The organism is Vibrio sp. McD22-P3, assembly GCF_021568915.1.
GTDB lineage: Bacteria > Pseudomonadota > Gammaproteobacteria > Enterobacterales > Vibrionaceae > Vibrio > Vibrio mediterranei.
Genome location: NZ_JAKGTN010000008.1, coordinates 115,343 through 173,013, shown reverse-complemented (window position 1 = coordinate 173,013; position 57,671 = coordinate 115,343). Strand labels below are relative to the sequence as shown.

Genomic DNA, 57,671 nt, shown 5'->3' with positions numbered 1-57,671 from the left:
AGCCACCAAAAACCTGCATTGACATGTCGATTTCACCTAGTGAAACCTGTTCTAACATTTCATGTACGCTGCCCAATTGACCGCCTTCATACAGTCTCATGGTTAATTCTCCATTAGAGAGCTTCTTCAGTTCTTCAGAGGCGGTAACCATACCGTGGTAAATGGGACTGTTATACGCTTCATTGAAACCCACTTTGAGTTCCGTTTTCGCGTAAGCATTCGCTGCGAGTAAAGCACTAGCTATAACACTAATTTTGAGGGTAGTTTTCATCGTCATGTTCTAAATATCCTTGTTAGAATTGGATCATATTGTTAAGTGGTTGGTCATTTAACAACCGATGTATTTGACTTATATAGATGTCAATTTTCTTATAGTTTTCATCTATCGACCCACCACCTGTATGTTGGGTCAAATAGATGTTAGGGAGTTTCCAAAGTAAAGAATTGTCGGGTATTGGCTCTTGTACCGTCACGTCTAAACACGCACTAAACGTTTTGTCATTTTTTGCTTTTTGGCACAGTGCAACTTCATCAACCACTTGCCCTCTGCCAACATTCAAAAACGTCGCTCCAGAGCGCATAGCTGCGAACATTTTCTCATCGAAAATATCAAGAGTTTCTGTGGTTGCGGGAATCGTAGAAATAATTACATCATTAAGAGAAACTGCTGAAGTTAATGCCGCTATACCACCGACTTCCATATCTTGATTATCAAAAGTCTGAACTTCACAACCAAATGGTGCTAATAACGATGCGATTCTGCGCCCAATATTACCGAAACCAATAATAAGGACTGAAGCATCACTAAGAAGTCTTTTCTTAAAACGGATAGTATCTTTGGCCCAGCAGTTATTTTGTTGAGCGCCGTATAACTCAGAATGCAATCGATAGACAGACAACAAGCTTGCCAACACTTCTTCCGCGACTGGTATGGTAAAAAAGTCCGCTAAGTTACAAACCATAACCGTGTTACCTTTAGACCATTGGTAACCATTGAAATTGTCCGTGCCAACTGAATCTAGAAGAATAGCCTTTAGATTAGTCATCTCCTCAATCCAAGACGTATTGAAATTCCCTATAGCAATGTCCGCATCCCGACAGTGCTTTAACGTACACGTGCCATCATTGAAGGTGAACGCTAGTTCAGTGGCAGAATGGGTAATGAAATACTCTCTTTCTCGCTCGTTAAGTAAGGGATGTACGTATACTTTCATATCTACCCCTCAGACCAATTTGAATGACTGCGATTCAGATCTTGAATACCCGACTCCAATGGTGAGCAATGGTATAGCGCAGATTTTTCGTAAGCGTATGCATGCTCCACATCTGGAGTTAACTCAATACCCAGTCCTGGTGCATCTGGTAAAGAAAACTTTCCTCCATCAATGTACTCATCAAAGTCAAACAATGCTGGGCGCAGAGAAAAATAAGGCATAGGATACTCAATGAGTGAACCTCCAGAAGCAAAAGCAGCGATGTAATTCGCCATCATTGACACGGCTCCTCCCCAAGAATGCACTACCGCTTGACAATTCGAACGCTGTGCATAATTGCAAACCTCGATTGTGTCTTGAATTCCTCCGATGACTGATGCATCAGGCTGAACAATGTTGTAATAAGCCTGATCAATACGTTCAAACAATTCTTGTTTTGTAGTGACTATTTCTCCACCTGCGACACATATCTCAGAGAGTTTTGCTAGGGAGGGAAGTTGCGAGAGCTTGTCGAGCCCTAAGCACTCTTCAACAAAAACCAACTGCTCTCCTGTTCTGTTAAAGACCGTTTGACAAAAGTCAGTAACTTGCTTCGCAGTCTGTCCGTTGATAGCTAGATTTTGGGTCATATCAACGGCAACACGAATACCTAAACGCTTTCCAGCTTCCACAGTCCAAACCGTTTTATCAATTTGATTGTGTCTAGCTCGAATCTTAATAATGTCGATTCCACGTGAATGAAGCTGTTCCAACTCACTTCGCATATAGACGGGATGTAAAGAATCTCCTCCCGACCCATACATAGCAATCGATTTGGATTTTGCTCCGCCGAAAAGCTCGACCGCAGGAATATCTTTACATCTGGCATAAGCATCAACTAACGCAATTTCTAATGCTGAAATTACGTGTTGAGCTGCACCTTGCAACGACCAGTAAGCTGTTGTGTTTTTTGCTTTCGTTAATGGCGCTTGATAGCCATCAGTAACATCACAACCAAGTATCGAAGGTGCAATTAGGTTGACTATCGAGCAAAACACATCTGGTGCAAATACACCGAGGTAACCCTCACCAATGCCTTTAACACCATTACTCAATGTAATTTCCAACATCGAGCAACACCTAAGTCCCTCAGGTAAGTGAAGAGCATTCTCTGCGCAACCTTCAAATCCGTATTCGCCGGTTAGTATAATTGGACGAATGTGCTTAATAGTTACCATCAAATTAGCCCCTTCATTTGAGGAAGTATTGCCGCCCCCAAAACACCACTTGAATCGCCATGAAGTGCCTTTACAACAGGCGTAGACACTTTTTTGTTGAACGTATATCGACTTAGTTTGTCTTGTACCATTGGATAGATATTCGACTGATTCGAAACACCACCACCTAAGACAATGATTTCTGGGTCAATGATATTAACAACGGAGCCTAATACTCTTGCCAGCCGGTCTGTATATTCATCGATATGTCTAATTGCGTCTTGATCTCCTGTCTTATATAAGTCAAAGATCTTCTCTGCTGATATCTTTGAATGAGACAATTCCCAGAGTCGTTCTAACCCAGTTCCCGAGAGAAAAGATTCGACGCAGTTTTGTGACTCACAGTAGCAATCTACTGTAGGGCCATCGACACTAGCGTCGTATCCGGGTAATGGATTGTGGCCAATTTCTCCCCCCAGGCCATGAAGTCCATCAACGATATCGCCGTTAATAACTACACCACCGCCACATCCTGTCCCTAAAATCACTGCAAGACATGAGTTTGCTGCCTCTTTGGCTGCTCCATTCTTAAACTCGGAGATGGCCAAACAGTTTGCATCATTGGTCAAGGCAATTGGTAACGAATAAACGCTCTTCAGATCTGCTAAAAAGTCTTGGCCATTTAGATACAGAATGTTTGCACCTTGCATGGTACCGGTGGTTCTATTAATCGATCCGCAACAACCTACGCCAATAGATTCAATACTGGACTGAGCCATCAAGTCATCAATCAACGACTTTACAGACGCCAAAAACTCTCTGTAATTCGTTCTCGGCGTAGTAACACGCTTTCGTTGTTTTATCGCCATCGTTCTCGAACAAACCAAAACACCTTCAATTTTTGTGCCACCGATATCCAAACCAATTAGCATAACCCTGCCTCTACGAGTTGAGCTAATTTAGCTTTGTGCTCTTGAGAAACACTATTAAGTGGACGGCGACAATACTCCGAACTCAATATGCCTTTCAGCTTAAGTACATATTTCAAACCTGGAATAACACCGGCAGCAACAAGTGTATCAATGACTTTATTTGCCTCTCTTTGAAGATGTGTAGCCTTGATTACGTCTCCCGACTCTAAAGCGGTATTAATATCTAAAATACGTTGAGCTTGGACATTATAAGTAGAACCAATTCCACCTTTTGCTCCCGCAACCAAGCCAGATGCAAGTATTTCGTCGAAACCATTAAAAATAGTTTTGTCGGCAAAACCTCTAGAAAGCTGTTCCATTTGATATAGATCAGCAGAAGTCTGCTTGAGTGCAACAACACCTTCCAGATTAAGGAGTTCACCAATTTGGTCTCTACTTAGACTCATCCCTGAGAATGCAGGGAAGTTGTATACAACCATTGGTTTCCCAGCAGCTTGAATAATACTGGAGTAGTGCTGTTTTAATTGCTCGAACCCTACTGGATAATAGAAAGGCGTCACGGCGGATACCGCATGATAAGGAAGATTCGCAGCAGCCCTTGCTATTGTCTCACTCTTCTTAGTAGAGATATCACCCACGTGAGCAATCAACGTAGCATTCGTTGAAGAAACAACTTCCGCAGTTGCTTTTAAGAGTTCAATTCGTTCGTCAGTAGTGCATAGAAATGCTTCTGCAGTTGAACCGCCGACATAAAGTCCTTTCAATCCAGATTGAGTATTGAATTCAAGTAATCTCTGTAGATCTTGAAAATTAATACTCTCATCTTTGTTAAAAGGAGTGAGCGTAGCTGCATAAAAACCTGATAAATCCATCAATGCGTCCTATTTATTACCTTAACTATAATCACTATACCTGTTATACCAGTATAGTGCGTGATAGCGGTCACGCTTATTGAGCAAAAATTCAACAACAAAGAAATATGTGATCTAGTTATTAGTTTCTACAATCACGTGTTTCTAGCGTTTACGAATAGGAGAAGCGACAGCTTTGAATAGCTTCAGAATGATTAAGTTAGCTAAAATTCAATTAGTTATATTGAGGATCATTGGAAATCGAGATAGTGGATGTTCTGATTCTTTAAATTCAATCGCTCGTTAAAATACGAGGTTAAGTAACATTAAGCAGATTAAGGTGCGAGTAATAGTGCGAACTCAGGGGGTTGAAAAATTCATGAGCAAACACTCGAACTTTAGCCAAGTAATAGATGACAACTTGTGTGATAAATACAAACTAGTCCAACCACATTTTCGCCAGAGTCGGTACCCCCATTCCATTGATCTCGACCCCTGATAAGTTATGTGACGTCTTGAATATCATGTCATCTCGCCATAATGGGCAATAGTAGAACTGTTGGATAAGCCAGTTTTCAGCTTTGTGCATCTTTAATAGGAAGTCGTCACTAGTTTCACTCTCTTCTAGCCATTCATCTAGAAAGCGGGTCATATTTTTCTGGTTCTCCACAGAGAGACACCTTCGGAAAACATCAGAAGTTAAGAGCCACTCGTAGTACTGAAATGCTTGGTCCTCACTAAACACATAGCAGTCAAAAGAGATGTCAACGCTGTAATTATGTGCTTCGTCTTTATCTACCACGACCCAAGATTCAGACGCGGCATCGATTTGCTCTAGCACTTTCAAAAGCAGGCTGCGATGTACGTGCCTGACTTCAATAACCACAGGTCTTCGAGGTAATGCAGATGTTGTCGTAAAGAAGTACAGTCCTTCCTTTTGATGACATCGCATTATGCTGTTTGCCTGACACATATTCACTTCAACCGCTCTGAATTGATTCACGATCCAATGTCGTTCTTCAGACGATAACATGTTGCTATGATGAATAAACTGAAGTACTAAACCACCATCTTGCTCAGCTACTTGGCTATCTTCATCATTGCTATGTGATAACTCTCTTAGTTCCTGAAAGTGGGCAGTTGTGGGAGAAGAATCCGCTTCCCAAAATTCGACTTGATCTATCAAGCCACCGAGTGCGAAATATCTGTGGTTTTTAGTAAAGCTCCAGTGAAAAGTCTTAAACGTACCAACAGAGTAAGGTCCCGTTCCGTTAGGAAAGGTAGGTTGTTCGGTATCAAAGATACCCGAATGGACGTCCGCTAAAAGATGAACAAATACAGGATCATGTTGACGTAGTTTTATGTGAACCCATTGTCCCTCAATAGTGATGCTCTCTAAATGCCTGAATAGTATTTTGTAGCTATGCTCACTAGTATGCCTGATTAACAGATTGTCCTTCACTCTATCTGCCGTTAGTCTTTGATTATCATGAAAAAAGACGTCATTTCTTAATCGGAAGCTCAGTTGATTATCTTGATAGCTGAAATGGTGGGCAAGGTGCGGTATGACACGCTGAGTGACAGTATCAAATCTTAACAATGTATCAAATACGCCCTCAAGTAGCATGATAGAGCGAGACGAACGAGCATGCATCGGTCGCCATTCAGGAACTGGGAATGGAGTCGCATAGATCAACGTATTTTGCTTTCTTAGCTCACTTTCCGCATCTTGTAACCAATTAGAAAGGTTGGCTTTAAAGTCAATCTGGTAATCAAAGTGTTCCGCTAATTCAAACGCTGTTTGGACTTGTCCTGCACCAACTAAAGCTCTCAGCTGATTTAGGATAACTGCCTTAAAGTCAACAAGTAATGTAACTTTAGACAAGTTACCTCGCCCTCTACCTGCTTTCCAATCTAGCCACCCACGCTCCATCAAAGTGCCCATCAGCTTGCTGACATTACGTTCGGAACACGACAGATTTTCCGCTAGTTCTCCTATCGTAACAGGATGAATGGTTCCGACTGAATATAGCTGATTGAGCTGTTGGAGCCTTCTAAGTTGCGTTATCGAGTAAAAAGGTGAACTTCCCATAATCATCTCTTCATTCTTTGTTCGCCAATTAGTTTACATAATAACCACACACTCAACCCGGAGGTCAATATGTATCCTGTATATTATCCAACACACACTGTAAGGGCCGAACGCCAAGATTACCGCTATGCCGCCAAAGCGACCGAACCTAAGCTGCTGAGCATTTTATTTGTATTTCTTCAACTCATTCTTGTTCTGTAAGCGATTGGGGGAAAACCGATACCATGAGAGCAAACTCACATTTTGCAGATAGAAAAAAGCCTCGATACTGTTGCCAGCATCGAGGCTTCTAGAAAATACCTACTTACCACATCAAGTCATCAGGCACCACATACTGCGCATATGGATCATCCTCTTCAAGGACTTCCTCTTTCGATTCATTCTCGATGATAGTTTCTGAATCACGTTCCATGATCTTCTTGGCAACGATACTTGGAATAACCGTATAACTGTCTTCTTGTCGTGCTATAGAAAGTATTCCTTTGCTAAGCTGATCTCGGACTTCCTGAGTCACATATATAGACTTCACAAGCGTGCCGTCAGTGAAATTGTATTTAATGTCACCGTCGCGCTGTTCAATAACATTTAATGTGATTAATTGTTTAACTTGAGCCTTAATCTCTTTGCTCAACTTTTCTTCGTCACGTTGTTTGTTTAACGCTTGATCTCGTTCTTTTTGAGCCGCTTTGTTCTCTTCAACAGCCGCTTTTGCTTCACGAGCTTGAACACGAGATTTTTTAGAGCCTTTTTTGGCTTTCTTCAGTTTTTTTTCGTTTACAAGGCCAGCTTTCAACATCTGTTCTTGTAGGCTTAGTTTCGACATGGGACGTAGACCTGAATCAATTTACCTATTGCCTTAATGTTCCCAAGAAATTCGCGCGAGAGCAAGTGCTACGCTGCTATCTCAAAATAAAAATCCGCCACATCAAATCAGAGATCACGTTGGTATTTAAACACTTTGAGACTTACGTAGGATTGCTATATGTTATTGCTTAGAAAATAACAAAAAATTAACGATTTTATGCTGCTCGACATCACTCAATTAGCCACCTTATTTGTTGCCGGTATTCTCGGCGGTATTCTCAACTCCATTGCTGGAGGGGGAAGTTTTATTACTTTCCCTGCCCTACTTCTAGCTGGTGTCCCTCCAATCACTGCCAATGCCACCAACACATTCGCCGCATGTGCTGGCTATATAAGTGGCACCTACGCGTTCAGACGAGAAATTGTCAGAGACAGAGCAAACCTTGCCAAGATCATTGTACTAAGCCTTTTTGGTGGTATTACCGGTAGTTTCCTTTTGATCCAAGTCTCTGAGCAACAGTTTGTTACTGCGGTACCTTGGCTTCTTTTAGTCGCTACCTTGTTGTTCTTATTTGGCGACGTCATCAATAACCACCTCAAAAAGGTCAGCAGCCACGCTAAGCTTGGCTTGTTAATATCGCTGATGCTTTCATTGTTCCTAATAGGGGTAGGTGTATTTGGCGGATTCTTCAATGCGGGTTTAGGGGTTATCGGGCTGAGTTATTTAGCGGTAGCAGGCTATCGTGACATCAACCTAATGAACGGACTCAAACTGCTGATTTCAACCTGTGTGTCAGCTATTGCCATCGTACTTTTTATCTTCAATGGATTGATTGATTGGCAATCAGGTATTGCTGTCATGCTGGGCACGTTAACGGGCGGTTACTTTGCTGCTGATTTATCACGAAAAGTACCCCAATCTTACGTTCGTGGCTTTGTGGCGCTGAGCTCTATTGCCATCACCTGCTATTTTTTCTACGACACATACCTATAACCAGTAGAAATAATCAATATAGCTTATATAACCCTCTGACCTATCAATGACAAAGTGATGACCGGACGGTAATCAACCAGGTGTGTGGATATGTTACTGATACTTCCTACCCTTATTAGTAAATGTATCCAAAAACACCGAGGCCTTCATGTCAGTACGCTACGCGGTTCTATTATCGCTTGTTTCATCGGCGGCTTTTGCACAGCCAAACCCTTTCCCGACCATTCCCAATGATACTGGGAAAGAGTTTATGGTCAGTGCTACCAACCCTTACGTCACAAGCACTGGCTACACCGTTCTCAAGCAAGGTGGAAATGCTATTGATGCTATGGTGGCCATGCAAATGGTTATGTCGGTTGTTGAGCCGGACATGACTGGTATTGGCGGTGGTACCTTCGCCTTATATTACGACAATGAAACCAAAAACTTTACCGCCTACGATGGACGAGATGCCGCTCCAGCGAGTGCAACGCCCGACATGTTTCTCGATGACAACGGCAAGGCAATAAGCCGAAACGACATATTGGGACCTCGCTCCGTCGCAATACCAGGGACCCTTAAGCTCCTCTACGAAACACATCAAAAACATGGCAAGTTAGAGTGGGCACAGTTGGTCCAGCCAGCTATAGATTATGCTGAAAACGGCTACGCCATGAACAGCTATACCTATGACATTGTCGTGCGTGAAAGTGAACGTTTAATCAATGACCCTGAGATAAAAGCGCTGTACTGGAAAGGAGAGACGATTCGGCCAACTGGTACCAAAATGACCAACCCTAAAATGGCGAAAACACTCAAAATGATCGCCCAACAAGGGGATAGCTATCTCTATCAGGGTCCATTGGCAGAGCGTATTGTTGAGACGGTCAACGGACAGCTAAAAGACGGACAAGCCAAACTCACTCTAAAGGATTTTACCGATTATCGAATGAAGCAACGCGATATCGTCCGCTCAAATTACCGAGGCAATCAAATCGTCTCATTTGGTTACCCTGCTTCCGGCGGTGTCCTTGTTTCCCAGTCACTTGATATGCTCGAGAAGTATGATATCTCCAACATGACGTACACCAGTGCCGAACCTTGGCGACTAATGGTAGAAGCGATGAGACTCGCTAAGGAAGATCGTATAGCGTACGCAGGCGATCCTAGCTACGTTGATACGCCCGTCAAAGAACTGCTTGCGGAAGACTATATCGATGATCGTTATGAGCTCATTCCTGAACAAGGGGCAGGTAATAAGAAATCGATAAAACCAGGATTGCCTCCGGCTAAGACGCCAGCCAATCACGAGGGTTTTGAGAGTCAAGACACTGGACATATTTCTATCGTCGATGCACAGGGTAACGTGGTAGCCATGACGAGTACCGTCGGAACGGGAATGGGCTCCGGCGTTATGGTCGATGGCGTTTTACTTAATGCTCAGATGGCAAACTTCTCTTCAATTCCGAGTATCAAGGGTAAACCAGTTCAAAACTCTATCGAACCAGGTAAGCGACCACGTTCTGCCATCACGCCACTAATGATGATGGATGACAAAGGCCAGTTGCGTTTGGTGGTTGGCAGTCCGGGTAGTTCTCAGATTCCGGGGTATGTGCTAAAAACCATCGTTGGTATTGTTGATTGGAATCTTCCAGCTCAAGATGCTATCGACCTGCCCAACATTCAGTACGGGACAAAAATCGACCGTACCAAGCCATATAACCCCACAGGTCTATTGGTCGAAAAGCGCACCTTTGCAGAGTCTATGGTGCCGGAATTTGCCGAAATGGGCTACAAAGTTCACGTCATCCCTGTGGTAAGCGGGCTCAACGCAATTGAAATTAAGGATGGCGAGTTACATGGCGCCACTGATCGTCGCCGAGCCTCGACTTCGTTAGGTGATTAAACTTCTCTTTGACATAGTTTCACTCACTTAAAAGACAGAGCCTCATGACTATACTGAGGCTCCTGTTTTATAACTTAGTTAAACCTTCATACACAATAAATGAACTAAGTTGATAGAAACTATAAGAACTGCCTCAGGATTCAAAAAAGAAGGTTAACTCGAATCTTTACTTCCAACGATACTGAATAAGAAATATCCATCAGCGGTACTTTTTACAGTCCCACTACCTCTAGGTCCTCAGTGCTGTTTCTCCCTCTTCTCAAATTAAGTAGTGTAACTTCAGAGTAAGCTTTATTGACACTGAGTGACATGATGCTGTTTTAACCACTGGTTAATCTAAGCCTTAGTTAAATGAATCAAGACTTTACCTTTAACAGAGGCCAGACATGAAATATCAAGATCGTTTAGAAGAAACCGTGAACCATCTCGGCATGGTATTAGCAGAGCAAAAGCAGTTACTTGAAGAACACAAAGCAACCATGAACTACGCCGAGCGTCTTGAGAATATTCTCACTCCAACAGACACACTCACAACCAAGGGCGATGATCTGTTAATTGGAGGCTGCAAAGCAAACGATCTTATTGAACAGTATGGCAGCCCGCTATTTGTGCTGAGTGAAGATACACTGCGTGGTAACCTGCGTCGTGTTAAAGCAGCGTTTGGGAATTACTGGCCGAAACCTGTCAACGTTATGTTCGCAATCAAGTCGAATACTAACTTCGCGGTACGTGCTATTTGTAATGAAGAAGGTGTTGGCGGTGATTGCTTTGGTCCGGGTGAAGTAGAAGCGACTCATATTGCTGGAGCAGATCCGAAAACGATCGCTCTCAACGGCACCGTAAAGCCTGAGCTAGCAATTCGCAAAGCGATTGAGTACGGCTATGCCATTCACCTAGACTCTTATGAAGAAATCGAAATAGTTGAACGTATCGCCCGTGAAGTAAAACCTGAGGACAAAGTAAGAATTGCTGTTCGTCTCAAGGTTCTACCAGACGACTTCTTCGACAACTTCTCACCAGATGCCTACCCATTCCCTGACTTCAAAGGTGCAATGAAGTGGATCAAGTTTGGTTTGTTGCGTGAAGAAGCGAAGAAAATCGTTAACCGCGTAAAAGAGATCGATATATTTGAATTCTACGGCTTCCACACTCACCTAGGTCGTTTCTCTAAAGATCCAGCAGGCTGGGATGCGTTGTATCGCCAATATGCTAAAGATGTGATTGAAATTTCTCGTGCTTGTGATGTTCAACCATTCCAAGTCGACCTTGGCGGCGGTTGGCCACGTGAACGTGAGCCTGAATGTCGTAGCAAAGAGCACATGATGAACGCCAATACCATTGAAGACTACGCAAAAGTGGTTTGCGCGGGCATGTTGGACGAATTCAACCGTGCTGGTTTTGACATCCCTCAGTTGTGGTTAGAACCGGGCCGTTATATTGCAGGTAACATAGGTACGCTTCTCACGTCAGTTTATGTCGTTAAAGACGATCAAGAAATGGACTACACCTACACTATGGTGGATGCGTCTACTTACCTAGCGACCTTGGTGGAATCTCAGGAGTCTAAAAACCCTGTCCTTCCAGCAAATAAAATGACACAACCAGTGGTAGCAAAAACCACTGAGATTGCAGGGCCAATCTGCATCCCTTCAATCTGGGAAAGTGGAGCCACCATGCCTGAACTGCAACCAAAAGATGTACTGGCGATTATGGATGTAGGCCACTACGCTGAGTCTCAGGCCAGCCAATTTAACTCGTTACCGCGCCCGGCTACAGTACTGGTTAAGGATGGTCAATCTGAACTAATCAAGCGCGCAGAAACCGTAGAAGATGTGTTTGCAACTCAGATACTTCCAGAACGTTTTATCAAAGCAAAAGCGGAACTCGAAAAATCCAGAACACCAGTGAAAAAGCCAGCACGTAAAGCTGCGACGAAGAAGCCAGCAGCCAAAACAGCTGCTAAAAAGCCCGCTGCCAAAAAGCCTGCGGCTCGCAGAGTGTCTCGTCGAAGCGCCGACAAAATATAGAGTAACGTAGAACGAAAAAGCTCCTCGCCACTGCTAGGAGCTTTTTTGCCTTAAGCTTATTTGGAGTAGATATGCCTAAACGTGAGATTAATCCTCGGTTCAACATGGCGGGCTGTTTTCGGTACCGTATGTAACCAATGGTGCTGTGTATCACCAGCCATCACTAATAGACTTCCACTGGGTAAATCTAGCGTTATCTTTTGCTTGGTTTCTCGATGTTTAAGCGCAAATCGGCGGGTGCCACCAAAGCTCAACGATGCGATCACTGGAGAGTTGCCAAGTTCTGGTTCGTTATCGCTATGCCAACCATTCGAGTCTTGTCCTGTTCGATACAGATTAGCTAAAACCGAATTAAACGGTGCTTCAGAAGCCAACTCACATCGCCGTCTTAAGTCTTCGAGATGCGGTGTCCAAGGTAGCGGATCCAACGTTAAATTGGAGTATTGATAACTCGCATCACCATACCATGCTTGCAACCTTGGTATCGTCACCCATTTACCAAACATCATGATCTTATCTTCACGCCATTGCAGCTCGCTGTTTAACAGACGAAACCACTCTAATGATTCGAACACGTCAATAAAATCAGGAATCCACAGTAGTTTGCCGCCCAGTACTTCAGTCCAACGTCCTTGTGTTAATTCCATAGTTAAAACTCAATAACTTCTCCGTCTTCGGGAATGAACACTTTATCTGATAGACCATGTTTTTCCAGTGATCGACGCAGCGTTTCTCGGTCAACTGGGCAGTGGTTTAGTGCTTCCATATGATTTGCGATAACTTTACCCGGAGACAATCGGATAAACTCCATTACCTCATTGGTAGGCATCAATAACGGTTGCCCCACATCCATTTGCGCTTGACCTGCTGCCACAACAGTAATGTCTGGCTTAAGCTCGTTAAGCGCTCTTTTTACATCCTCTGTCAACACAGTATCACCACTGATATAAATATTTGGTTCATTTGGAAGTCGTAAAAAGAACCCAAATCCATTTGCCATCACTTTATGGATCCAACCATGACCGTGCTGAGCAGGTACACCAACGATTTCTCCTCCTAGAAATGGTATTGGTTTCCATGCTTCGAGACCATTCGCTACCGTTATCCCATATTTTTCGAGATACGCTTTATCTTTGAGAGGAGTCGTAACAGGTACTTGATGATCAATTAAGAATTTTTCACCCGCGGGGTCTAAATGATCCCCATGCTGGAGAGGCTTAAAACCAAATGTCTGGCTGTGAGTAACAAGGGCTTGATTTACCTTATAAAGTATCGAATCCGCATTGGTTGGAAGATCAACGGTAGGGTTCTTTTCTGCTTTAAATCGAAACACAGAAAAAGGAGGCATTGACCCTTTTTCTCCAAGCATTGGGTCAATCAAAATGAAATTTTCGCCAGATTCAATAACAAACGTGGCGCTTCTTAAGTGATGAATTTTCATAGTTACCTCCTATCTGAATATAGGATAATTATGCAAAAGCCAAAGCGTGTGCAATACTGTCCCAAGGGACATCTATCGCTCATATCGGGTCACAACAAATAAAATGAGTCAATACACAGTCGCCTTAGTGGCACTTAACAATATTAGTGCATTTCATCTGTCGGTACCTTGCTTGGTATTTCAAGATGTCTTTGTAGAACAGCAACCGCTTTTTGAGTTGATGATCTGCAGTGAAAGTAGTAACCACATTTCACTCAGTACTGGATTTCAAGCTTCTGTCAGTCACGACTTGTCCGCGCTCGATAAAGCGGACATTATCATTGTCCCCAGCTGGCCTAATTCACTTCCCGAACCAAGTGAGACCTTACTAAAACGGTTACGAGTGAACTATCAACGAGGTGCCACCATCGTTGGTCTTTGTTTAGGCGCTTATGCCCTAGCAAAAGCTGGCTTATTAGATGGTAAACGCGCAACGACCCATTGGGGATTCCAACAGATTTTCATCGACGCTTTTCCACGAGTCGATATAGATTGTGAGCCCCTTTTTATCGAACAGGATAGAATCATCACATCAGCTGGAACAGCAGCCTCGCTTGACTGCTGCTTGCATATTGTTCGCTCTTTGTGCGGGAGCGATATTGCATCAAACCTTGCTCGTATGATGGTGACAGCTCCGTTTCGGAGTGGTGGGCAACTACAGTACATTCCTAATCCGATCACCAAGCAACCTGACAAACCGACCAGCTTTGGCCACGTTATTGGTGAAATCGAGCAACACCTTGCCGAACATTATGATTTAGACAGTGTTGCACAGCGCTGCGCAATGAGTCGTCGCACATTTACACGACAATTTAAAGCGGCTTACGGCTGTACTTTTGGAGAATGGTTACTAAACAAAAGACTCGCTCTCAGCCAGCAACTACTAGAGTCAACCCACTATACAGTGGCGACCACTGCCGAACTTTCTGGGTTTGGCTCAGAAAGTGTGTTTCGTAAGCACTTCAAAGCAGCGTTTAACACCTCACCGAGCCAATGGCGCGCGACCTTCCAAGGTTAACGTACCTTATGTTAGCCACATGAGCTTCTGACCACCAACTTGGGCGGGAACACCACGCTTTTGTATGGCTGTTTGTCGCCCTCCATGCGAGACAGAATGATCTCTCCCGCCGCACGGCCAATTTCTCGTGCTGAGACAGAGATGGAAGTCAGCGCTGGATTGGTATCCGCGGATTCTGCTACGTCATCAAAACCTACAACCGCGATATCTTTGCCCACGGTTTTACCGAGATCTTTTATGGCTCGCATTACGCCAAAAGCAACAATGTCTTGGTAGCCAATAATAGCGGTAATTTCAGGGTGCTGATCCAGTAACTCCCTCGTTACCTTAGCACCCTCAGAACGACTTGCTGAACAGCTTCGAATGTATCGTTCATTGAACGGGATGCCATGTTCCATCAACTTCGACATATAACCCCCAAGACGATGGGAACGCGTCTTCGAGATCTCCAGTCCACCAACGAACGCAATATGCTTGTGACCTTTTTTGATAAGGTGCTCGGTTGCCAACTGCAAACCCATAAAGTTATTGGTACCAACGAAATCAAATTGATCTTCTCCAATAGGTCGAACAGCCAACACTATTGGGAAACCACGACTTTGTACTGTCTCCAAGAAGTCCAAATTAGTTTCCATCGCAGGACACATTACTACACCACCAGCGTTCTGGCTCAACAATGAATCAATGAACTTGCTTTGACGCTCAACGCTCTCTTCAGCATTAGCGAGAAACAGTAGCGAATCTTGCTCTTCAAGATAATGGCTAAGTCCTGCGATCATTTCAGAGAAAAAAGGGTTGGTAATATCAGGTGTGACGAGCCCGACTAGATTACTACGCTTATGTCGCAAGTTGGCCGCTGCTTGATTGTAAACATAACCAAGCTCCTTAACCGCCTCTAAAACCCGCTCACGAGTAGTCGCCGAGATTCGTCCTTTGTTAGTCAATACCATGGACACAGTCGCGGTGGAAACACCGCAATGCTTAGCCACGTCCGCAATGGTTGCTTTGGCCATGTTGAACTCCAGTAAATGAAATTAGCACCAGTTATAGCGACTTTCTTTTCTGATTAAAACAAGGTTAATCGATTAACCTAATCAACTGTCATTTATCGTCATGATTATGTGATTAACTACAAAATTGCCTCGCCAATTATTGGTTAACAACTGCTAAATGAGTGGTTAAACGCGTTAACCAGTTTGTTAGTTGATTAACTGAGTGATTAGACTGTAGTCAAATGATTAACTCAAGGTGATGTATGAAGTACCTATCTGGTCAATCCAATTATGACAAGTTTCCAAATGTAGAAGTGAAGGGCTTTGACCACGCTGCCGTTCGCGGTTGGGACAGTATCGTTGACACAATTGAACAACGTATTCAGGGCCAAGATAAACATATTTTGGTGATCGACACCTATCATGGTGTCAATCACAATGAACTCCTCGACCAGCTTGTTGCACCGCTCTCCCCCGCTCTTGTGGTGTCAATGGACGATGCGAAATACTCCGAAGAACACATCTTCGCCATGCTAGAACGCAACATTACCGATGATCGAGTATTTGGCGTCATTGCACCGCACAAGCTGGATGAGTTCTTTGACAGCGAAAAGCTACAAGGCTTGAAACAAACTGTTAGTAATGCTGATTCAGGTTTGATCGTTGTTATTGGTCATGGAGCTAGACTGGTCGCTGATGGTGATACCTTTGTTTACGCCGATTTAGCCCGTTGGGAAATTCAGCAACGCTTCCGCCGTGGAGAGCTTGGCAACTGGGGAGCAGAAAACTACAACGAAGACGTCCTGCGTAAATACAAGCGTTCATTCTTTATTGAATGGCGTGTCTTCGACCGATATAAAACTAAGCTGCTGTCAGATGTGGATTTTCTATTAGACACCAACACCGCTTTTGACCCTAAAATGGTCTCTGGCACAGCGTTCAACGCAGGCTTACAACAAGCAACAACTCAACCATTTAGGTTGGTACCTTTCTTTGACCCTGGAGTCTGGGGCGGTCAATGGATGAAAGAAGTCTGCGACCTAGATCAAGACAAGCCAAACTATGCATGGTGTTTTGACTGCGTTCCTGAAGAAAATAGCCTACTGCTTAAATACGGTGACGTTGTTGTCGAAATTCCATCGCAAGACTTGGTATTAACGCAACCGCGCGCTCTATTAGGCGACAGTGTCCATGCTCGCTTTGGTGCCGAGTTCCCGATTCGATTCGACTTCCTCGATACCATGCAAGGTCAGCATCTAAGTCTGCAAGTACACCCTCTGACCGAATACATTCAGAACGAGTTTGGGATGCACTATACCCAAGACGAGAGCTATTACATGTTAGACGCTGGAGAAAACGCCAGTGTGTACCTTGGCACTAAGTCTGGCATCAACCCAGATGAAATGATGGATGATTTATATGCAGCGCAGCGCGGCGAAAAGTCATTCGATGATGAGCGCTTTATCAATCAATTCCCAGCGAAAAAGCACGACCATTTCTTAATCCCCGCGGGCACTATTCACTGCTCAGGCTCCGACTCTATGGTGCTTGAAATCAGTGCAACCCCATACATCTTCACTTTCAAACTGTGGGATTGGGATCGTCTAGGGCTTGATGGCCTGCCACGACCAGTGCATTTGGATCACGGTAAAGAAGTCATTCAATGGGAACGCAACACGGAATGGTGTCAGGAGCATCTAGTTAACGCCATTACGCCAATCGCAGAAGGTGAAGGCTGGAGAGAAGAAAAAACAGGCCTGCATGAGCGTGAGTTTATAGAGACCCGACGCCACTGGTTCAGCAAACCCGTTCTTCATAAAACTGAGGGAACCGTCAATGTTCTGAACTTAGTCGAAGGTAAAGAGGCAATTATCTTGAGTCCAGACAATAAATTTGAGCCATTTGTTGTTCATTATGCCGAAACCTTCGTTATCCCAGCTCACATAGACGCTTATGTCATCCAACCATATGGCGAAAGCGAAGGACAAGAAATTGCCACTATTAAAGCGTTCGTAAGAGGTTAATCATGCTCCATTTTATCGTAGCCAGTCACGGTCCATTAGCCACTGCACTTATCAGCAGTGCCAACATGGTATTTGGCGAACTTAGTAACACGACTGCGATCTGTCTCACCGAAGAGGGAGGCATCGAGCAATTTAAACAAGATTTCCACCGTGAAATCACTGCGATAGCGCCCAATGTCGACGGCATTGTTGTGCTATGCGATTTGGAATGCGGCACGCCTTACAACGTTGCTTGCACTTACGCATTCAACCCAGATTTCAATCCAAAGGTTGAAGTCGTTACAGGGGTGAATTTCCCAACACTTTTAATGACGGCAGACTTTGTTGAAGAGAAGGACGCTTCATACGTTGCAACGACCTTGCAGCAAGAAGCGCTAAAAACGGTTGTCGTTGCCAAGCCAGTAGAGCTGGCACAAGAAGACGATTTTTAAGGAGAAACACTATGGCTATTTCATTTGTGCGTATCGACGACCGCGTTATTCATGGACAGTTAATGACTCGTTGGGCGAAAGAACTTCCTTGTGATGGCATCGTAGCCATTGACGATGCTGTTGCCGCTGACCCATTGCTATCACAAGTCATGAAAGGCGCTGTAACCGACGTTAAAGTTTGGCTATTTGACACGGCGACCGCCGTCAGCAAGCTACCGAAGGTGATCGCCAGCGACAAGAGGTATTTCGTCATCGCGAAATCTCCAGTCACGCTGCGCCGCATTCGCGAAGCGGGTATTAGCCTTGAAAATCTCAATAACAAAATCAACGTTGGCCCAATGAGCGCTAGAGAAGGCACAACGACAATTGGCGGCAACCAATGCGTCAACCAAGAAGAAATCTCTGCATTTAACTACCTCTCAGAAGACGGTCACCACATCGACTTCAGATTGGTTCCTGATGCCAGTTCCTACACCTGGCAAGATGCACTTCAAAAACTGAAATAACAACAAGACAACCTCCACTTTTGACGCGACTTTTCGCGGCAAAAGTGGAGCGACTAATACGTGAGCTAAAGGATGACATTATGTTTATAGAAGCAGTATTTATCGGGATACTCTGCTATCTCGGTGCCCTCTCCACCCCCTGGTTACTTGGATTAACAGGTGGTTGGTACACAATCACTCGACCACTGGTGTCCGGTATGTTGGTGGGTATCATCTTAGGTGATATTCAAACTGGCATCATGGTTGGTGTGGCAGTACAAGCCGTTTACATCGCAATGGTAACACCTGGCGGCTCCATGCCGGCCGACCTTAACTTCGTCGCCTACCCTGCTGTCGCGCTAGGCATCATGTCTGGACAGGGCGTGGAAGTCGCTGTTGCTATCGCCGCAACCATCGGTATCGCAGGCACCATCATCTTCAACTTTATGATGGTTATTAACTCCTACTGGAACCATAAAGCGGATTTAGCCATAGAAGCTGGTGATGAGAAAGGCGTGTACATGAACTCCGCCATTTATCCGCAGGTCACCAACTTCTTAATGCGCTTTATTCCGACCTTTATTGCGGTTTACTTCGGTAACCAATACATCGAAGGGTTTATGGCTAGCCTCCCGGATATGGTGATTAACACTATGACGGTTCTAGGTGGCATCTTACCTGCTGTTGGTATCGCAATTCTGTTAAAGCAGATTATCAAAGAGTCTACGATGCTGATTTATTTCTTAGTCGGTTTCGTTGGCATCGTATTCCTAAACCTCAACATGGTGGGTTTGGTAATGATTGGCGCACTATTCGCTCTACTTCATTACAACTACAAACCAGAACCACAAACAGCTAACGCTGCGCCAGTTCAACAGGCTGATGATGACGAGGATGAATTCTAATGACTGTACAACACAACAAAATTGGTACTGAGATCGAACCAAAGGTCGCACTCGACAAAAAAGATCTTAAGAAATGTTGGCGTGCATGGATGATGTACAACCTATCATCGATGAGTTTTGAACGCTTGGAATCGTTTGGCTTCTGTCTCGGTATGATGCCTGCTTTGAAAAAGCTCTACCCGAATCAAGAAGATCGAAAAGAAGCAATGAAACGTCATGCTTCCTTCTACAACACCGAACCGCAGTTGGGCGCTATCATCAATGGTATGGCTGTGGGTATGGAAGAGAAGAAAGCCAACGGCGAGCCTATTGACGGCGAGACCATCAATACACTCAAAGTCGGTTTGATGGGACCAGTTGCCGGTATTGGCGATTCTATGATTCCGGGTATGTTAGTACCTATCTTACTCAGTATTGGTATGGCACTAGCCGCTGGCGGTAGCATGTTAGGCCCGATCTTCTACATCGTGGCATTCAACGCCATCGCTATCATCGGTTCTTACCAGCTGTTTATGAAAGGCTACAAGATGGGCGCAGGCTCCGTTGAGATGCTTGTCAGCCACCGTTCAACCAAGATCCGTGAAGCGTTGTCACTATTAGGTGTCTTTGTCATGGGCGGTGTTGCGGCCAGTTACGTCAACCTAGGCACTGGTCTTGAGTTTGCCACCAAAGATGGCGTCGATATTAACGTACAAATGATGCTCGATGGAATCTTCCCTAAACTACTACCATTAGTTGTCGTTTTAGGTACGTGGTTTGCGATGGCGAAAAAAGGCCTTAGCCCAGTAAAAGCAATGCTTTCATTAGTGGTTATCTCTTTCATCGGTGTCGCTATCGGTCTCTTCTAATTTTTCAATACTTAGGGCACTCATTGAGTGCCCTATTCTTTGGAGCAAACCATGGACTCCCTAACCTTTCAAATTGCTCGTTGCCAACACTGGCTCACCCAGCATGCCCTACCTCGGTGGCAAAAAGCACAATCCAATCAAAACGGGATTTTTGCCGAAGGCTTACTTTCCGACGGACAAGAGTTTAGTGACAGTTTACTAAGATTTCGCGTACAACCACGCCAGGTTTACGTCTTCGCGCACGCCACTGAGCTCAATCTAATCGACGGTCGCAATCAAGTTTTAGCGGCCATTGAACGAGGATTCGCACACTTTGGCTCACCATCATCCGGTTATCATTTCGCGCTGTGTAAAAGCAATGACAGTGAGAGTGAGGCGATCAACCTATACGAACAAGCTTTCGCCCTTCTTGGGTTTGCTTGGCATTACAAACTAGCGGCGGATGAAAGTGCACTAGCCTCAATGGAAGCCATTTATCAATACATCTCAACGCACCTTTGGGATACAGAACAAGGTGGTTTCTTTCTGACTGAAGGCAACGCGGTCAACAAAGGGCAAAACCCCCACATGCATTTGTTCGAAGCGTTAATGGTCAGCTATGAGCATACCGACAACCCCATTTGGCTAGAGCGAGCAACACAAATCTATCAGTTGTTCCAAACTCATTTTATGCAAAGTGACCATTTAGCCGAGTTCTTTCAGGCCGATTTCTCACTTGACGTGGAAACAGGTACCCATATTGACCCTGGTCATCATTATGAATGGATCTGGTTACTCAGCCATTATCAGAAACTGACTGGCGTTGACGTCCAAAAAAACATCGACGTGTTGTACCACTTTGCACAGCAATATGGGCACAACGACAATGGTCTTGTTAGAGACGAGATATACGCCAACGGCAAGCCGTTGCGCTCAACATCACGCCTTTGGTGTCAAACCGAGTACTTAAAAGCCTGTATTGCACTTTGGGAAAGAGACCCTAGCGAAACTCGCAGAGCCGCAGTCAGTCAAGCAGTGGAACACATCTTCGTTCATTACTTGAATCCAGCGTTGCCAGGGTTATGGGTCGATCAAGTAGATAGCACGGGTGAGCCGTTAAATGAACACTCTCCAGCGAGCAGTTTTTATCATCTATTTCTAGCCTTTTCTGAATTACTCAGAATCGCCAATAAGGATTAACATGCATTTATCTATTCCTCCTAGCATCAATTACTTAACTGGTCATATTGATGCAGAAAACGTCATCTGCAAAGAAACTACACTTGGCTCACTTGAAGGTGTATTTGCTGACGAAAGCCAACGTGCCGCAAGTGAACAGGACCAAATTATCTACCAAGTGGAAATGCTACCTGCCCAGCATGCAGAAGGAGAACTAAACTTTGGTGTTTCGCATATTGAGCCCGGTTCTGTAGGTGATGAGTTCCACATGACGAGAGGTCACATCCACCAACGTAAAGAGCAAGCAGAGTTCTATTTCGGCTCGCAGGGTGAGGGTTTACTACTCATGCAAACAGAACACGGAGAGGTGTCGATTGAGAAAGTATTTCCAGGCAGCGTGCATCATATTCCAGGCTTTGTCGCCCACCGATTGATCAATACGGGTAACACGCGATTATCTGCGCTTGCAGTTTGGCCTGCTATCGCAGGGCATAACTACGATTTTCTAAATGAGGTGGGGTTTAAAGTACGGGTACTAAAAAGTAATGACGGATACCAAATAGTTTCTGAGGAAGAGCAGCAAACCGTTTAACGATAGTGCAAATCCCTTGCACTCATCATTGTTGGTATTACACGTTATCTTCAACCACATAACCCGCATACTCGCGCCACTCAGGAATATCACGAGGGTCACCGAACTGACGGAAGAATCGGACTGAACTTTGTGGCGCTTTACAATCAAGTTGATCTTGGCAGAAATTCGTCAGCTTATAATGGCTTTGATATCCCTCTGCCCATGCATCATACGCAAGGTGTGATTGTTTCCAGAAAACGTGGTCAACTTGACCTTTTGTCGCAAGGAATGGGTAACTTGGCTTTACCTGCTGCGTAGCGTAGACCGCGTGCCCAATAAGGTTGAGTAACTTAGAAATACAATCGGCACCAATGTCTTCGATAGTCAGCGTCTTAATTTTATCAATGTCGTCTCCAACGATAGAGGCGACACGATTAATAATGAACTCCATATCAATAAGTGGTTGAAGCTCATAAGCAAGCCAATTAAGACGTTCGCCTATTTCATCTAAATATTCCTGACGCGTAAACTGTCCTTCTCTTACTGCTTTCGCATACTGTGCAACATTAGGATTTTTACGAGCCAAATATTCCTGAAGTTCCGGATAGTCGGTCAATGAAGCATGGTTTTTTGAAAGGACTTCTAGCAGAGCTTCCTGGTTCACTAATAGCTTACCTAGCTCATTTTTGGCGTTTTCGTTCATTTTCAATCTCACTTATGATTCGTTGATTATCTTATGGCCGCAATCATACGTTTTCAATCTCTTTTCAGTCTAATTCTATAGCTTTAGTAAAGAGTAGTAATAGAAAAACAATGCCCAGCATACACTGTTGCTGGGCTTAGGTATGCGAGCATTAACTAAGTTCGATGAGTTCGTTATTAGAAGGTGAACCAGAGAAGAACGCTTGGATGTTGTTCAATGTGGTATCAGCGATATTGTCCAGCGCTTCATGGGTTAAGAAGGCTTGGTGGCCAGTAAATAGCACATTATGACAGGCTGACAGGCGTCTAAATACGTCATCAACGATGACATCATTAGACTTATCTTGGAAGAACAGATCTTTTTCGTTGTCGTAAACATCCAGACCAAGTGAACCTATCTTGCCTGACTTCAATGCTTCGATAGCCGCAGAGGAGTCCAACAATTCGCCTCGGCTGGTATTAATGATCATAACCCCATCCTTCATCAAGCTAAACGCCTGCTCATTGAGTAGGTGGTAGTTGTCTTTCGTCATAGGGCAGTGCAGAGAAATAATATCACTGGTACGGAATAACTCTTCCTTACTACAGTAGGTTGCCCCTAATTCTAATGCTTGTGGGTTTTCGTAAGGATCGAAACACACCAACTTCATACCAAATCCTTTGAGGATTTGCATGGTTGCAACACCGATTTTTCCAGTGCCGACAATTCCCGCTGTTTTACCGTGGAGATTAAAACCCACTAAGCCGTCTAATGAGAAATTGGCGTCACGTGTGCGCTGATAAGCCTTATGAAAGCGACGGTTTAGACACATCATCAAACCTACGGCGTGCTCCGCCACTGCCTCTGGTGAGTACGCTGGAACACGAACCACCTGCAAACCTAACGTTTTTGCCGCGTCTAAATCCACTTTATCGAACCCAGCACAACGCATCGCAATAAGTTTTACCCCCTCTTGTTGGAGCTTAACCAGCACTTGCTCCGATAAGTCATCATTGACAAAAGCGCACACCACATCACACCCAGCTGCCATCTTGGCCGTTTTTTCGGTCAACCTGAAATCATGAAAATGCATTTCATTGCCAAAGCGTTGGTTCACCTTTGAAAATGAATCCTGGTCGTAAGATTTAGAGCTGAAAAAAGCAATCGAAGTCATACTTACTCTCCCATCGATTATTGTATATCTGTTAGCATACGCCGACTTTTGAGCAATTACACATGACAAAAAGTATGGTTAAACTGTTGATGAATTAATAAGTTATGGCTGTAACGTCTATAAAATTCATCCATTTTCCAATACATCTATCATTAGAATCGCCAACTTAGTTTTAAAATTGACAACCAAGTCAATATTTTGACTCTTCGATAAGTTTTTTGATTGCATATCACTGCTTGAGATCCTAGTATTTCGCGAACACCATTCCAAAAAAATAACAGGTGTGAAGTAACAAATGTCAGGAATAACAGGCAGTGACGCAAACAAATAAAAGAACACTCTCCAGCACAACTCAAAGAAGCACACAAACACTAAATAGTACGGATGCTTTAGCCATGATAGAGCATGGCGGAGATGTGACGCTTACGGTGACCGCTCCCGTTGGCACCTCGTTTCGTAGTGCAACTAAATTCATTGGTGCTCACTCCGATCATCGCATTCTGTTAGAAATCCCCAATATCGATGAAAGTGACCTTAAGTACTTTTTTCAAGAAGGCTTTTGGTTAATCGTTCGTGCTATCTCTCAGCGCGGAGAAGGTGGGGTGGTTCAATTCCGTTCTCAACTGCTACATATAGTTGATGAGCCGCTATCACTGCTCATCTTGTCGATTCCCCAATCCATGCAGGTGACCAACCTCCGCAAAGAGCCGCGATATGAGGTCAATTTGGGCGCACGTCTTTATACTGGTGATACGCAAGTTCGTTGTGAACTTCGTGACATGTCAAAAAGTGGATGTCGATTTATCTTACCAGCCTTAGGGAAAAGCTTGACCGTTGGACAGGAAGTCGCCCTCAAAGTGGCCTCAGGTGGAGACAAAGACCGCTTCTTTCCTGCGCTCTCAGGATTAATTTGTAATCAGCAAAAGTCCAGCCACTACACTGGTTACGGAATAAAGTTTGATGAAGAGGGCGAGAAAAACGCAAAAGAGTTGCTCTCTCATCTAAAATTCGATGGTACTAAACTCAAACTACGCGCATAAAAAAGCCAAGTGATAACACTTGGCTTTCCCTTTAATAATGGCCTAACTACTTTCTAAGTGCATTGAGCCTTGCTTGCGCGATGCCATAAACGGTATCTATAGGATAACTGCCTTCCAATGACGGTGTACCTGCCTCTTTCCCGGTAAACAGTTCTATCGCTTCTGTTACATGATCAATCGCCCAAATGTTAAATTCACCTTTATCAACCGCTTTCACAATATCAGGTCTTAGCATTAGGTTATGAACATTTGAGCGAGGGATAATGACACCTTGTTCAGAGGTTCTACCTTTAATGGCACAAACATCGAAGAAGCCTTCTATTTTCTCATTCACACCACCAATTGGCTGAGATTCACCGAACTGGTTCATCGACCCAGTGATAGCGATGTCTTGTCGATTTGCCTGTCCTGAGAACGCCGACACTACCGCACAAAACTCAGCCATACTCGCACTATCACCATCAACACCACCATACGACTGCTCAAAGGTAATGGTCGTGGTAAGCGGGACTTTAGCAGTCTTACCAAATACCGAAGACAAGTACGCCGTTAAGATCATTACCCCTTTGGAGTGAATACTGCCACCCAAATCCACGCTGCGTTCAATGTCGATAACATCACCATCGCCGTAAGAGGTCGTCGCGGTAATACGATTAGGTGCGCCAAACATGTGGTCGCTGGTTGTCAGAACCGAAAGCGCGTTCACTTGCCCAATGGCCGAACCTTGGGTATGAATTAGCGTTGTGCCATTTACAAACCCTTCCATCACATTATCTTGTAAGCGATTGACTCTCATCTGTTGGTATTCCAACGCCTGTTCAACGTGCCCAGCTCGGATCAAATTGGATTTGGCATTACGAGCCACATAGTTTGATTCTCGCAATAGATTCGCTATGTGCGCTGAATGCAATGACAGTTTATTTTGATCACCTGATAAACGAGAGCTGTGCTCGATGATACGAGCTATCGCTTTACGGTCACAATGCAACATATTGTTGTCATGAACGATACTGGAGATAAAGCGGGCATAATGTAGCTCGGAGTCCGCGCTGCGCGGCATCTCATCTTCGAAATCAGCGGTCACTTTAAACAACTCACTAAATTCCGGATCGTAGTGTTGCAACAATTGGTAGGTACGATAATCACCAAACAAGATGATCTTAACGTCAAGAGGAATTGGCTGCGGATCAAGCGAAACCGTACCGGTCAGAGTTACTTCTTTCTCTAATGAGGTAAAACTTAATTGTCGTGAACGCAAAGCACGCTTCAAACCATCCCAGACATAAGGCTGTTCTAGTACTTTTACCGCATCCATTAACAATACGCCGCCATTCGCACGATGCAAGCTGCCAGCTCGAATCAAGGAGAAATCGGTAAATACTGTGCCTTTGTAGGTCGCCGTCTCGATATAGCCGAATAACGAGTGATAATTCGGGTTTTCTTCCACAATGATAGGAAAGTCGGAACAAGACTGCTTAACAATCAAGTTTACCTTGTAGCGACGAGGGAACTTTTTATCAAGGGAGGCAGACGCGATTTCGCCCTGCTCACTGCCCTCTTCTAAGAAAATATCAACGTTTTCACAGATGTCCTTTTGCAACTCTGTAAAGTACTTCTTGATTTCAGTGTAACCGTTATACTCTTTCTTAAGCTTTTTAATCAGATGGCTGATAACACCAAGCGTCACTTCTTCATTAAGCTTTTGAATATTGTCAGTATAGGTTTCTTCCCAGTCGGTTAGCTCACGAGCCATTCCACGTAGGCTTACTTCCAACTCATCGATCGTTAGACCAAAGCGCTCCTGCTCATCATCCGGCAATTCTGCAAAGCTCTCTTCTGTATGCAGTTCCTCTTCGTTCATTGCCACAAATTGGTAGTCACCTTGAGGCGTAATGGTCAGGCTAATACCTTTCTCTTTAGCCTCTTCACTGAGTTTTTGTAACTCTACTTGCTGTTTCTTAGCGAGATCATTTTTCAGCTTATCGGCACGACCAAAGTAAAGTTCATTGTCGAACGCCATAGGTATGGCTTTTACTAGCTTGAGGATAAGTTTTTCAACATCTTTTTTTAGCCTCTCGCCGACACCGCAAGGCAACTTCAAGACTTTAGGCGTTCGAGTATCGGCAAAGTTAGCCACATAACACCAGTCATAGAGGTCACTGCTGTCATGAGGATGGCGACTTAAATAACGTAAGATCATCGTACGTTTGCCAAGACCATTCTGGCCAATAGCGTAGATGTTGTAGCCTTTCTCTTTAATTGACATCGCAAACTCAACCGCTTTCTGAGCGCGTTCTTGTCCGACGATTTCATCAATTGGTGGAAGTTCTTTGGTGGATTTACAAGGCAGTTTTTCCAGTTCTGCTGCGTGGTATAGCTGTTTTGTTTCTAATCGTTGGATCGCCATAACCAGCTCCTTATCATTTCCTTCTTCACTTCAGTTTAGCCGAATTGGCTTTACAATTTAGTGACTTAGTAAGAAATTACGTTTAAGTGGTCAGTTTTTAGACAAAGCAGTAGCTTGTAGTAGAAGTGAAAAGTGCCAGAGTAAGGGTATACTCTGGCACGCAGACAAGATGTTTAGCCAATAAACAGTAAGTCCATGGAGTTGTGCTTTCGAAGTTCAGATTCAGCGCCGGAAATCGCAGAGAAAAAGCTGTGCTCTTTACCAAACACAACTAGGTTCGCGTTCAATTCCTCAATCAGTTTAAGTAAGTGTTTCGTCACATTCCCTTCCGACATATGGATAGCACGAATGGGATAACTCGTTCCCTTGGCAAGCGCCATAAGCTCTTCAAACTTACGAAACTGTTCGGAGTCATGAAAAGACGCTAACTCGACTTCAAGATCATTGAAGCTGTTATTGCCGATTCCTGGCTCAACATAAACAACATGTAAATCGGCGTTGTTTTGCTCTGCAATAACACCAGCTTTCACCAATAATCGGTGAGAACGCTCGTCAGCTGGGTCAAGCGCTAGAAGAATAGTTTGATAAAGCATGGTTTCGTCCCGTTAAGATACCTACCTATAATTTCGGTCTTAACACGATAAAACTCAAGATATTAGTGAATTAATTCCAGCAAGCTAAGTTTACATATTCGCTCAAGTTTCTTTGCTAGGCTGACATTCCAGACGATATAAACGATACACGGTGGTCGACAACACGATGGCATTAAATGTGTCGTTTAGCATCCCACCATAAGAACCTACTATCACCGCGTTAACCAGCCAAATGAGTGTGCAAAGCAAAAACGCCAATCGCATTTTTAAACCATGCCCAAGAAATAGTGCCCAGCAACTCAACGATGACGCCAGCCAAGGTAGAAGATCCTTCGCCTCCGAGTAAAAGGTGATGGTCATTACGGTTTGGATAGCCAAAAATAACCAAAACATAGGCGCGCCTTTAAACCTCAGAGAGACAAACGCACGCACTGAATTAATCAATAGATTAATGGCAGCAACTACTGCTCCCATAAAGAAATAATGGGTTGAAAACAACAAACAAGAACAACAAATGAGGGCTCGCATTCTATTATCGTTGACTGTACTCCCAGCTAACAGGTTGACGCCAAACGCCATAAAGCCTAATGCTTGTATTAGTTCACTGCTCACTTAGCTCTCGTTAATTATTTTCGGTAAAGCACCATTATGTCACTTGTCTTGAAACGGTATTGTGATTAACAGCTAGGCGTTATCCATTCCTTACATTTAAAACGGCCCAACTCCTTTTTGTTGCAAATAACGCAGACATCTGAAGTTACTATTGGTGTGCAGATTTGGTTCGGAAAGCGGGTTATTAAGCAGTTGAGTGCTGTGACCTCGATAGAAACTTACGTTGCCATTTTGTTCCGTTTTTTCCAAATAGATATCTCGCAAAAAACACTCAAGACTAGATGCATGAACCACCACATGAAGCTCGCAACCAATGCAAAGTTCTAGAAGAGTTTTTGTTAGACGAATACGAACATCTTCAGCCAGAGCCCCATAACTGGCAAGGGAAAATACCCCGTTTTCGATGGAGAAGATCGCATGCCCAATAATTGCGCCACCGTGCAATAGCCGCAGCACCTGAGGCCGCTGAATATTCATCTTATTCAAAACATGCTCAAGAGGTAACGAAAATATTTTTGAGTGGCCCTGAGAGATAAGTTGCTTGCTAGTGTCGTCCAACATGTCCCAATGCGTTACTACCTGTTTATCAACGGTAAAATTATAAAGGCACTGCTGGGCTAATAGATTATCTTTATTTTTAAGTGCTTTTGAAATAATCGCAGTTTCAGATTCTTCATAAACATAATCTTTAGAGAAAAAACTTGCGATACCAATTCGTCTTAATAGAGAAGGCTCAACATTACCTCTTTCCCAGTGACTAATCATACTCTGGCTAACATTCTGATATAGCTTATGAGAGGTAGACAATTGATCAGTTAACTCTGTTTGGGATAATTTACATTGCTTTCTGAAATAACGCATCGCCTCGGAAAATGTTTGGCGGCTAAACGAATTCATATAACCTCGAATCATTATTATTAGATTTATTAGTAATGGATAAAACTGACACTAAGCCGTAGTCATCAAACGAAGTTTACAGCTAGCTACTCAAGTCTTTTCTTATTCGTTTTGTTCGTCACCTTAATGCGTTGGTTAGCGAACCTTTACACCCAATAACCTTTCAACAGGAAGCAGACAAAAAAAACTTTTCTACCCTAGCATTTAACCTATCGTTTACTCCTAAAATCACATCAGTTATGTTGTTTGTTATGCAAGATTGATGTAATGGGTTTAATACATGGAAAAGTTTATGGCGGCATCTAAGTTCGCCTTTTCGATTGCTTTGATTGTGATGGCAGCGTCCATCTATAACTTTACGCAGGAAGCGAGACAACTCAGACTCGAACTTCCTACGCTATTGGCACAAGTTGACTCGACCGCTCAGAAAATCACCCCGGTCATTCAAGAAATAAAAAATATTCAAGAAATTGTGCCTCAGATTCTGGCTCAAAGTGAAGAGTACCAGAGACTTATTCCAGAAGTTCTAAAACGAATCGATGATGTCAATCAGCAGGTTCCGGTTATTGTCAATGAAGTCGCTCAAGTGCGTGAAGCCATTCCACCCATTCTCGGTGAAACGCAAAAATGGCACCAGTCTGTACCCGATATTTTGGCAGAGGTGGACAAAACCAATACAACGGTTCGTCAAACCAACCAGCAAATCGCGGCGACAAATAAACAAATTCCGCTCATTTTGTCTGAGAGTGCGGCTCTTAGAAAAGAAGTACCTGATATTCTTACGCAAGCAGAAGGCCTTGTTCAGCAAGCAGAGCAGGCAGGAAGAGAAGCGAGTAAAGGTGCAGTCTCCGGAGTCATTGGCGGTATTTTAAGCTCCCCTTTTCAATTGGTTGATAAAATAACCGAAGTGTCTGCTGATACGTTCGGGCTAAAAGAGAGCGACAGCTACACCAAGAAAGATAAAGAACTTCATAAAGAGGCAGTCGAAGCCTTAGTTAAGAATCCAAAATCAGGCAAATCGAAGACATGGAGTAACCGTTCCTCCGGTAATTCGGGCGTTGTTAGTATTCAATCAATGAAGGACTCGAGTGAATCGCGCTGTTTCACCATACTGAGTCGACTCACCATTGCCTCTGGCCCAGATAAAGGCACACACAGCGTAACAACAGATAAATGTATAAAACTCTAGGAAGTATCGTGACAGACATTAAATACATACTTGATGACAACGTAGACGACACCATCAACCAACAGTTGATCGCTTTATTAAGTCGCTGTTTTACCAAGCCCAGCGATGAGCGTTTTAAGGTGCAACGCTACTACAATGAGATGCCACAACATCGTTGGTATATTAAGTCACCATCGGAAGACGCCATTATTGCTCATCTAGCGGTACATGAAAAAACAGTTCGTATAGGCTCACATCAAGCCTTGATTGGCGGTGTTGCTGAGGTGTGCGTGCATCCGGATTATCGAGGTCATGGGTATGTGAAGTTGTTGTTGAAACAGGCTCATAACTGGATGGCGCAGCAAGGCTATGTCTATTCGGTATTATTTGGTAGAGATGAAGTGTATAGCTCTAGTGGCTATGAACGCGTCACTAACCTTTACTTAGTTGGAGAAGAAATTCCACCACGTGCAACTTCAGTCTCCGCCATGGTCACCCCACTTACAGATAAAAAGTGGCCGCACTTCAAAGTTGAACTCAAAGGTTTAGCGTTTTAGTTCTCGAAAAATCTCGGCATAGTTATGCTTAACGCTTAAACAAGATAACCTCTGTCACTAACTCGTTTTCGGTTGCTTGTTCAGGATTATTGAGGTAACGCTCGATACCTAATGGCTTACGCTTCACTTTGACTTTATGATGCCGTGAAGCGTTCATTGCCATCGACCACGCATTGCCAAGGAATTGATACTCTCCAGTGTGCTTAACGACATATGTGTCACAAGCCTTTATCTGGCCACTTACAAATGGTTCTGGGACGCTCAATTGACGTTCTATTGGGACGCAGGTGATAAATTCAAAAAACTGAGTCTCCATTTTCATACTTTGATAAAAACTAAAGGGTGCGCCGGTTGCTGGAAGCTGCTTTTCGTCGATGAGTACAGAGAGCTTTTCAATATGCTCTCGCATAATCGGACCTATTTCGTTTATCGTCCCACTCCCACGTAAGCCAATGTAATTTACGTTATCTTGTTGCCGCTCCCCAACTAGTAAAAGCTCAGAGTTGACTTGCCCGATTTCCAGTTTGGCTTTGAGCATTTTCAAGCCTCGATCATAATCCATACCTATCATGGTTTTGAAAAGACCTTTGAGAAAAAACAGATACCAGGGTACTTGACTTGACATCGTCCAGCGAACTTCGCTTCTTGCCCCCATTTGGACAGCTTGAAACGAAACGTGTGCCTCCGATTTGAACGGTTTGAAAAAGTGTAAATGCATCTCTAATTGATGTGACGTTCGCTTCATCAGAGTCATTTCGCCTGAGCCCACTAAGTCGCCATGCCAACTGTACCCGTCACCAATATTTCCCTGCTCTCCTCGATAATCTAACTTACACTCACGCTCCATAATGAGCCAAGGTGACCATTCAGGCCAATTTCTATAGTCCGCTAAAAACTCAATTACGTGATCTGCGGTGGACTCTATGTCGATTCGTTTCTCTACGGTGTAGTTCAACATGGCTAAGGAGATCCTATCTTTTTTATCAATAGTTTAGTCACGATTTATGCAATATGCGAACTCAGCAATTAAGAGGTTTAACAGAAACTTGAAACGGTTTTAGTGATCGATAGAAAACTCAACACGTAACAGAGCTCTGCCTATATGAACAAACAAGGAACGCTACTATGAAACACCTTATATCTCGTGTGATCACCTTTTTTTCTGTACTTCTGTTTTCGTTTTCGGCTAGTGCAGGACATCATGGAAAGGACATTGTCGACGTCGCCTCTGAGAACGGCTCGTTCACCACGCTCGTTGCTGCGGTTCAAGCCGCAGGATTAGTCGATACGCTCAAAGGCCCTGGTCCGTTCACAGTCTTCGCTCCAACAGACGAAGCCTTTGCTAAACTGCCGGCAGGTACTGTTGAAAGTTTGTTAAAACCAGAAAACAAAGACAAGTTAGTCGCGATACTCACTTATCATGTCGTTCCTGGTAAAGTGATGGCAGCTGACGTCATGGGGCTCGACAAGACAACTACCGTTCAAGGGCAAGACATCATGATTACTAAGAAGGATGGAAAGGTAATGGTAGATAATGCAACGGTTGTGGCGACCGACGTGATGGCGAAGAATGGTGTAATTCACGTCATAGATACGGTAATCATGCCGAAATAAACCCTGAATACCTTTGAGTAGGTGATCATCACAACGACCACCTACTTTTTATTCCTCTCGACAAGGCAACGCCCTAATTAGCTCTAGAGGGAATTAAGTTAAGCATTGAAGTAATGATTTTTTCCATTTCATGTTGCTGACTTGGTTCATCAATACGACGCTCAGTAGGTCCTTGTGCCAACACTCGCCAACGTGGGAAATCGCCAACTGGGGCAAAAGCTGCGACATAGACACTGCCTTTCTCACCTTCCTCACCAGGTTTTGCCTGCACCTTAATACCGGTAGATATTTGGGTTGATTCAAAGATCTCTTGATCATTCATACCAGACTCCGTCGCGATCCCAAAATCCATGAACATATTAGGACGTTGAGAAGAAGAAACTTGAACATAACCCTTGTTGGCAAGCTCTTTATCAATAAGATCTTTAATAACTTTGAGATACTTTTCGCCATCAACATTATCCGATACTCTCGCCACTGCAGAGTCTGGTCTCCACGCGTAAGTCGCAACACCTTGAGTTGGCAGGAAAGAGAAATCGCCCGTGGTAGCGATACCATAGGACAAATTGGGCTGCGGTGAGATCGTAGTGGTTGTGCAACCAACAAGTGCCAATCCAGCAATCAGTAATAGGGATAGTTTATTCGTCATCTCGTCACTCTTCTATTAACCTTTCCGTTACAATACTAAATGACTCTAAAAAGAATGACACCGTTTTTCACACATTAGCGAAGAGCTTTCTACTCAAATACAGCGCGATAGGAGATACCTTCCAATCGCTTTCTGAGGCTTTGTGCCTTGCCTTGGCTATCATCAAAATTGGAGAGTATGTGCTCTAAATCAAAACCCTCACCATAGTAGGCCGTGTTAAGTTGATCATTTAAGGACAGTTGAAATGTATCGATACTGCCACCGAAATAGAGCCCCTTGTTTTCGGATACCATCATGGCACTGATTCCACTCGTTCCACCGATCACTTTACCACTAACACCTTTACCAATAGTCAGATCTGCCGTTCCTCCTAGTTTGAATGGTTCTTGTTGTAGTGTGGATAACACATCATTTGAAAGTACAACACCAACGCCACTAATAGACTGGCCTCCGGCCAAAAGCCCAAACATAAAACTGTTGAAGTTGATAAAAACGGGCTGACTCCAATGGTGTGCTTGTCTAGTCATTAATATGCCCAGACCTCTTTGCATGCCTAGTAAAAACCCGCCTTGTCCACCGGAAGGGAAAATCACGATAGCTTTAGCAACACCAGTGAGATTTTTAACCGAGTCCCAATGAGATGTTGAGTCGAACTGGTCAATTTTCTCGGCAGAATCAACAATAATAGCGTGAGCTTGACGAAAAGATTGGTTATCTGATGATTCAATAGTATACGCCCTAGTCGGTAGCACCAAAGCTAACAGGGTAAAGGAAACTAACATTGATAGAGTACGATGAGTTAACGACATATAAGCAAACCCAAGTAGAAATATGGATGAGAATTGTAGCAAAAAAAAGGTGACGCCAATGGCATCACCTATTTAAAATTCAGATACGTTAAATGTAATTACTTATGAGCGACTGCCATCAGCACTTTTCGCACACCTTTGCCAGTGTCGATTTCAAATGGTGTCGTGACGTCAACTTTATCAAAACCCGCATTAAGCAATGTGTCTTTTGCTCGTTTCAGTGTCAAACCATAATCTTGGTTGTCTGTCTCTGCCACCCAATCCCAATGAACAAATAAACCGTATTCATCAAGCAACGTGTAAATGATATTAACCGTCTCTTGAAGGTTATCTAAAAAGCCGCATACCGAAGACGCGACGACAAGATCAAACTGATTACGAAATGCTGGATGCTGAGCAACCAAACCGCGAGTCAAAAGATCAACGACCGGTTCAACATTTTCCAAGCCTTTTTTGTCTAACTCTTCGATCATCGCTTCAGAGCCATCCAATGCCACAATCTCTTTCGTCTCAGGAGACATCAATTGGCTTAAAAGACCCGTTCCACAGCCAAAGTCTAATACCGATTTACGCTTAAGTGACGTGAGTTCAGTTAACTCTTTGAAGCAGGCTTGTGCAAAGGTTGCCGTCGCTTCGTTGTTTTCCCATGTCGCGGCGTACTCATCCCACTCGTTAGACATAGTTCACTCCATTATTTCTACTAGTACCACGATATCTCAGGCACCAAACTTTAATCCTTAATAACTAGGCATAGATTAAACCAGAACACCAATCAATTCCTAGTGTTATCTTCGTATTCTTTGGCACACATGCTATGATTTTTGTTCCGTTAAGTAACAGGTAGTTTCACCGCTATGTCGATAAATCTTTCTCAAATAGAGGCATTTTGTGCAGTGGCCGACACTGGTTCAGTCTCTGAGGCTGCAAGAGTCCTAGACTGCAACAGAACGAAACTTAGCATGGCAATCAAAGCACTAGAGAAAGATCTCGATACCGAACTGTTTGTGCGTACGGGCAACAACGTCTCTTTGTCTGAGACGGGTAAAGCGATCTACAAAGACTGTGAGAATTTACTGATTACTTCGGCGCGCATTCGTCAAACCTGTGCGCAAGTCTCTGGCGATTTTGCCACCGAGTTACACATTGCCCATGATGACTCACTGCCAGACACCTTGTGGCGTGATTTCTCAATCCACTTAAATCAGCAGTTTCCTGCCATCTCTTTCAATGTGGTTCTAGTTTCTTCAGGAGACCTAGCCGACATTGTTGAGAAGAAACAGGTAGATTTCGCGTTTGGTGTTGATTTCGAGCGCGTTGAAAACCCTCGTTTGGCCTATCAGCCATTGGGTAAAATCCGCATGATGTCAGTATGTCGTTCGGATAATAAGCTTTCCAAGCTGCCTCGAGTCTCCGATGAAGTTCTACGCGACTCTATGCAGGTTTCCCTCGCTTACCTCAATCATCGCGATAACCCAGAACTATTGCCTTTCTCACTAAAGTACATTGGGTTTTCTAGCTTTGAATTTATGTTGAAAACGATTCTGTCCGAGGGAGCTTGGGGTGTACTGCCAGAGCCGCTGATAAGACAGCACCTAAGAGAGCAAGAACTCTCAGTCATCAAACACACTTATGGTCTAACACAAGAAGATTATTGCATGTTCACTTCAGCAGGTATGTCCGAACACCCCGCGATGATTTGGCTTGCAGACCAAGTTAGTGAATACTTGTTTGCTTTCTAAGCCAAGCACCATCAGTGAGCGTCAATATTCCTGCCACCAGAAAGGCATTCTAATATATTGATTTTCATAAAATTAATTCACACCATTAGATTTTCAAGTCATGTTTAGCAAACTTTTGTTTGAAAGATAACCAGCCTAGCTCAACAATGGATACAGATTTTAAAGAAGGTAAATCGTATGTATCCCAATAATCCACATAATGAGTCAAAAACTCTGACAGTATCAGCCATTATTGCAACAGGCTTTGCTATCGCAGGACTTGTTGTCGGTGTGGTGATGGGCTCATTAGTTATCGCTTTTGATGGTGTGTACTCATTAGTTAGCCTACTGTTAACTTTATTGTCGCTGGTTGCTGCGACACAGTTGAAAAAGCCAAACAGCGCACTTGCCAAATACGGTCGCACGACAGTTGAAGGTACCGTGATCGCCATTAAAGCTTCTGTGATTCTACTTATTGTATTGGCGTCGTTGTATTCCGCAGTAACAGCAATGTTTGGTGGTGGTCGTCCAGTAGATACCTCTATTGCAACCATATTTGGACTGTTTAACGTTATCGGATGTGCGCTTTCATGGTGGTATATCGCTAAGAAAAACGTAGCACTTGACTCAAACCTTATTGATGCTGAAACCAAACAATGGCAAATGGACACCATGTTAAGTGTCGCTGTAATGACGGGCTTCATTGCAGCTTGGGTACTAGAGCAATCACCATTCGCTGCATACAGCGTCTATGCTGACCCAATGATGATGATTTTGATCTCAGCGTATTTTATTAAGGTGCCTGCCGTCATGTTAAAGGACGCATGTGAACAGCTTTCTAGCCCACAAAGTAAGCAAGTATCAACGTCTAACGCTTAGCTCAAATTCAATATAACTTTATTTAAGCCGGAGCATTTTCATGCTCTGGCTTTTCTTTTGTGGCCCAATAACACACAAGTGACCCTATCGTTACCAATGCCACGCCTTGCCAAAATGAAGCGCCTAAAGCAACCGATAAATAGAATGAAGAGAAGATCGTCGAAAATACTGGCGTAAAGTAAGAGAAGGTCGCAAGAAGCACCATATTTCCGCCAATGATAGCTTGATTCCACAGTGCATAACCCGCTCCCATGACCACTCCTGATATCAATAATGTTGATACAGATGAGAGCGTAAATGTCATTCCACTTTCAGAGCTGAATGCATATTGAATCCACAGGGTGATGGCTGTCGCGGCAAAAAATAATACTATGGCATTCTTCCCATTACTCATTTTCGGAGTGATATTACAGTAAAATGCCCAAATAAACGCCGCACTAAATGCCATAAAATAGGTAATCGGATTCGTCGCAATATTTGCTGCAAGTACAGACAACGCTAAACCAGAGTCCCCCGAAATACACCATGCGACGCCAACAAATGCCACCAATACACTTGGATACACCAGAGCACTGACTTTGCGTTTAGTCGATACAACGGCAAGCAATACCGTTAGGGCTGGCCACAGATAGTTGATCACCGCCATTTCCATCGCTTGATGACGGTCATTTGCCATTCCTAGCGCGAGAGCCAAGAAGATTTCGTAGCTTACAAAAAGTACCCCACCTAGTAACAGATATTTACGATTGAAGTCTGATAACTTAGGAACCCCCATCACCATAGCAAGTGAAATGGTACTCACAGTGTACAGCATTGCTGCCCCACCAATTGGCTCAAACAACTCGGCAATATTACGAGTCAATGCCATTAACGTGCTCCACAATAATATTGCAGCAACTCCAAACAGCGTGTATTTGTTTGAACCAAGTCCAGCCATAATCTCTCCTTAAATAATGGCAGTTAATTTTCTATAAACTGATATCAGCAATTGCTATGCAACTGAGCGGGTTTCTATTAACCTTAGATTAAGCAAGTGTGAAAAATATCAGTCAAAAGCCTGAGGATACAGTGCATTTGCCAATGGAAGTGGCTAAACTCGCTCTGCATTTTTAGGAAATCACAATTTAAAGTAACACTTTAACTATGCTCAATTTTTTGTCTATAAAAAACCTGTTTTCTGTTTTACTGATTATTGCCTTAAGCGGGTGTGTATCATCAAGCATTGATCCATCGAGGTACGAAAAATCCCCGTCCTACACAATCATCAACGACACACCCACGCGCTTGGACGACTATTTCTCACGAGAAGTCGCCTCACACTCCTTGACCACTGAGACCGGATTCTATCCACTAGACAAAGGTCATGATGCACTGCTTGCTCGTCTAGCGATAATTGAAACCGCGCAATCTAGCATTGATGTTCAATATTATATTTTCCGTGATGATGAAGCCGGCAACTTAATTGCTTGGCGTCTGTTCGAAGCAGCTGAACGTGGCGTTAGAGTTAGGTTGTTACTGGATGACATGCAAAAGTACGATGACAGCGACCTAGTGCGCTTCAGCAGTCATCCGAATATTGAAGTACGCATGTTTAACCCGCATCACTTGCGATCCGCTCGTGGTATCGCAATGCTTAGTGACTTTGAGCGACTCAACCACCGAATGCACAATAAGTCACTGACCGTAGATGGCGTGGTTTCCATTGTTGGTGGAAGAAACGTTGGTAACGAATACTACTCCATCGAATCAACGGTCGAGTTTGCCGATTTAGATCTACTTATGGTTGGGAAATCGGTTCGACAAGTAAATCGCCAATTTGATCTTTATTGGAATAGTGATTACAGCGTCCCTATTGAATGGATAACACCTCAGATGGAACACTACACCGACGCAGATGTAGATACTTGGGTTAAAAATCTAGGGTTAGAAGCGAAGTTCTCAGGCGGTATTTATGATTTTGCTAAGCTGCCTCTTTATACCGATCTCATCAATGGAACCATTGATTTGTATTGGGGTGAAAGTGATTTGTTATATGATCTGCCTAATAAACCGGACAGCAAACAGAGCACCCTAATCGATAGCCTAGGCGCCGTATTAGATGAAGGAGAAACCTCTTTAGTATTCATTTCACCCTACTTCGTTCCCACGGAGCGTGGTACCCAAGACTTGGTAAATGCCGTCAAGGATGGCCTAGAAGTCGTCATTATAACAAACTCACTGGCTTCCAATGATGTATTTGCCGTTCACGGGTGGTATGCCAAATACCGTAAAGACTTAGTGGAAGGCGGCGTGCAACTATGGGAAGTGAAATCTCATGCTGAAATCAAGAAGAATTGGAGCCTGACAGGGAGCAGCCGTTCAAGCCTGCACACTAAAGCCATGGTTATCGACAAAACCAAGATCTTTGTAGGCTCAATGAACTTAGACCCACGTTCCACGCACTTGAATACGGAAATGGGCGTTGTTGTTGAACAGCCTGAATACGCACAAAAGGTCTATGATGAGATTATGCGAGAAATACCCACTACTGCGTATGAGATTGCCGTCAAGGATGGTGATGTGATTTGGATAGATCATTCAACAGGTAAAACACTCACCTCTGAGCCTGATGCCAGTGTCTGGCGCAAAATGGGCGCGTGGTTCAGTGGCATACTACCCATTGAAGAGCAGCTCTAATGGATGGGATAAAAACTAAAAAAGGTAGCCTTTGCTACCTTTTTTCTCAATCTTGAAAGTGATTATGCTTTCTTAAGATCACGTGCTGGGTAAGTTAGAGACATGCCGTCTACTTTAACGTGAACGTAGTAGCCACCACTGCTCAAACCAGTAACAACCATCTGACCTAGATCGATACCTTTTGTTGCAACAACAACATCATCAATAGCAAACATTTTGAACCCTTAATTGGAAATAAGATTAACAGCAATCTTTCGGGCGCTATTGAAGCAAAGTTGATGCGTTTGAACTAATCTGATTTTTTGTCGTTTGGACAAGATTATTTTGTTGTGGCAGGCATAAAAAAACCACCGCTGCAGCGATGGTTTTTACTATTCATAATCAATATATTACAGTGACACTGAGCCGAATGCTTGATGCCAAACTGTGTGGCGATTCTCACCACCGTTTTCTTTCTTGCGCTCTTCAGCTAACCAGCATAGAAGTTCCCAACCAAAACCAGCAGCAATGATGCCATCTTTGTCAGTTGGATCTGTATCAGGCGTGTATTCTGCAATATCTGCTCCCACCAAACGTACTTTACCTGATGCCTTTACTTTACGAATGATATCGTAAACTTGCAGGTGAGTAAGGCCAAACGGATCTGGGCTTGAGTTTGAACGACAGAATGCAGTATCCAGAGCATCAAGATCAAATGTAAAGTATACCGGACCACCGTCACCACATAGCTCGATGATCTTATCCGCAACAGCGTCTACGCCTTGCTCGTAAACTTCATTGGTCGTGAAACCTGTAGTCCCAAATGCAATATGATTACCTTTTACTAATGCTGTTTGACGACCACGCATACCAATTTGTACCGTGCGCTCTGGGTCCGCTAGACCTTCAGAGTAAAGCTTTGGTAACCAGTGACCTGATGTGTACGGGTAATCAAAGTCTGCACGTGTCGACAAGTCATAGTGTGCATCGAAGTGAATCACTCGCAAAGGACCATACTTCTCACCAAGCGCACGCATCGTTGGATATGGGATTGTGTGGTCACCACCAAAAATCAGTGGAGTACAGTCTTTTTCGACCACCATGTGGTGTAGAAGCTCGGTTAACTGCTCGACTTCTGCTTTTAGTTCAAATTGACCTAAGCTGTCCCAGTTACCATAGTCAGAAACGCGGCACCATTCGAATGGAATTTCACCGTTATCACCAACCGTTCCCATCCCCATTTTACTTAGGTGACGTAGACGCTGTGGTGCGAACTTGTGAGAAGAACCAGTTGGAGAGCATTTCTCAATACCCATTCCATAGATAACAACATCAGTGTTATCCAAATCTTGCGAGAACGGCGCTTGATAGAAGCCTAGGTAATCTTTATTGATGAAACTCATCTGCTCGATACCTTTGCCACCACCTTGCTCTTTAACACGAGCTAAGTAAGCCGCTACTTCAGGATCAAGGTTATCTGCTGCCGATACGTTTTCCCAAATATGTTTATATTTAGCAACTTTCTCTGGGTCAATTGCTGGCCACTTCTTAACATTAGACATGGTATTGCCTCTCATTTCTGTTGAACATCATCACTTTAGCGACTCTGTTATGGCAAAACCAGTAGCAAGGGGTATGTTACTTAAGTAACCCTGACACGTCGTCTGGTATCAGGGTTACCAATATTAAGTCGCGCCACCATTTTAGTGATATCAGGCTAAGCGAATACTCCCTGTAGTCGCTCAATGGCTTCTACCACTCGCGCTCTCGGTGTTGCTAGATTAAATCGCAAAAACTGTTCACCGCCCGTACCGAATGACGAACCATGGTTCGCAGCAATTTTTGCCTCGCTCTGGACTTTTTCAATCACTTGATCAGGGGTTAAACCTGTACCTGAAAAGTCTACCCACGATAAATACGTCGCTTGCAAAGTCATAGATTGCAATCCATCAATAGCATTAATCGCTTCATCAAAGAGACGACGGTTTTCGTCCAAGTATTCCACCAGCGCTTCCAACCATGCTTCACCCTGTTCATAAGCGGCCGTTGCCATCAGCATACCGATACGGTTAGGACCAACACCGGCAGCATTAAGAACACTCGTATACTGCGCTCGTAATGTTTCGTTTGGAATGATGGCGGCACCGGTCAAAGCGGAAGCGATGTTAAATGTCTTAGTTGTCGCCGCAAGGATAACCATATTCTGTTCATGTTTAGGAGCTGCAAGTGTTGCCACAATGTGCTTATTAGGAGGGAAAATCAGATCATGATGAATTTCATCCACTACTAATATCAAGTCATGCTGAGCACAAAACTCGGCCACCTCACGAATTTCATCCGCACTCCAAACACGGCCGCCGGGATTATGAGGGGAACACAAGATCACCATCTTTTCTCGGCCATTAAGATTAGCCGCTAAAGCTGGTAGATCCATTTTGTAGTGACCGTCTTCCTGTACTAGCGGACTCTCTACCACAACTCGTTGATTGGCATTGATAACGCGCGAAAAAGCATGGTAGACAGGAGTAAACAAAATAACGCCATCGCCAGGCTTACTATACGCCTGAACGCAGAGTGCCGTACCTTGTACCAATCCTGCACAGGTTACTATCCACTCGGGCTGAACACTCCATTGGTGTCGTTTACTCATCCAAGTAATAACGGCATTTCTATAGCGATGGTCATCACCAAAGTAACCATTAACCCCGTTATCCGCGGCTTCCATTAAAACCTGATTGACGGCAGGCGGAGCTTTAAAATCCATATCTGCGACCCACATGGGTAACCCTTCATCAGGAGAAACACCAAAACTACTCTCCATCTCATCCCATTTGGCCGAATGGGTACCTCTACGCTCTACAATCTCATCGAAGTTAAACATTGCTTATTTCACCGTCCATTTCGTTGGAGAAACAGTTTAACTCGTTGATATTCAGGGAACCAGACAGTTAGCCCGACATTGTCAATTGAATGTGACCTGTGTGGGGGTCAAGGCTTTCATCAACAATGCTAAAACCACAACGATGATAAAAGCCTATTGCACGACAGTTGTGTTTATACACCGACAGGGATAACGCCTGGCTTTTCTCTCTGGCATCCGTTATTAAACGCATCCCAATGCCGTCGCCTTGTGCTTGTGGGTCAACAAACAAGGCCGCTAAATTAGAATTTACTAAAGAATAAAACCCCAAAACCCGTCCGGCTCGCTCATATACAAAGGTATCTGAGTTCGGAAGGTATTTGTTACGCATATCGTCTACACGTTGGTGCCAGAATAGCGGCTCAACAAAATCATGCGCTTCTACTGACGCGCTGAGCCAAATCTTTAACACACTGTCTAAATCTTCTTCGCTAAACTCTCTGATCATTGACCTATTCCATATAGTATTTGAATCCGTAGTGACTTTTCTCGAAACCAAGACGCTCATAAAACTGATGGGCACGTTCGCGAACTTGATTACTAACAAGTTGAACTATCTTGCACCCTTGATATCTAGATTGCTCAATAGCAAACTCAACCAAAGTAGCCCCTACACCTTTTCCTTGAGCATGATTTGCGACAAACACGCCTTCAATATTAGCTCGTATTTCGCCGTTATAGGTAAATTGAGGAATAAAACTCAGTTGCAACGTCCCAACGACGTTGTCATCAATAGTAGCGACATACAGGAAATGATCCTTAGATGTCGCAAAATGGTCAAATATCCGATACATATCGTCAGTAATTTGCCCATCGCAAGCTTGCTTTAATTCGGGCTTATCATCCCAAAACAAAGGCAGTATTGAAGGCAGATCGTCAGAGCGGGCAATACGGATTTCTATGGTCATAACACGTTCACTTATTCAAATTGAGAAAGGTATCGTTAAGTATGCAGACCATTCATGACTAAAGCTTTACAGCTTAAAATCAACAAGTTGCTGCGCTACTTTGTCACAAATATACTCACCAATCGGTATGGCGGATGTCGCTGCCGGAGAAGGTGCGTTACAGACATGCAAGCTTCTAGAAGTTTGAGCAAATAAAAAGTCGTGCACTAACGACCCATCTGCTTTGACGGCCTGCGCACGAATTCCGGCGGGGTAAGGTTTAAGATCATCCAAGACAATCGACGGGCAGTACTTGTGCACTAACCCTAAGTATCCGGGCTTCCAAATGGAATTTTTGAACTCATATAACCCAGTAGTTAAATGCTGCAACGTAACTTTCCAGTAACCTGAAAATGTCAGCATTTGCCAACAGTCACGCCAACTAATGTTAAATGAGCCGTAACCTTCTCGTTTCCAACCTTGCACTGCATTAGGGCCAACAGTAATAGAGCCATCGATCATTTTTGTTAAGTGAACACCTAAAAAAGGTAGCTCGGGATCGGGAATAGGATAGATAAGGTGGTTAACAACATCACGATGCTTATCAGCAAGCCGATAGTATTCACCGCGATAAGGAATGATTTGGAAGTCGGTTTTAATGCCTATCATAGTGGCCATTCGATCCGCCATTAAACCTGCGCAAACCACTAGTTGTCGACATTTAAGAGTGTTCAAAACGCCTTTTTGCAAGCAGGTTAACGTCACATGGTCGTCATACTCCTGCATCGCTTTTACAGATGTTGATAGCTGCACTACACCACCCAATAGCGAAAATTGCTGTGCCATCACTTCGGTAACCTTTCGATAATCAACAATGCTAGTTTCGGTCACTCGAATAGCTCCCAATCCCGATATATTGGGCTCTAACGCTGCTAACTGCTTTTGATCGATAAGCTCGACCTCAATTCCATTTTGTAGGCAGCGTTGATACAAACTCTGCATCCGTTGCATTTCTAGCTCAGAGGTCGCAACAAGTAGCTTGCCACAGTTTTCAACGGGTATTTGGTGTTGATGACAAAATTCTATCGTCGCTTTAAGACCACGCTTACAGAAATCCGCTTTTAAACTGCCGGGTTGATAGTAGACACCTGCGTGAACAACGCCGCTATTGTGTCCGGTTTGATGCTGCGCCACATGCGATTCTTTTTCCACAACCAGAACAGAACTGTCGGGATAACGCTGCTTAAGCTGCCATGCGGTTGATACACCTACAATGCCACCACCAACCACAATAAAGTCGTACATGTCTCTCATCCTTGTGAAACTCGATATTGACTACCTTACTCCGCTGGCTGCTAGGAGGAAAGTGAAGGTGTCACAGCTTTTAAGTACAGCGTTATTGACCCCTGATAAATGTCGTATTTCGCTTGCTGGTCAATCTCGGAAAACTGCATAGAGAATGCGAACCCATGCAAATAATCCGCAAGCAGACTCACTGCGTTTTGTTTCTCTGTCGTAGATAGATCAAGTTCCTCAATAACTTGATTGAACCGACTGATAAATACATTAGCGGGTCCTGCTGTTTTCATCTTGAACAGTGTTTCTAGCAAGCCCGGATATTGTCCCAATAGTTCAAGATAACTCCAACCCAGTTGCTGTAACTCCTGTTGCCATTCTCGTCCTTCCTCCGGCAGATATATCCCCTCAACCAAAGATACTGCTACAGCTTCTAGCAACTCATCCTTGTTTTTGAAGTAATAGTAGATGGCCATCGCATCTATATTCAGCTCAGTAGCTAGCCTTCTGATACTTGGGATCTTTCCATCCACTTGCATCAAGCGCTTTGCGTTTTCCACTATCACTTCTTTGCTCAGCGTGACATTACCTTTAGTTGGACGTCCCCTTTTTTTGGCCTTGACAGTCATAAAAGATCCTAGCTAAACTAATATTAATTTCTACACTGTAGAATTATAGCAAAATGACCTTTAATATCAAATAGCGGAGTCTCAACAATGGCAAATATCGTATACATCGGAACCAGTCTAGACGGCTATATCGCAGACAAAAATAACGGTCTCGATTGGCTACATGATGTGCCAAACCCTGAGGGCTCAGATTTTGGTTTTGCGGAGTTTATGGACCGAGTTGATGGACTCGTCATGGGCAGAAACACTCTAGAAATCGTTCTGAGTTTTGGTATTGAGTGGCCCTACTCTAAGCCAGTATTTGTGTTAAGTAATACACTTACTAAAGTGCCTGAAGGCTATGAAGACAAAGTCTTTTTGGTGAAAGGTAAGCTAAGCGACATCGTTAGTGACTTGAACTCGAAAGGCTACAAAAACCTCTACATTGATGGCGGTAAGACGATTCAGAGTTTCTTAGCGGAAGATCTAATTGATGAGATGATAATCACCACCATTCCAACCCTTCTTGGTGGTGGTATTTCATTGTTTGGTGAACTCGATAAGCCTCTGAAATTCAAGCATGTATCAGCAGATCGTTACCTTGATTGTATCGTTAAAAACCGATACGTAAGAGCGTAGCCATTTGCCAAAGGTGCTAGATAGCTTATCTAGCACCTCAATGGTTACTCTAGCAACAATAAATGCATTCAGAATGCGACGCTTCAGTTTTTAGCTTTCAAATGAAAGCTTGTCACCAAACACTTCTGACCAATCTTTATCAAACTGTGCTACTGCTGGTTCAATGGCTGGATGCGAGAACATTTGCGCAGCCACATCAACTGGTAAAGTAATTGCACCAATCCCCAACTTCATCACATCCATCGCCTGCTGGACATTCTTGAAGCTTGCAGCGAGGATTTTTGTTGAAAGTCCATGTTTTTCGATCAGCAATTGAAGGTCACGAACCACTGCAACGCCATCACCATTCATAGCATCAATACGGTTAACGTAAGGCGCAAGATAATCGGCGCCACACAATGCAGCCATGAATCCTTGCTGCACCGTGTATATTGCTGTAGCTAGAACCTGAATACCCTCTTGTTTCATTAACTTAATAGCAGCTAACCCTGCCTCCGTAGCGGGAACTTTTATCACCATATCGTAAGGAAGTTCACTTAGCTTCTTTGCTTCCGCTAACATTGAACGAGGATCTTTACTCACCACTTGAGCGTGAAAACGCGCCGCATTACCCAATACTTCTGTCATATTAGCAAGTGTCGTCGTGAGCCCCACCTTAGATTTAGCGACAATCGTCGGGTTGGTGGTCACTCCCTTTAACGGGAAACATTGGTTAAAACGTGCGGTCTCGCTGACATCCGCCGTATCTAAGTAGAGTTCAATCATCTTCTATTCTCAAACCTTTATTTGAACATTATCAAGTTACCAACAATATAGATCTTGCCAATTTGATGGATCTTGATTTTGATCAAGACAATCTTCATATGAAGAGTTAAAGTTTCATTTAATGAAAGTAAATAACTTCTTAAAATGAAAGATTGGATGGCACATGTATTTTAATATCCAAAGATTCTCTACTCATGATGGTGATGGTATTCGAAGCCTACTGTTTCTCAAAGGATGTAGCTTGGCTTGCCCCTGGTGCCAAAACCCAGAAAGTCGCAGTGCTAAGCATTCTGTGCTATTCGATAAACGCAGCTGTTTAAGTGACTGTCATCGCTGCTTGGACGCTTGCCCTTCAATTGAAGCTACACCAGAAGGCATCAAGATAAACAGAGATACCCTTGATGATTCACAAATCATTGCTTTGCGAAATGTGTGCCCGACACAAGCGTTAACCGTGTGTGGAGAAGATGCTCAACAAAAAATGCTGTTCGATACCTTAATGAAGGATAAGCCGTTTTATGATCAAAGTAGTGGCGGGGTAACTTTCTCTGGTGGTGAACCATTAATGCAGTCCGATTTAGTGGCGTCCTTAGCCAAGCAGCTCCAAGCAGAAGGTGTAAATACAGCTGTAGAAACGTGTATGCATGTACCGTGGAAAAACATTGAACAAGCAGCGCCCTATATTGATTGCTGGCTAACCGATCTTAAACACACCAATGAAACAAAATTCTTGGACTGGGCACAGGGTTCACTGAAACGTATTAAGAGCAACTTCCACAAACTAGCGCCTATTGCAAAACGAATCATCATTCGTGTACCCGTAATCACAGACTTTAATGACTCTCCCGAAGAGCTCGAAGACATTATTGATTTCGCAGCTGATATCGAAAACTGCACCGAACTACACCTGCTGCCCTATCACACACTAGGCATCAATAAATACCGTTTGTTGGACATGCCCTATTTATGCTCCGACAAACCACTCAACAACCCCGAGCTGCTTGAATACGCGCAACAGTACGCCAAGCAGTATCCACGTATCAACGTGATTGTAAGAGGCTAATGACTATGGAACTCAATTACTTACCTAAGCGTATTCAAGAACATAAGAAAGCTCTGGTTAATATTATTACGCCACCTATTTGTACCGAGCGTGCGCAAGCATACACCAAAGTCTACCAGCAGAATGAAGACAAGCCTGTTATCGTCCAACGTGCACTAGCACTGGAAGAACATTTAGCGACACGTACAATCTGGATCGATAATAATGAGCTAATTGTGGGTAACCAAGCCAGCAAACTGCGCGCGGCGCCAATCTTCCCTGAGTACACCGTACGTTGGATTGAAGCAGAGATTGATGAGCTTGCTGACCGACCAGGAGCAGGCTTTGCTGTCACAGAGCAAGACAAAGACGTTATCCACGCCCTTACCCCATATTGGCGAGGTAAAACGGTACAGGATCGTTGCTATGGTTTATTCACCGATGAGCAGCAAGCCATCTTGGCAACGACCATTATCAAAGCCGAAGGTAATATGACATCCGGTGACGCTCACCTAGCAGTCGATAACGAGAAAATTCTCGCCATTGGTTTAGATGGACTCATTACCGAAGTGGACGATCATCGTTTAAATAACGATATTTCCACTTATGAAGGACTTAAGAAAGAGCAGTTTTATAAGTCGGTCGATATTGTGTTACGTGCGATTCAGCAACACATTTTGCGTTTCTCGGAGTTGGCATTGAACATGGCGCAACAGGAGTCGGATACTCAACGCAAACTAGAGCTTGAAACCATTGCCGCAAACTGTGAACACATTGCTTATCATCCACCTTGCAACTTCTGGCAAGCATTACAGCTCTGCTACTTTGTGCAATTGATGCTGCAAATCGAATCAAACGGTCACTCGGTGTCATTTGGTCGTATGGACCAATATCTCAATGATTTCTACATCACCGATATCAACAATGGCTCCCTGCAACCTAGCTTTGCTACAGAACTACTACAAAGCTGCTGGTTAAAGCTGCTGGAAGTCAACAAAATACGCTCAGGGGCTCATTCCAAAGCCTCGGCTGGTTCTCCACTTTATCAAAACGTCTGTATTGGCGGTCAAAAGCTTGATGAGAAAGGAGTGCCAATGGATGCGGTCAACCCACTTTCTTGGGCAATTCTTGAGTCATGTGGTCAACTCCGCTCCACGCAGCCTAACTTGAGTGTTCGCTATCACGAAGGCCTGAATCAAGAGTTCTTAATGGGTTGTATCGAAGTCATTAAGTGTGGCTTTGGTATGCCAGCGTTTAACAACGATGAAATCGTTATTCCTGAGTTTATAAAACTAGGGGTCGAGCGAGAAGATGCCTACAACTATGCGTCGATTGGTTGTATTGAAACCGCGGTCCCTGGTAAGTGGGGTTATCGCTGCACCGGTATGAGCTTTATTAACTTTGCTCGAATCCTATTGGCCGCGTTAAATGAAGGTGTCGACGCCACGTCTGGAGAGTGCTTCTTACCTCACAGTAAATCACTAGAGAAAAACAATTTCGCTAGTATGGATGAAGTGATGCACAGCTGGGCAGATCAAATCCGCTACTACACCAGAAAGTCGATTGAAATTGATACCGTTGTCGACTCTGTGCTAGAGCAGCAGGCGCACGATATCTTTTGCTCCTCGTTGGTTGATAACTGCTTACCAAGTGGCAAAACCGTCAAGGAAGGCGGTGCGAAGTATGATTGGATATCCGGATTACAAGTAGGTATCGCAAACTTAGGCAATAGCTTGGCAGCCATCAAGCATCTGGTGTTCGATGAAAAGCAGATCAGCCAGCCTGAATTGGCGAAAGCGATGGCAGAGAACTTTGAAGGCTCACAACAAGAACAGTTGCGCCACCAGCTGATTAACTTTGCGCCTAAATATGGCAACGACGATGACGCTGTTGACCATCTACTAGCGCAAGCGTATCAAGTTTACATTGATGAGCTTAAACAATTCGTTAATACCCGACATGGACGAGGCCCGATTGGTGGTGGGTACTATGCGGGGACCTCTAGTATCTCTGCTAACGTGCCATTCGGAGCCTCGACGATGGCAACGCCTGATGGCAGAAAAGCGTCAACTCCACTTGCTGAAGGAGCAAGCCCTTCGTCTGGCTCAGATCGTTTGGGACCAACGGCTGTGTACAACTCAGTGGCAAAAATCCAAGCAAATCAGATTCTTGGTGGTGTGTTGTTGAATCAGAAACTCTCTCCTGCAGCGGTGCAGTCGGAAAGTGACAAACTGAAGCTATCCATGTTGATTAGAACTTTCTTCAATCATCATAAGGGGTGGCACGTTCAATACAATATCGTATCGAGAGACACCTTATTGGCGGCCAAACGTAATCCTGAACAGTATCGCGATCTTGTGGTTCGCGTTGCAGGATACTCAGCGTTCTTTACTGCATTGTCTCCAGACGCGCAGGATGACATCATCGCTCGTACCGAGCACGACTTGTAACAAGTTTCAAATCACCACTTTCAAATGAAATTGAAACGAAAGAGGGCTATACTAGCCCTCTTCTTTATTGATTTACGTAACGCCCGGGGCCTCAATGAATTCCAGACAGTCTGAAATCTTAAACTTAGTGAACGACAGAACACGAGTGCAAGTCACTGACCTCTCTGAGCTCACTGGTGTTTCCGGTGTGACCATACGTCAAGACCTCAACTATCTAGAGCAAAACGGCTACTTAAAACGAGTTCATGGTGCCGCTGTTTCCTTGCAAAGTGATGACATCGACTCGCGCCTTGAAGTGCATTTCGATATAAAACAGCAGCTTGCCAACAAGGCTGCTGATCTTGTTGCCGCTAATGAAACGGTGCTTATCGAAGGCGGCAGTGCCAATGCGTTACTTGCTCGTACACTAGCAGAAAGAGGTGATGTCACCATCATCACTCCTTCGGCCTACATCGCGCATCTCGTTCGTCATACCTCAGCCAATATCATTTTGCTGGGTGGTGTTTACCAACATCAAGGTGAAAGCTTAGTTGGACCACTAACCAAGCTTTGCATTGAGAACATTCATTTTAGTACTGCGTTTTTAGGTATCGATGGCTTTGATATTGATACCGGCTTCACTAGTCGCGATATGATGCGTGCAGACATTGCCGATACCATCATCCAGAAGAAACGCCGTAATATCGTCTTAACAGATTCCAGCAAGTTCGGGCAGATTTTTCCGTCGTCGATTGGCGACACCAGCGAAATCTCCATTTTGTTGACTGATGACGCAGTACCAGAAAACATGGTTAAACATTTGCGGTCCAAGCACGTCGAGGTCATTATCGGCTAGCGATATTAATTCAAAGGCAATAGTATTAGTACTGATATGCTTTTATGTAATAAATGGTGAGCAAGGAAGATATGAAGACTCTTGAGCAGGAACTATCAAGAATAGACTTAAATTTGCTGGTATCACTTAGCGTACTGATAAAAGAGCGCAATGTGTCACGAGCGGCTGAAAAGCTCTACCTCTCCCAACCAGCGATGAGTCGTACCCTTTCCCGGTTGAGAGCGCTTTTTGACGATCCTTTGTTTTACCGCGAATCCAATGGTCTGCAACCCACAACTAAAACCCTTGAACTAGAGCCTGAACTCGACCAAATCCTGCTATCCATTGATGCCTTACTCAATGGACTGAACTTCTCGCCCAGTCGATGTGAACGCGCCTTCAGAATTTCTGTACCACCGTTAATGAGCCGCTTTCTCACTGCTCCTTTAGCCAAAGCAATTAAAGAAGTCGCCCCTAACGCATCCCTTGAAGAATATCCCTCGTCTCTCGACCCTACTCAGCTCTTAAAAGACGGGCAAGTGGATTTTTCAATTCACGTTGAAGAAGTGGTACAAAGTGAGGAGTACCACTGTGAGAAGATTGGAAGCACTTACCCTGTTATCTATGGTTCGAATAGTCACCCATTGCTGGATAAACAGACTATAAGCATCAAAGATTGCTTAGAGTATCAATTTGTCGACCTATCTCTAGACGTGCGCTCTACTCAGCATTATCTCAACCCGATTGATATAGAGCTTGCCAATCAAGGGCTATCAAGAACCATCGCTTTAAAATCAGGACAACTCGCCACATTGATGGAATCACTTGAAGACACCGATAGATTAATGATTTCGAGCCACGCACTGGCCCAAACGTTTGAGAAAAGCTCCAACCTCAAGATCATCAAGCCGTTTAATGACAAGCCGTATTTAGTCAGTATCTATTTGATTGAACATCGCCGCACCTTGAGCAGTCCCGCTCACAAGTGGTTTAAAACATTGATGTTGGAAACGCTGGCAGAAAAGATATCGGTATCAGGTAGTTAATCAAGATATACGCTTCATGCATATCTGAAATAAAAAGGTATCATTGGTAATAATACCTATCTCTACATAGTCTTAACCTCATTCAAGAACGCGATTAAATACAAGGTTGAGTTAATCGTCACTTTGGTTAATTACTACCCTCGGAGATAGTTATGATACTCAAGAAAACGTTACTCGCCACTTCTGTCATCAGCTTAAGCTTTGTGCTCAGCGCCTGTGGAACCACCACTACTAATAATGACAGCAACGAATTCATCAAAGTAACCGAGCAAAACTACGCGTTTGCAGAGACAGCACGCAACTATCGCAATTGGGCAGCGCTCGGAGCTAACCAACACATCACTCATATGCGAAACCTACCACCACGTGGTAAAGCCGCCCCTACAGTGCAAATGAATGATGACACGCTTTACTCTGTAGCCATTGTTGAAGCGCAGAATGGCTTTGTCTCATTCGATATCCCGCAAAGCGATGTCTATATGGCCGTTCAAGTAGTCAATGAGGGTGGCCATGGGGAACATTACGTCGTGGGTGAAGGTTCTTACACAACCAAAGTAGAAACAGACTATGCCTTTCTGATTTACCGCACTGGTACTGAGAAAGGCCTAGATGCAGCGAGAGCCGCTCAGGACAGAATTACGACTGACCAGTTGAAATTTGGTACTTATCAAGTCAAAAACTACGACTTCGACGAAGTAGAGGCATGGACTTCAAAGTTAACCGCTGAAACTCAGGGCAAAGTCTTCGCTTACACTTTTCCACGCTCATCGTCTGACATTACCGATCTTCATCAGTGGAACCTAGAAAATGCCAACGGCTGGGGAGGCTCTTCGCCTGAGGTCAACGTCGCGAACCTTTATACTAACTCGGTCATGTTAAAGGCGAATCAGTGCCAGACAACAACATTCGAGAGTCCTGACTCCAAGTACTTTACATCCGTTACGCCATATGACGAAAACCGCTACCTGATCGATGGTGCCAATCATGTGTCATCAAATAACTGGCAGAAAAATGCGAATGGCTCCGTCACTGTCTCTTTCAACTGTGGGCAAGAGGCAATCAACAACATTGACACCAACGGCCAAAACTTCTCTTTTACCGTTCGCTATTACGGCGTGAACCAAAAAGTACTGGATGGGAAAATCACACCAGAGAAAACCGTAGTTAAGTCATGACCTTAACTCGATTTCTCAACTAATGATGCGCTCTTAGCGCATCTCATTCTATCCATCGACTTTATTTGCTGCGTCTTAATCGAATTCTAACCACCATGAAGGAGAGTTTATGATTCCCGTTGTTTATAGCGACTATGCCACGAGTATTTTATCTCAATTGCGCCGCAGCGGTGTTGATGTTCACGAGTTCGTATCTTCGGCTGGTCTACCGACCGAATATGAACAAGCGGAACCCACATTTCTTCCTTTGCAAGCCGTCTTTCGTCTGGTTCAACTTACGTATGATCAACTGGGTCCTGAATCTGGCACACAAGTAGTGCGTATTGCATTACGAGAACATATTGTCCCACAATTGCTATGTAACGTAGGTTCAGAAACCACTCTCGAAGACGCACTGAAACAGGTCATTCAAGCACTTCAAGTTCAGTTACCTCAATCGGACATTGAGTTGAAACTATTTGGCGATCATTTTCTATTTTCTCGCTACAAAGCAGTAAATACTGAAGATACCACTTTTGTCTGGTCCGAAGTGTTTAGTCTTTGGGCAATGATAGAAACCATTCAAGCGTTAACCAAAACAGATTGGATACCAACGCAAGTGCACTTACAGTCATTGTGTCATGACGACATTATCCAGTGTTTTCCAGCAACAATTCAGTTTGTTCAAGCTCGCACTGTTTGTGGCGTGGTCATTGAACATTCATTGGCGCAGTCAACTATCACAATGACGAAAAGTGAGGTGGGGTTTCGTAAAGAAGAAGAGGAAAACAACGGGATTTATTACAACGCCATCAGTCATATATACAGCGCGCTTCGTCCGTATGTGTTAGAAATTAAGTTTGACCTAGAGCGAGCCGCTCAAGTGATCAATGTTAGTAAACGCACACTTCAACGTCGACTTAAGGAGCAAGGCATCACTTTTCGACAACTAAGAGACAACCTAATTTTAGACATAGCTATGGAACAACTGCAACGCGGTGAAACAGTATCGCGCGTAGCAGTTAATATGGGCTTCTCAAGCATATCTCAGTTTTCGCGCGCTTTTAAGCGACTGACGGGCATCTCACCATCGCGCATCGCTATTCGTCCGTTTTAGGTGGTGACCACTTTATCCGCTCTCAACACACCTCAATTAATCGTCTGTAACAGCGCAGATTAGCTTGGAAACGAACCATATCTAAACCCGCACACTCTGGTTTGTTTCCATCAAGCTCACTATGTTGAACAATTCTTATCTCTCCAAACTGTCTCTCCAGTTGATAGACAATCGACAACGCTGCGTTCAACTGTTCATCGGTAAACACACCAGAGCGACCAATCAAGCATATCCCAACAGATTGAGCGTTGTGCCCTTTCACATGAGCACCTACTTCAAAAGGAGAGACCAAGGAATCGCTATTCAACGCTCGTCCAGTTTCGATATGACCGTTATAGCAAGGATGATAAGATCTGGTGCTCAGCCAACCATTCAAAATCACGTAATGATATCCAATCCCTTGCCAGCCTCTCGCCAGATGCCATTTCGCAATGAGCGCAGCATTACCAAAATGAGAATCAGAACAATGCAACACTATGGTTACCACGTAATTTGCTCCTTCACTCTCTGTTCAAGGGTTTTAGCGGAGTTGTCACTTTGTGCTTTTGAAGCACCGGTTACCAATCGCGTAACCGAATTAGAGATGCCGCGCTTTTCGGCACTTCTCCCTAATGCGTAGGCACCCGCTACTGTTCCCCACATATACAGAAATGCCGATAATATTGCCGTAGAGCTTTCAATAACGGCCAAGCTCGCTTCAAGGTGCGAAAGTAACGCTACTCTCAACCCAAGCAGTTCTAGAAACACAAACAAAAGCCCCGCATAAATCACTGTTGGCCTTGCTCGCTTAGTGTAAAGATCGGATTGGTGAAGCTCGGCGACAATGACATCTTTCGAGGCACTGATTTCTCGTTGGTAGGTATCGTGGATTTGTTTTTCGCGCTCTGCGATTAGCTGTTCTAGTTGAACTTTAAAGCGCTGTTCATTTTGTGCTAACTGTGAAGTAATCGCCGCCATTTGTGCTTTAAACTTTGTGCGATTTTTCTGTGCTGAGACGCTGTCTCTGCTCTTTTCTTCATCCGTATAGAAGTAATCATCTACGGCAGATTCTACCTGCTCAACTATCGAAGCTGCATTACCAGTCACAAATCCCCAGATCTGACTCCACATGTTCAAGTTCTCCTTATTCCTTTACACATCAAAACGTTGGGTAGCGAAATTATAATGACAACTAGAACACTGACGTCGCGTGAAGTATGAGATTTTTCGACCGTATTCACGTGTGAGGATGAAATGTTACCTAGGACTAGGGACAATTAGTTGAGTAGCGCTGAAGAGTTACTAACGTACTTCGCTTTCTAGGCTAACCACCAACTGTTTTGCATCGACAGTAAGATAAAGCAGCGGTTTCATCAGAGTCTCATCTGACGATGACAGAGCTTGCATTGTGACCTGACTAATATCTCCCGTTGCCATTTTGATTAAATACGCTTTGTCATTCACAAAACTACTTTGATCGATAGATTGGAACTGAACAAAAATGAAATCTCGATTGAAGTCCTCATACAGTTTTACACAAGATGCGGCATCAGACTGACATTGAGGAGGCAAGTCCGCCAATGGTAAGCGATATTCATCCGTTACATTTCGGAGGATATGAATGTATTCACTTCGTCCAACGGGCTCTCCATAAAAATGGCTGTCGTCATCGCATTTGATGCTGGCCAGTTCGCCCTTAGAATCGTGAGAAACGATTAGCGATTTGTCTACGGTATGATGAGACAGCGTGTTTTCAGTTAATCCAGCGATTTCAAATCCTCTATGATTGAGCTCCATTAAGAGATATGTTGCGTCGTTGCTTCCATAAAGCCCATCAGTATAAGTGTAGGTATAACGGCCATTTTGAGCTTGATACTCCGAAGCAGCTCCTCGTGAATACCCTTCACTCAATGTCTTCATTGTCCCTGGCTGGCGTTCCTTTATAGTCAGCTCAATGTTGTTAGGTTTACCGTAACGGTATGTCGTTAACCCTGTTTTATCAGTACAGAAACTAACAACCTTATCGTTACGAAGCTCGCATCCCGCTAACCAATTTTCTTCTTGGTGACACAAGGTACTTGCCTGACTTAACACTGGCACAAATGCAAGAAATGATATTAAACCAGATTTCAACCTATCTTCCTTTCTAAACTCCGCCCTTTCGTGGCGAGTCTAACATAGCTAATCGAACGAACTAAATGCCTACGTTGGGGAACGTTAACCACTCTCACTTGATGATTAAATGTGGTTACTACAATTTGAGAATACGAGATCATGAACACGACAAACGCTGTCCTCCTTGTGGCACAATAACGCCCTCATGCTTGAAACCATAGCGCCTCTCCTAAACTATCATTCAGCAGGAAAATCGGATGAACAAAGAGATGAAACTACTCGTGGTGGCAATAGTGATTGCTTTACTGAACATCATTTCCCACTTGTTACTTTCAAAATACTTCACCGACTTCCCTTGGCTAGAAATCTCCTTGGCGTCCATTCCTTTTATTATGATGCTTTTGTGTGTGTTCGCAGTTCGCTACGCAGCTAACGCCTTGAAGGAAAAACAGTCAACAGAAGATCGCTAGAGGATCTAAGGCGGCATTTCATGGTTGCCTTTAAGTCCTTATGTTGCCCTACACCTTAACTAATATGGTGGCTAGCCTAATACAAATATTTATATTGAAAAATCTAGGGTGTATACTTAGCTAAGTGAAATTAAAAAGTTTGTACACTGGAAACTAAATGTTAATAAAAAAAATGGACGCACCATTAGATATGCAAATAGGTGCGAGATTTGAAACTAAAAAGCATGGTTATGTTACTGTTGTGGAATACTACAATACACATACCGTCATTGTTGCGTTTGAAAATACCGGTAATATACGTTCAATTACAGCCGCTAAACTTCGAAGTGGTCAACTTACCGACCGTTCTGTTCCAGTTCAATCATCAATGGTTGGTGAAACTATTCAATCACCCAACCATGGTTTGTTAACTATTATTCAAGTTGAGTCAGATAACATTGTCGTATTGGAAAATGAACTCGGTGATGAAGTTCGCATGCTTTTACCTGCGGTACAGAAATTGAGAGATAAAGCCGAAGATACAGTCGAAGATTCCGATAAACCGCAGCTACCAACCTCATTAAGTGCTCTTACAAAAAGAAATAAAAAGACCAAGGACGTTAATAAGCTCCTTAAGAAAATGCTCACTGATTATGGTAAGTAATGACATCGTCCCCTACCAATTATAAACAAGTGAAAATCTATTCATATACACAGATCACATTATTTCTCTTGTGATTTTTCATCGCTACCATCCTATTAAATCCACAAATAACCCTTAAGTATTAGCGCTCAAGTTTTAATCGATATTACTCCGCCAATACTGTGATCCAGATCATAAGGTCAACTTGATTTTGTGATTTGGATCCATGGCAACCCTCCTGTTTTTCGTTATGATGCACTCAATCCAATAGAGAGGTGAACGGCCTCCTTCTCAATAACTCTACAGAGAATGACGATATGAAAAAGATAATGGTTGTATGCGGAAACGGTCTTGGTACTTCATTAATGATGGAAATGGCAGTT

Annotated in this window: 60 protein-coding genes (2 of these 60 running past the window's edge); 28 read left to right on the top strand and 32 right to left on the bottom strand. The window is 43.8% G+C overall.

The features are described from left to right. The 7 genes from L2W36_RS11635 to L2W36_RS11605 all read right to left on the bottom strand — a co-directional run. Nucleotides 1-277 carry the 5' portion of a sialic acid TRAP transporter substrate-binding protein SiaP gene (locus L2W36_RS11635; protein WP_107305966.1) on the bottom strand. The gene continues 695 nt to the left of window position 1, outside the view, so 277 of the gene's 972 nt are visible here — the first part of the coding sequence; its start codon is at nt 275-277; its stop codon lies beyond the left edge, outside the window. A 16-nt stretch (nt 278-293) separates the two neighbouring features. Beyond that, complete coding sequence (locus L2W36_RS11630; protein ID WP_236110101.1) at nt 294-1,214, bottom strand: NAD(P)-dependent oxidoreductase; 921 nt, start codon at nt 1,212-1,214, stop codon at nt 294-296. Nucleotides 1,215-1,216: 2 nt separating this feature from the next. Next, complete coding sequence (locus L2W36_RS11625) at nt 1,217-2,431, bottom strand: enolase C-terminal domain-like protein (protein ID WP_236110100.1); 1,215 nt, start codon at nt 2,429-2,431, stop codon at nt 1,217-1,219. Next, the gene (locus L2W36_RS11620) at nt 2,431-3,342 is read right to left on the bottom strand and encodes an ROK family protein (protein ID WP_236110099.1); all 912 of its coding nucleotides are present in this window, start codon (nt 3,340-3,342) and stop codon (nt 2,431-2,433) included. The genes L2W36_RS11625 and L2W36_RS11620 overlap by 1 nt, the downstream gene beginning before the upstream one ends. Next, the gene (locus L2W36_RS11615) at nt 3,336-4,214 is read right to left on the bottom strand and encodes an N-acetylneuraminate lyase (RefSeq protein ID WP_031493723.1); all 879 of its coding nucleotides are present in this window, start codon (nt 4,212-4,214) and stop codon (nt 3,336-3,338) included. Before L2W36_RS11615 ends, L2W36_RS11620 begins: the two co-directional genes overlap by 7 nt. 418 nt (nt 4,215-4,632) lie before the next feature. Continuing rightward, a complete protein-coding gene (locus L2W36_RS11610; protein WP_236110098.1) occupies nt 4,633-6,285 on the bottom strand; it encodes an SgrR family transcriptional regulator in 1,653 nt (550 codons plus the stop codon). A 304-nt stretch (nt 6,286-6,589) separates the two neighbouring features. Continuing rightward, a complete protein-coding gene (locus L2W36_RS11605; RefSeq protein WP_006069154.1) occupies nt 6,590-7,108 on the bottom strand; it encodes a DUF2058 domain-containing protein in 519 nt (172 codons plus the stop codon). 198 nt (nt 7,109-7,306) lie between these two features. On the opposite strand from L2W36_RS11605, the gene L2W36_RS11600 reads away from it, so the two are divergent. The 3 genes from L2W36_RS11600 (at nt 7,307) to L2W36_RS11590 (ending at nt 11,995) form a co-directional block, all read left to right on the top strand. Beyond that, entirely contained in the window at nt 7,307-8,083 is a 777-nt protein-coding gene (locus L2W36_RS11600) for a sulfite exporter TauE/SafE family protein (RefSeq protein WP_198558699.1), read from the top strand. Nucleotides 8,084-8,231: 148 nt separating this feature from the next. Further along, nucleotides 8,232-9,968: a gamma-glutamyltransferase gene (gene ggt, locus L2W36_RS11595; protein ID WP_236110097.1), complete on the top strand. Its 1,737-nt coding sequence runs from the start codon at nt 8,232-8,234 to the stop codon at nt 9,966-9,968. Between the two features lie 386 nt (nt 9,969-10,354). Next, nucleotides 10,355-11,995, top strand: coding sequence for a diaminopimelate decarboxylase family protein (locus L2W36_RS11590; protein ID WP_236110096.1), 1,641 nt, complete (start codon nt 10,355-10,357; stop codon nt 11,993-11,995). Nucleotides 11,996-12,051: 56 nt separating this feature from the next. Here the strand turns inward: L2W36_RS11590 and L2W36_RS11585 are convergent, their stop codons facing one another. Both L2W36_RS11585 and L2W36_RS11580 read right to left on the bottom strand, forming a co-directional pair. Then, nucleotides 12,052-12,642 (bottom strand): alpha-ketoglutarate-dependent dioxygenase AlkB family protein, encoded by a 591-nt coding sequence (locus L2W36_RS11585; RefSeq protein WP_198558697.1) that lies wholly within the window; start codon nt 12,640-12,642, stop codon nt 12,052-12,054. Between the two features lie 2 nt (nt 12,643-12,644). Next, complete coding sequence (locus L2W36_RS11580; RefSeq protein WP_236110095.1) at nt 12,645-13,436, bottom strand: MBL fold metallo-hydrolase; 792 nt, start codon at nt 13,434-13,436, stop codon at nt 12,645-12,647. Between the two features lie 103 nt (nt 13,437-13,539). On the opposite strand from L2W36_RS11580, the gene L2W36_RS11575 reads away from it, so the two are divergent. Continuing rightward, a complete protein-coding gene (locus L2W36_RS11575) occupies nt 13,540-14,493 on the top strand; it encodes a GlxA family transcriptional regulator (protein WP_124941815.1) in 954 nt (317 codons plus the stop codon). An 11-nt stretch (nt 14,494-14,504) separates the two neighbouring features. Here L2W36_RS11575 and L2W36_RS11570 read toward each other — a convergent pair whose 3' ends face one another. Continuing rightward, entirely contained in the window at nt 14,505-15,506 is a 1,002-nt protein-coding gene (locus tag L2W36_RS11570; RefSeq protein ID WP_006069161.1) for a LacI family DNA-binding transcriptional regulator, read from the bottom strand. Nucleotides 15,507-15,748: 242 nt separating this feature from the next. On the opposite strand from L2W36_RS11570, the gene L2W36_RS11565 reads away from it, so the two are divergent. From L2W36_RS11565 to L2W36_RS11535, 7 genes are all read left to right on the top strand, one after another. Continuing rightward, entirely contained in the window at nt 15,749-17,509 is a 1,761-nt protein-coding gene (locus L2W36_RS11565) for a class I mannose-6-phosphate isomerase (protein WP_236110094.1), read from the top strand. Between the two features lie 2 nt (nt 17,510-17,511). Further along, nucleotides 17,512-17,940 carry a PTS sugar transporter subunit IIA gene (locus L2W36_RS11560; protein WP_107305976.1) on the top strand — a complete coding sequence of 143 codons (429 nt, stop codon included), beginning with the start codon at nt 17,512-17,514 and terminating at the stop codon, nt 17,938-17,940. An 11-nt stretch (nt 17,941-17,951) separates the two neighbouring features. Beyond that, nucleotides 17,952-18,446 (top strand): PTS system mannose/fructose/N-acetylgalactosamine-transporter subunit IIB, encoded by a 495-nt coding sequence (locus L2W36_RS11555; RefSeq protein WP_236110093.1) that lies wholly within the window; start codon nt 17,952-17,954, stop codon nt 18,444-18,446. A gap of 80 nt (nt 18,447-18,526) precedes the next feature. Beyond that, nucleotides 18,527-19,330, top strand: coding sequence for a PTS mannose/fructose/sorbose/N-acetylgalactosamine transporter subunit IIC (locus L2W36_RS11550; protein ID WP_006069165.1), 804 nt, complete (start codon nt 18,527-18,529; stop codon nt 19,328-19,330). Then, nucleotides 19,330-20,178, top strand: a complete 849-nt coding sequence (locus L2W36_RS11545) for a PTS system mannose/fructose/sorbose family transporter subunit IID (RefSeq protein WP_006069166.1) — start codon at nt 19,330-19,332, stop codon at nt 20,176-20,178. Before L2W36_RS11550 ends, L2W36_RS11545 begins: the two co-directional genes overlap by 1 nt. 51 nt (nt 20,179-20,229) lie before the next feature. Further along, on the top strand, nt 20,230-21,357 hold the full coding sequence (locus L2W36_RS11540; protein WP_236110092.1) for an AGE family epimerase/isomerase: 1,128 nt from the start codon (nt 20,230-20,232) through the stop codon (nt 21,355-21,357). A 1-nt stretch (nt 21,358) separates the two neighbouring features. Then, the gene (locus L2W36_RS11535; RefSeq protein WP_236110091.1) at nt 21,359-21,928 is read left to right on the top strand and encodes a glucose-6-phosphate isomerase family protein; all 570 of its coding nucleotides are present in this window, start codon (nt 21,359-21,361) and stop codon (nt 21,926-21,928) included. A 37-nt stretch (nt 21,929-21,965) separates the two neighbouring features. Here L2W36_RS11535 and L2W36_RS11530 read toward each other — a convergent pair whose 3' ends face one another. Then, nucleotides 21,966-22,613 carry a hypothetical protein gene (locus L2W36_RS11530; protein ID WP_006069169.1) on the bottom strand — a complete coding sequence of 216 codons (648 nt, stop codon included), beginning with the start codon at nt 22,611-22,613 and terminating at the stop codon, nt 21,966-21,968. 151 nt (nt 22,614-22,764) lie between these two features. Continuing rightward, nucleotides 22,765-23,766 carry a 2-hydroxyacid dehydrogenase gene (locus tag L2W36_RS11525; RefSeq protein ID WP_236110090.1) on the bottom strand — a complete coding sequence of 334 codons (1,002 nt, stop codon included), beginning with the start codon at nt 23,764-23,766 and terminating at the stop codon, nt 22,765-22,767. Nucleotides 23,767-24,161: 395 nt separating this feature from the next. On the opposite strand from L2W36_RS11525, the gene L2W36_RS11520 reads away from it, so the two are divergent. Then, complete coding sequence (locus L2W36_RS11520; RefSeq protein ID WP_236110137.1) at nt 24,162-24,806, top strand: flagellar brake protein; 645 nt, start codon at nt 24,162-24,164, stop codon at nt 24,804-24,806. Between the two features lie 46 nt (nt 24,807-24,852). Here the strand turns inward: L2W36_RS11520 and L2W36_RS11515 are convergent, their stop codons facing one another. The 4 genes from L2W36_RS11515 to L2W36_RS11500 form a co-directional block, all read right to left on the bottom strand. Then, entirely contained in the window at nt 24,853-27,213 is a 2,361-nt protein-coding gene (locus L2W36_RS11515) for a Lon protease family protein (protein ID WP_198558690.1), read from the bottom strand. 173 nt (nt 27,214-27,386) lie between these two features. Beyond that, a complete protein-coding gene (locus L2W36_RS11510) occupies nt 27,387-27,806 on the bottom strand; it encodes a universal stress protein (protein WP_006069193.1) in 420 nt (139 codons plus the stop codon). A gap of 102 nt (nt 27,807-27,908) precedes the next feature. Beyond that, nucleotides 27,909-28,418 carry a YgjV family protein gene (locus tag L2W36_RS11505; protein ID WP_124941807.1) on the bottom strand — a complete coding sequence of 170 codons (510 nt, stop codon included), beginning with the start codon at nt 28,416-28,418 and terminating at the stop codon, nt 27,909-27,911. 96 nt (nt 28,419-28,514) lie between these two features. Then, complete coding sequence (locus L2W36_RS11500) at nt 28,515-29,315, bottom strand: helix-turn-helix domain-containing protein (protein WP_050798561.1); 801 nt, start codon at nt 29,313-29,315, stop codon at nt 28,515-28,517. Nucleotides 29,316-29,595: 280 nt separating this feature from the next. Here L2W36_RS11500 and L2W36_RS11495 point away from each other — a divergent pair, with 280 nt between their 5' ends. Together L2W36_RS11495 and L2W36_RS11490 are read left to right on the top strand one after the other, a co-directional pair. Then, nucleotides 29,596-30,504 (top strand): hypothetical protein, encoded by a 909-nt coding sequence (locus tag L2W36_RS11495; RefSeq protein WP_236110089.1) that lies wholly within the window; start codon nt 29,596-29,598, stop codon nt 30,502-30,504. A gap of 8 nt (nt 30,505-30,512) precedes the next feature. Further along, the gene (locus L2W36_RS11490; RefSeq protein ID WP_236110088.1) at nt 30,513-31,040 is read left to right on the top strand and encodes a GNAT family N-acetyltransferase; all 528 of its coding nucleotides are present in this window, start codon (nt 30,513-30,515) and stop codon (nt 31,038-31,040) included. A gap of 28 nt (nt 31,041-31,068) precedes the next feature. On the opposite strand, the gene L2W36_RS11485 is transcribed toward L2W36_RS11490, so the two are convergent. Then, complete coding sequence (locus tag L2W36_RS11485) at nt 31,069-31,998, bottom strand: SRPBCC family protein (protein WP_236110087.1); 930 nt, start codon at nt 31,996-31,998, stop codon at nt 31,069-31,071. Between the two features lie 167 nt (nt 31,999-32,165). On the opposite strand from L2W36_RS11485, the gene L2W36_RS11480 reads away from it, so the two are divergent. Next, the gene (locus L2W36_RS11480) at nt 32,166-32,654 is read left to right on the top strand and encodes a fasciclin domain-containing protein (protein WP_236110086.1); all 489 of its coding nucleotides are present in this window, start codon (nt 32,166-32,168) and stop codon (nt 32,652-32,654) included. A gap of 73 nt (nt 32,655-32,727) precedes the next feature. On the opposite strand, the gene L2W36_RS11475 is transcribed toward L2W36_RS11480, so the two are convergent. From L2W36_RS11475 to L2W36_RS11465, 3 genes are all read right to left on the bottom strand, one after another. Then, a complete protein-coding gene (locus tag L2W36_RS11475; protein ID WP_198558688.1) occupies nt 32,728-33,303 on the bottom strand; it encodes a hypothetical protein in 576 nt (191 codons plus the stop codon). An 89-nt stretch (nt 33,304-33,392) separates the two neighbouring features. Then, nucleotides 33,393-34,112, bottom strand: coding sequence for a lipid-binding SYLF domain-containing protein (locus tag L2W36_RS11470; protein ID WP_236110085.1), 720 nt, complete (start codon nt 34,110-34,112; stop codon nt 33,393-33,395). A gap of 98 nt (nt 34,113-34,210) precedes the next feature. Further along, nucleotides 34,211-34,792, bottom strand: a complete 582-nt coding sequence (locus L2W36_RS11465) for a class I SAM-dependent DNA methyltransferase (protein WP_006069202.1) — start codon at nt 34,790-34,792, stop codon at nt 34,211-34,213. Between the two features lie 180 nt (nt 34,793-34,972). On the opposite strand from L2W36_RS11465, the gene L2W36_RS11460 reads away from it, so the two are divergent. Both L2W36_RS11460 and L2W36_RS11455 read left to right on the top strand, forming a co-directional pair. Then, a complete protein-coding gene (locus L2W36_RS11460; RefSeq protein ID WP_236110136.1) occupies nt 34,973-35,851 on the top strand; it encodes a LysR family transcriptional regulator in 879 nt (292 codons plus the stop codon). 177 nt (nt 35,852-36,028) lie between these two features. Next, a complete protein-coding gene (locus tag L2W36_RS11455) occupies nt 36,029-36,709 on the top strand; it encodes a cation transporter (RefSeq protein ID WP_236110084.1) in 681 nt (226 codons plus the stop codon). Between the two features lie 22 nt (nt 36,710-36,731). Here L2W36_RS11455 and yddG read toward each other — a convergent pair whose 3' ends face one another. Then, a complete protein-coding gene (gene yddG, locus L2W36_RS11450) occupies nt 36,732-37,646 on the bottom strand; it encodes an aromatic amino acid DMT transporter YddG (protein WP_236110083.1) in 915 nt (304 codons plus the stop codon). Between the two features lie 206 nt (nt 37,647-37,852). Between yddG and L2W36_RS11445 the strand changes: the two genes are divergently transcribed. Continuing rightward, complete coding sequence (locus L2W36_RS11445; RefSeq protein ID WP_236110082.1) at nt 37,853-39,385, top strand: phospholipase D family protein; 1,533 nt, start codon at nt 37,853-37,855, stop codon at nt 39,383-39,385. 62 nt (nt 39,386-39,447) lie between these two features. Here L2W36_RS11445 and L2W36_RS11440 read toward each other — a convergent pair whose 3' ends face one another. The 7 genes from L2W36_RS11440 to L2W36_RS11410 form a co-directional block, all read right to left on the bottom strand. Beyond that, complete coding sequence (locus L2W36_RS11440) at nt 39,448-39,600, bottom strand: hypothetical protein (RefSeq protein WP_006069207.1); 153 nt, start codon at nt 39,598-39,600, stop codon at nt 39,448-39,450. A gap of 174 nt (nt 39,601-39,774) precedes the next feature. Continuing rightward, nucleotides 39,775-40,926 (bottom strand): arginase family protein, encoded by a 1,152-nt coding sequence (locus L2W36_RS11435; RefSeq protein ID WP_031494544.1) that lies wholly within the window; start codon nt 40,924-40,926, stop codon nt 39,775-39,777. Nucleotides 40,927-41,081: 155 nt separating this feature from the next. Then, nucleotides 41,082-42,245, bottom strand: a complete 1,164-nt coding sequence (locus L2W36_RS11430) for a MalY/PatB family protein (RefSeq protein ID WP_236110081.1) — start codon at nt 42,243-42,245, stop codon at nt 41,082-41,084. Between the two features lie 67 nt (nt 42,246-42,312). Further along, nucleotides 42,313-42,732 carry an N-acetyltransferase gene (locus L2W36_RS11425; protein WP_038226292.1) on the bottom strand — a complete coding sequence of 140 codons (420 nt, stop codon included), beginning with the start codon at nt 42,730-42,732 and terminating at the stop codon, nt 42,313-42,315. Between the two features lie 4 nt (nt 42,733-42,736). Beyond that, the gene (locus L2W36_RS11420; RefSeq protein WP_171393197.1) at nt 42,737-43,192 is read right to left on the bottom strand and encodes a GNAT family N-acetyltransferase; all 456 of its coding nucleotides are present in this window, start codon (nt 43,190-43,192) and stop codon (nt 42,737-42,739) included. Nucleotides 43,193-43,258: 66 nt separating this feature from the next. After that, complete coding sequence (gene lhgO, locus L2W36_RS11415; protein ID WP_236110080.1) at nt 43,259-44,485, bottom strand: L-2-hydroxyglutarate oxidase; 1,227 nt, start codon at nt 44,483-44,485, stop codon at nt 43,259-43,261. A gap of 41 nt (nt 44,486-44,526) precedes the next feature. Further along, on the bottom strand, nt 44,527-45,096 hold the full coding sequence (locus tag L2W36_RS11410; protein WP_124941798.1) for a TetR/AcrR family transcriptional regulator: 570 nt from the start codon (nt 45,094-45,096) through the stop codon (nt 44,527-44,529). 87 nt (nt 45,097-45,183) lie between these two features. On the opposite strand from L2W36_RS11410, the gene L2W36_RS11405 reads away from it, so the two are divergent. Then, entirely contained in the window at nt 45,184-45,714 is a 531-nt protein-coding gene (locus L2W36_RS11405; protein WP_062455835.1) for a dihydrofolate reductase family protein, read from the top strand. Between the two features lie 90 nt (nt 45,715-45,804). On the opposite strand, the gene L2W36_RS11400 is transcribed toward L2W36_RS11405, so the two are convergent. Next, entirely contained in the window at nt 45,805-46,479 is a 675-nt protein-coding gene (locus tag L2W36_RS11400) for a fructose-6-phosphate aldolase (protein WP_236110079.1), read from the bottom strand. Between the two features lie 163 nt (nt 46,480-46,642). Here L2W36_RS11400 and L2W36_RS11395 point away from each other — a divergent pair, with 163 nt between their 5' ends. The 6 genes from L2W36_RS11395 to L2W36_RS11370 all read left to right on the top strand — a co-directional run bounded on the left by L2W36_RS11395 (nt 46,643) and on the right by L2W36_RS11370 (nt 54,102). Next, nucleotides 46,643-47,542: a glycyl-radical enzyme activating protein gene (locus L2W36_RS11395; RefSeq protein WP_236110078.1), complete on the top strand. Its 900-nt coding sequence runs from the start codon at nt 46,643-46,645 to the stop codon at nt 47,540-47,542. A gap of 5 nt (nt 47,543-47,547) precedes the next feature. After that, complete coding sequence (locus L2W36_RS11390; RefSeq protein WP_329605673.1) at nt 47,548-49,971, top strand: formate C-acetyltransferase/glycerol dehydratase family glycyl radical enzyme; 2,424 nt, start codon at nt 47,548-47,550, stop codon at nt 49,969-49,971. A gap of 94 nt (nt 49,972-50,065) precedes the next feature. After that, complete coding sequence (locus tag L2W36_RS11385) at nt 50,066-50,806, top strand: DeoR/GlpR family DNA-binding transcription regulator (protein ID WP_038226276.1); 741 nt, start codon at nt 50,066-50,068, stop codon at nt 50,804-50,806. 71 nt (nt 50,807-50,877) lie between these two features. Further along, the gene (locus tag L2W36_RS11380; protein ID WP_006069222.1) at nt 50,878-51,831 is read left to right on the top strand and encodes a LysR family transcriptional regulator; all 954 of its coding nucleotides are present in this window, start codon (nt 50,878-50,880) and stop codon (nt 51,829-51,831) included. Nucleotides 51,832-51,983: 152 nt separating this feature from the next. Next, the gene (locus tag L2W36_RS11375) at nt 51,984-53,006 is read left to right on the top strand and encodes a DUF1254 domain-containing protein (RefSeq protein ID WP_236110076.1); all 1,023 of its coding nucleotides are present in this window, start codon (nt 51,984-51,986) and stop codon (nt 53,004-53,006) included. Nucleotides 53,007-53,115: 109 nt separating this feature from the next. Further along, the gene (locus tag L2W36_RS11370; protein ID WP_236110075.1) at nt 53,116-54,102 is read left to right on the top strand and encodes a helix-turn-helix domain-containing protein; all 987 of its coding nucleotides are present in this window, start codon (nt 53,116-53,118) and stop codon (nt 54,100-54,102) included. A 22-nt stretch (nt 54,103-54,124) separates the two neighbouring features. Here the strand turns inward: L2W36_RS11370 and L2W36_RS11365 are convergent, their stop codons facing one another. The 3 genes from L2W36_RS11365 to L2W36_RS11355 all read right to left on the bottom strand — a co-directional run bounded on the left by L2W36_RS11365 (nt 54,125) and on the right by L2W36_RS11355 (nt 56,214). Then, nucleotides 54,125-54,589, bottom strand: coding sequence for an N-acetylmuramoyl-L-alanine amidase (locus L2W36_RS11365; protein WP_236110074.1), 465 nt, complete (start codon nt 54,587-54,589; stop codon nt 54,125-54,127). Beyond that, nucleotides 54,583-55,212 (bottom strand): 3TM-type holin, encoded by a 630-nt coding sequence (locus tag L2W36_RS11360; protein ID WP_236110073.1) that lies wholly within the window; start codon nt 55,210-55,212, stop codon nt 54,583-54,585. Before L2W36_RS11360 ends, L2W36_RS11365 begins: the two co-directional genes overlap by 7 nt. Nucleotides 55,213-55,383: 171 nt before the next feature. Then, on the bottom strand, nt 55,384-56,214 hold the full coding sequence (locus L2W36_RS11355; protein ID WP_236110072.1) for a hypothetical protein: 831 nt from the start codon (nt 56,212-56,214) through the stop codon (nt 55,384-55,386). Between the two features lie 239 nt (nt 56,215-56,453). Here L2W36_RS11355 and L2W36_RS11350 point away from each other — a divergent pair, with 239 nt between their 5' ends. The 3 genes from L2W36_RS11350 to L2W36_RS11340 all read left to right on the top strand — a co-directional run. Beyond that, entirely contained in the window at nt 56,454-56,666 is a 213-nt protein-coding gene (locus tag L2W36_RS11350; RefSeq protein WP_006069228.1) for a hypothetical protein, read from the top strand. 157 nt (nt 56,667-56,823) lie between these two features. Then, the gene (locus L2W36_RS11345) at nt 56,824-57,309 is read left to right on the top strand and encodes a hypothetical protein (protein ID WP_038221557.1); all 486 of its coding nucleotides are present in this window, start codon (nt 56,824-56,826) and stop codon (nt 57,307-57,309) included. Nucleotides 57,310-57,605: 296 nt separating this feature from the next. Then, nucleotides 57,606-57,671: the start of a PTS sugar transporter subunit IIB gene (locus tag L2W36_RS11340; RefSeq protein ID WP_006069230.1), read on the top strand. It continues 204 nt past the right edge of the window; only the first 66 of its 270 coding nucleotides appear in the window; the start codon lies at nt 57,606-57,608; the stop codon falls past the right edge of the window.

Coding starts and splice junctions, on each gene's coding strand:
- L2W36_RS11630 (WP_236110101.1), bottom strand. CDS start 1,214: ATGAAAGTATACGTACATCCCTTACTTAACGAGCGAGAAAGAGAGTAT.
- L2W36_RS11625 (WP_236110100.1), bottom strand. CDS start 2,431: ATGGTAACTATTAAGCACATTCGTCCAATTATACTAACCGGCGAATAC.
- L2W36_RS11620 (WP_236110099.1), bottom strand. CDS start 3,342: ATGCTAATTGGTTTGGATATCGGTGGCACAAAAATTGAAGGTGTTTTG.
- L2W36_RS11615 (WP_031493723.1), bottom strand. CDS start 4,214: ATGGATTTATCAGGTTTTTATGCAGCTACGCTCACTCCTTTTAACAAA.
- L2W36_RS11610 (WP_236110098.1), bottom strand. CDS start 6,285: ATGGGAAGTTCACCTTTTTACTCGATAACGCAACTTAGAAGGCTCCAA.
- L2W36_RS11605 (WP_006069154.1), bottom strand. CDS start 7,108: ATGTCGAAACTAAGCCTACAAGAACAGATGTTGAAAGCTGGCCTTGTA.
- L2W36_RS11600 (WP_198558699.1), top strand. CDS start 7,307: ATGCTGCTCGACATCACTCAATTAGCCACCTTATTTGTTGCCGGTATT.
- ggt (WP_236110097.1), top strand. CDS start 8,232: ATGTCAGTACGCTACGCGGTTCTATTATCGCTTGTTTCATCGGCGGCT.
- L2W36_RS11590 (WP_236110096.1), top strand. CDS start 10,355: ATGAAATATCAAGATCGTTTAGAAGAAACCGTGAACCATCTCGGCATG.
- L2W36_RS11585 (WP_198558697.1), bottom strand. CDS start 12,642: ATGGAATTAACACAAGGACGTTGGACTGAAGTACTGGGCGGCAAACTA.
- L2W36_RS11580 (WP_236110095.1), bottom strand. CDS start 13,436: ATGAAAATTCATCACTTAAGAAGCGCCACGTTTGTTATTGAATCTGGC.
- L2W36_RS11575 (WP_124941815.1), top strand. CDS start 13,540: ATGAGTCAATACACAGTCGCCTTAGTGGCACTTAACAATATTAGTGCA.
- L2W36_RS11570 (WP_006069161.1), bottom strand. CDS start 15,506: ATGGCCAAAGCAACCATTGCGGACGTGGCTAAGCATTGCGGTGTTTCC.
- L2W36_RS11565 (WP_236110094.1), top strand. CDS start 15,749: ATGAAGTACCTATCTGGTCAATCCAATTATGACAAGTTTCCAAATGTA.
- L2W36_RS11560 (WP_107305976.1), top strand. CDS start 17,512: ATGCTCCATTTTATCGTAGCCAGTCACGGTCCATTAGCCACTGCACTT.
- L2W36_RS11555 (WP_236110093.1), top strand. CDS start 17,952: ATGGCTATTTCATTTGTGCGTATCGACGACCGCGTTATTCATGGACAG.
- L2W36_RS11550 (WP_006069165.1), top strand. CDS start 18,527: ATGTTTATAGAAGCAGTATTTATCGGGATACTCTGCTATCTCGGTGCC.
- L2W36_RS11545 (WP_006069166.1), top strand. CDS start 19,330: ATGACTGTACAACACAACAAAATTGGTACTGAGATCGAACCAAAGGTC.
- L2W36_RS11540 (WP_236110092.1), top strand. CDS start 20,230: ATGGACTCCCTAACCTTTCAAATTGCTCGTTGCCAACACTGGCTCACC.
- L2W36_RS11535 (WP_236110091.1), top strand. CDS start 21,359: ATGCATTTATCTATTCCTCCTAGCATCAATTACTTAACTGGTCATATT.
- L2W36_RS11530 (WP_006069169.1), bottom strand. CDS start 22,613: ATGAACGAAAACGCCAAAAATGAGCTAGGTAAGCTATTAGTGAACCAG.
- L2W36_RS11525 (WP_236110090.1), bottom strand. CDS start 23,766: ATGACTTCGATTGCTTTTTTCAGCTCTAAATCTTACGACCAGGATTCA.
- L2W36_RS11520 (WP_236110137.1), top strand. CDS start 24,162: ATGATAGAGCATGGCGGAGATGTGACGCTTACGGTGACCGCTCCCGTT.
- L2W36_RS11515 (WP_198558690.1), bottom strand. CDS start 27,213: ATGGCGATCCAACGATTAGAAACAAAACAGCTATACCACGCAGCAGAA.
- L2W36_RS11510 (WP_006069193.1), bottom strand. CDS start 27,806: ATGCTTTATCAAACTATTCTTCTAGCGCTTGACCCAGCTGACGAGCGT.
- L2W36_RS11500 (WP_050798561.1), bottom strand. CDS start 29,315: ATGAATTCGTTTAGCCGCCAAACATTTTCCGAGGCGATGCGTTATTTC.
- L2W36_RS11495 (WP_236110089.1), top strand. CDS start 29,596: ATGGAAAAGTTTATGGCGGCATCTAAGTTCGCCTTTTCGATTGCTTTG.
- L2W36_RS11485 (WP_236110087.1), bottom strand. CDS start 31,998: ATGTTGAACTACACCGTAGAGAAACGAATCGACATAGAGTCCACCGCA.
- L2W36_RS11480 (WP_236110086.1), top strand. CDS start 32,166: ATGAAACACCTTATATCTCGTGTGATCACCTTTTTTTCTGTACTTCTG.
- L2W36_RS11475 (WP_198558688.1), bottom strand. CDS start 33,303: ATGACGAATAAACTATCCCTATTACTGATTGCTGGATTGGCACTTGTT.
- L2W36_RS11470 (WP_236110085.1), bottom strand. CDS start 34,112: ATGTCGTTAACTCATCGTACTCTATCAATGTTAGTTTCCTTTACCCTG.
- L2W36_RS11465 (WP_006069202.1), bottom strand. CDS start 34,792: ATGTCTAACGAGTGGGATGAGTACGCCGCGACATGGGAAAACAACGAA.
- L2W36_RS11455 (WP_236110084.1), top strand. CDS start 36,029: ATGTATCCCAATAATCCACATAATGAGTCAAAAACTCTGACAGTATCA.
- yddG (WP_236110083.1), bottom strand. CDS start 37,646: ATGGCTGGACTTGGTTCAAACAAATACACGCTGTTTGGAGTTGCTGCA.
- L2W36_RS11445 (WP_236110082.1), top strand. CDS start 37,853: ATGCTCAATTTTTTGTCTATAAAAAACCTGTTTTCTGTTTTACTGATT.
- L2W36_RS11440 (WP_006069207.1), bottom strand. CDS start 39,600: ATGTTTGCTATTGATGATGTTGTTGTTGCAACAAAAGGTATCGATCTA.
- L2W36_RS11435 (WP_031494544.1), bottom strand. CDS start 40,926: ATGTCTAATGTTAAGAAGTGGCCAGCAATTGACCCAGAGAAAGTTGCT.
- L2W36_RS11430 (WP_236110081.1), bottom strand. CDS start 42,245: ATGTTTAACTTCGATGAGATTGTAGAGCGTAGAGGTACCCATTCGGCC.
- L2W36_RS11425 (WP_038226292.1), bottom strand. CDS start 42,732: ATGATCAGAGAGTTTAGCGAAGAAGATTTAGACAGTGTGTTAAAGATT.
- L2W36_RS11420 (WP_171393197.1), bottom strand. CDS start 43,192: ATGACCATAGAAATCCGTATTGCCCGCTCTGACGATCTGCCTTCAATA.
- lhgO (WP_236110080.1), bottom strand. CDS start 44,485: ATGAGAGACATGTACGACTTTATTGTGGTTGGTGGTGGCATTGTAGGT.
- L2W36_RS11410 (WP_124941798.1), bottom strand. CDS start 45,096: ATGACTGTCAAGGCCAAAAAAAGGGGACGTCCAACTAAAGGTAATGTC.
- L2W36_RS11405 (WP_062455835.1), top strand. CDS start 45,184: ATGGCAAATATCGTATACATCGGAACCAGTCTAGACGGCTATATCGCA.
- L2W36_RS11400 (WP_236110079.1), bottom strand. CDS start 46,479: ATGATTGAACTCTACTTAGATACGGCGGATGTCAGCGAGACCGCACGT.
- L2W36_RS11395 (WP_236110078.1), top strand. CDS start 46,643: ATGTATTTTAATATCCAAAGATTCTCTACTCATGATGGTGATGGTATT.
- L2W36_RS11390 (WP_329605673.1), top strand. CDS start 47,548: ATGGAACTCAATTACTTACCTAAGCGTATTCAAGAACATAAGAAAGCT.
- L2W36_RS11385 (WP_038226276.1), top strand. CDS start 50,066: ATGAATTCCAGACAGTCTGAAATCTTAAACTTAGTGAACGACAGAACA.
- L2W36_RS11380 (WP_006069222.1), top strand. CDS start 50,878: ATGAAGACTCTTGAGCAGGAACTATCAAGAATAGACTTAAATTTGCTG.
- L2W36_RS11375 (WP_236110076.1), top strand. CDS start 51,984: ATGATACTCAAGAAAACGTTACTCGCCACTTCTGTCATCAGCTTAAGC.
- L2W36_RS11370 (WP_236110075.1), top strand. CDS start 53,116: ATGATTCCCGTTGTTTATAGCGACTATGCCACGAGTATTTTATCTCAA.
- L2W36_RS11360 (WP_236110073.1), bottom strand. CDS start 55,212: ATGTGGAGTCAGATCTGGGGATTTGTGACTGGTAATGCAGCTTCGATA.
- L2W36_RS11350 (WP_006069228.1), top strand. CDS start 56,454: ATGAACAAAGAGATGAAACTACTCGTGGTGGCAATAGTGATTGCTTTA.
- L2W36_RS11345 (WP_038221557.1), top strand. CDS start 56,824: ATGTTAATAAAAAAAATGGACGCACCATTAGATATGCAAATAGGTGCG.